The organism is Paenibacillus wuxiensis (assembly GCF_040195695.1).
Classification (GTDB): domain Bacteria; phylum Bacillota; class Bacilli; order Paenibacillales; family Paenibacillaceae; genus Paenibacillus_B; species Paenibacillus_B suaedae.
On record NZ_JBEFZI010000006.1, the window covers coordinates 1 to 57,671 of the forward strand.

56 protein-coding genes (1 of these 56 running past the window's edge) are annotated in these 57,671 nt (G+C 46.1%); 17 read left to right on the forward strand and 39 right to left on the reverse strand.

The window, feature by feature from the left end:
• From ABN764_RS14110 to ABN764_RS14160, 11 genes are all read right to left on the reverse strand, one after another.
• Positions 1-1,317, reverse strand: a 1,317-nt coding sequence (locus tag ABN764_RS14110) for an ABC transporter substrate-binding protein (RefSeq protein ID WP_446672258.1), incomplete at its 3' end; no start/stop codon positions are given.
• Between the two features lie 108 nt (positions 1,318-1,425).
• Entirely contained in the window at positions 1,426-2,781 is a 1,356-nt protein-coding gene (locus ABN764_RS14115) for an ABC transporter substrate-binding protein (RefSeq protein ID WP_446672259.1), read from the reverse strand.
• A 363-nt stretch (positions 2,782-3,144) separates the two neighbouring features.
• Entirely contained in the window at positions 3,145-4,110 is a 966-nt protein-coding gene (locus ABN764_RS14120; RefSeq protein ID WP_446672260.1) for a hypothetical protein, read from the reverse strand.
• Between the two features lie 129 nt (positions 4,111-4,239).
• Positions 4,240-5,643 (reverse strand): ABC transporter substrate-binding protein, encoded by a 1,404-nt coding sequence (locus ABN764_RS14125; protein WP_446672261.1) that lies wholly within the window; start codon positions 5,641-5,643, stop codon positions 4,240-4,242.
• Positions 5,644-5,710: 67 nt separating this feature from the next.
• Entirely contained in the window at positions 5,711-6,985 is a 1,275-nt protein-coding gene (locus tag ABN764_RS14130; RefSeq protein ID WP_446672262.1) for an ABC transporter substrate-binding protein, read from the reverse strand.
• A 142-nt stretch (positions 6,986-7,127) separates the two neighbouring features.
• The gene (locus ABN764_RS14135) at positions 7,128-8,462 is read right to left on the reverse strand and encodes an extracellular solute-binding protein (RefSeq protein WP_446672263.1); all 1,335 of its coding nucleotides are present in this window, start codon (positions 8,460-8,462) and stop codon (positions 7,128-7,130) included.
• 81 nt (positions 8,463-8,543) lie between these two features.
• Positions 8,544-9,908, reverse strand: a complete 1,365-nt coding sequence (locus tag ABN764_RS14140; RefSeq protein ID WP_446672264.1) for an ABC transporter substrate-binding protein — start codon at positions 9,906-9,908, stop codon at positions 8,544-8,546.
• A 33-nt stretch (positions 9,909-9,941) separates the two neighbouring features.
• On the reverse strand, positions 9,942-11,117 hold the full coding sequence (locus tag ABN764_RS14145) for a DUF4179 domain-containing protein (RefSeq protein ID WP_446672265.1): 1,176 nt from the start codon (positions 11,115-11,117) through the stop codon (positions 9,942-9,944).
• Entirely contained in the window at positions 11,092-11,670 is a 579-nt protein-coding gene (locus ABN764_RS14150) for an RNA polymerase sigma factor (RefSeq protein ID WP_446672266.1), read from the reverse strand. Before ABN764_RS14150 ends, ABN764_RS14145 begins: the two co-directional genes overlap by 26 nt.
• A gap of 175 nt (positions 11,671-11,845) precedes the next feature.
• Positions 11,846-12,334 (reverse strand): HXXEE domain-containing protein, encoded by a 489-nt coding sequence (locus ABN764_RS14155; RefSeq protein ID WP_174810179.1) that lies wholly within the window; start codon positions 12,332-12,334, stop codon positions 11,846-11,848.
• Between the two features lie 65 nt (positions 12,335-12,399).
• Positions 12,400-12,990: a TetR/AcrR family transcriptional regulator gene (locus ABN764_RS14160; RefSeq protein ID WP_315746762.1), complete on the reverse strand. Its 591-nt coding sequence runs from the start codon at positions 12,988-12,990 to the stop codon at positions 12,400-12,402.
• A 247-nt stretch (positions 12,991-13,237) separates the two neighbouring features.
• Between ABN764_RS14160 and ABN764_RS14165 the strand changes: the two genes are divergently transcribed.
• Positions 13,238-13,468, forward strand: a complete 231-nt coding sequence (locus tag ABN764_RS14165; RefSeq protein WP_446672267.1) for a hypothetical protein — start codon at positions 13,238-13,240, stop codon at positions 13,466-13,468.
• An 86-nt stretch (positions 13,469-13,554) separates the two neighbouring features.
• On the opposite strand, the gene ABN764_RS14170 is transcribed toward ABN764_RS14165, so the two are convergent.
• From ABN764_RS14170 to ABN764_RS14180, 3 genes are read right to left on the reverse strand one after another with little or no spacing between them, the layout of a single operon-like run.
• Positions 13,555-13,944 (reverse strand): nuclear transport factor 2 family protein, encoded by a 390-nt coding sequence (locus tag ABN764_RS14170; protein ID WP_446672268.1) that lies wholly within the window; start codon positions 13,942-13,944, stop codon positions 13,555-13,557.
• A 42-nt stretch (positions 13,945-13,986) separates the two neighbouring features.
• Positions 13,987-14,580 (reverse strand): nitroreductase family protein, encoded by a 594-nt coding sequence (locus ABN764_RS14175; RefSeq protein WP_021253587.1) that lies wholly within the window; start codon positions 14,578-14,580, stop codon positions 13,987-13,989.
• Positions 14,581-14,628: 48 nt separating this feature from the next.
• A complete protein-coding gene (locus ABN764_RS14180; protein WP_021253588.1) occupies positions 14,629-15,279 on the reverse strand; it encodes a DsbA family oxidoreductase in 651 nt (216 codons plus the stop codon).
• A 323-nt stretch (positions 15,280-15,602) separates the two neighbouring features.
• Here ABN764_RS14180 and ABN764_RS14185 point away from each other — a divergent pair, with 323 nt between their 5' ends.
• From ABN764_RS14185 to ABN764_RS14205, 5 genes are read left to right on the forward strand one after another with little or no spacing between them, the layout of a single operon-like run.
• Positions 15,603-15,965 carry a hypothetical protein gene (locus ABN764_RS14185; RefSeq protein WP_446672269.1) on the forward strand — a complete coding sequence of 121 codons (363 nt, stop codon included), beginning with the start codon at positions 15,603-15,605 and terminating at the stop codon, positions 15,963-15,965.
• 23 nt (positions 15,966-15,988) lie between these two features.
• Positions 15,989-16,180: a hypothetical protein gene (locus ABN764_RS14190; protein ID WP_021253590.1), complete on the forward strand. Its 192-nt coding sequence runs from the start codon at positions 15,989-15,991 to the stop codon at positions 16,178-16,180.
• A 36-nt stretch (positions 16,181-16,216) separates the two neighbouring features.
• Entirely contained in the window at positions 16,217-16,942 is a 726-nt protein-coding gene (locus tag ABN764_RS14195) for a glycosyltransferase family 2 protein (RefSeq protein ID WP_446672270.1), read from the forward strand.
• The gene (locus tag ABN764_RS14200) at positions 16,932-18,092 is read left to right on the forward strand and encodes a glycosyltransferase (protein WP_446672271.1); all 1,161 of its coding nucleotides are present in this window, start codon (positions 16,932-16,934) and stop codon (positions 18,090-18,092) included. The genes ABN764_RS14195 and ABN764_RS14200 overlap by 11 nt, the downstream gene beginning before the upstream one ends.
• On the forward strand, positions 18,089-19,150 hold the full coding sequence (locus ABN764_RS14205) for a polysaccharide pyruvyl transferase family protein (protein WP_446672272.1): 1,062 nt from the start codon (positions 18,089-18,091) through the stop codon (positions 19,148-19,150). Before ABN764_RS14200 ends, ABN764_RS14205 begins: the two co-directional genes overlap by 4 nt.
• Positions 19,151-19,235: 85 nt before the next feature.
• Here ABN764_RS14205 and ABN764_RS14210 read toward each other — a convergent pair whose 3' ends face one another.
• The 8 genes from ABN764_RS14210 to ABN764_RS14245 form a co-directional block, all read right to left on the reverse strand.
• Complete coding sequence (locus ABN764_RS14210) at positions 19,236-19,997, reverse strand: hypothetical protein (RefSeq protein ID WP_174810022.1); 762 nt, start codon at positions 19,995-19,997, stop codon at positions 19,236-19,238.
• Between the two features lie 169 nt (positions 19,998-20,166).
• Complete coding sequence (locus tag ABN764_RS14215; RefSeq protein WP_446672273.1) at positions 20,167-21,159, reverse strand: DUF4367 domain-containing protein; 993 nt, start codon at positions 21,157-21,159, stop codon at positions 20,167-20,169.
• A complete protein-coding gene (locus ABN764_RS14220) occupies positions 21,120-21,701 on the reverse strand; it encodes an RNA polymerase sigma factor (protein ID WP_065291107.1) in 582 nt (193 codons plus the stop codon). Before ABN764_RS14220 ends, ABN764_RS14215 begins: the two co-directional genes overlap by 40 nt.
• Before the next feature lie 135 nt (positions 21,702-21,836).
• Complete coding sequence (locus tag ABN764_RS14225) at positions 21,837-22,412, reverse strand: TetR/AcrR family transcriptional regulator (protein ID WP_231515036.1); 576 nt, start codon at positions 22,410-22,412, stop codon at positions 21,837-21,839.
• Positions 22,413-22,444: 32 nt separating this feature from the next.
• The gene (locus ABN764_RS14230; protein ID WP_446672274.1) at positions 22,445-23,644 is read right to left on the reverse strand and encodes a serine hydrolase domain-containing protein; all 1,200 of its coding nucleotides are present in this window, start codon (positions 23,642-23,644) and stop codon (positions 22,445-22,447) included.
• A 310-nt stretch (positions 23,645-23,954) separates the two neighbouring features.
• The gene (locus tag ABN764_RS14235) at positions 23,955-24,773 is read right to left on the reverse strand and encodes an SPL family radical SAM protein (protein ID WP_446672275.1); all 819 of its coding nucleotides are present in this window, start codon (positions 24,771-24,773) and stop codon (positions 23,955-23,957) included.
• Positions 24,774-24,823: 50 nt separating this feature from the next.
• A complete protein-coding gene (locus ABN764_RS14240; protein WP_446672276.1) occupies positions 24,824-25,351 on the reverse strand; it encodes a methylated-DNA--[protein]-cysteine S-methyltransferase in 528 nt (175 codons plus the stop codon).
• Positions 25,341-25,940 (reverse strand): bifunctional transcriptional activator/DNA repair enzyme AdaA, encoded by a 600-nt coding sequence (locus tag ABN764_RS14245; RefSeq protein ID WP_065291161.1) that lies wholly within the window; start codon positions 25,938-25,940, stop codon positions 25,341-25,343. Before ABN764_RS14245 ends, ABN764_RS14240 begins: the two co-directional genes overlap by 11 nt.
• 212 nt (positions 25,941-26,152) lie before the next feature.
• Between ABN764_RS14245 and ABN764_RS14250 the strand changes: the two genes are divergently transcribed.
• Positions 26,153-27,067 (forward strand): DNA-3-methyladenine glycosylase family protein, encoded by a 915-nt coding sequence (locus tag ABN764_RS14250; protein WP_446672277.1) that lies wholly within the window; start codon positions 26,153-26,155, stop codon positions 27,065-27,067.
• Between the two features lie 91 nt (positions 27,068-27,158).
• Here the strand turns inward: ABN764_RS14250 and ABN764_RS14255 are convergent, their stop codons facing one another.
• A complete protein-coding gene (locus ABN764_RS14255; RefSeq protein WP_446672278.1) occupies positions 27,159-27,422 on the reverse strand; it encodes a CD3324 family protein in 264 nt (87 codons plus the stop codon).
• 513 nt (positions 27,423-27,935) lie between these two features.
• On the opposite strand from ABN764_RS14255, the gene ABN764_RS14260 reads away from it, so the two are divergent.
• The 8 genes from ABN764_RS14260 to ABN764_RS14295 all read left to right on the forward strand — a co-directional run bounded on the left by ABN764_RS14260 (position 27,936) and on the right by ABN764_RS14295 (position 35,294).
• Positions 27,936-28,862 (forward strand): ABC transporter permease, encoded by a 927-nt coding sequence (locus ABN764_RS14260; RefSeq protein ID WP_446672279.1) that lies wholly within the window; start codon positions 27,936-27,938, stop codon positions 28,860-28,862.
• 1 nt (position 28,863) lies between these two features.
• The gene (locus ABN764_RS14265) at positions 28,864-29,811 is read left to right on the forward strand and encodes an ABC transporter permease (RefSeq protein ID WP_446672280.1); all 948 of its coding nucleotides are present in this window, start codon (positions 28,864-28,866) and stop codon (positions 29,809-29,811) included.
• A 12-nt stretch (positions 29,812-29,823) separates the two neighbouring features.
• A complete protein-coding gene (locus tag ABN764_RS14270) occupies positions 29,824-30,858 on the forward strand; it encodes an ABC transporter ATP-binding protein (protein WP_446672281.1) in 1,035 nt (344 codons plus the stop codon).
• On the forward strand, positions 30,839-31,792 hold the full coding sequence (locus tag ABN764_RS14275) for an ABC transporter ATP-binding protein (protein WP_446672282.1): 954 nt from the start codon (positions 30,839-30,841) through the stop codon (positions 31,790-31,792). The genes ABN764_RS14270 and ABN764_RS14275 overlap by 20 nt, the downstream gene beginning before the upstream one ends.
• 41 nt (positions 31,793-31,833) lie before the next feature.
• On the forward strand, positions 31,834-33,480 hold the full coding sequence (locus ABN764_RS14280; protein ID WP_446672283.1) for a peptide ABC transporter substrate-binding protein: 1,647 nt from the start codon (positions 31,834-31,836) through the stop codon (positions 33,478-33,480).
• Between the two features lie 2 nt (positions 33,481-33,482).
• Positions 33,483-33,872 carry a DUF3899 domain-containing protein gene (locus ABN764_RS14285; protein WP_446672284.1) on the forward strand — a complete coding sequence of 130 codons (390 nt, stop codon included), beginning with the start codon at positions 33,483-33,485 and terminating at the stop codon, positions 33,870-33,872.
• 295 nt (positions 33,873-34,167) lie between these two features.
• On the forward strand, positions 34,168-34,680 hold the full coding sequence (locus tag ABN764_RS14290) for a DoxX family protein (RefSeq protein WP_446672285.1): 513 nt from the start codon (positions 34,168-34,170) through the stop codon (positions 34,678-34,680).
• 479 nt (positions 34,681-35,159) lie between these two features.
• Positions 35,160-35,294 carry a hypothetical protein gene (locus ABN764_RS14295; protein ID WP_446672286.1) on the forward strand — a complete coding sequence of 45 codons (135 nt, stop codon included), beginning with the start codon at positions 35,160-35,162 and terminating at the stop codon, positions 35,292-35,294.
• 5 nt (positions 35,295-35,299) lie between these two features.
• On the opposite strand, the gene ABN764_RS14300 is transcribed toward ABN764_RS14295, so the two are convergent.
• From ABN764_RS14300 to ABN764_RS14345, 10 genes are all read right to left on the reverse strand, one after another.
• Positions 35,300-35,434 carry a hypothetical protein gene (locus ABN764_RS14300; RefSeq protein WP_446672287.1) on the reverse strand — a complete coding sequence of 45 codons (135 nt, stop codon included), beginning with the start codon at positions 35,432-35,434 and terminating at the stop codon, positions 35,300-35,302.
• A 127-nt stretch (positions 35,435-35,561) separates the two neighbouring features.
• Positions 35,562-36,767 (reverse strand): VWA domain-containing protein, encoded by a 1,206-nt coding sequence (locus ABN764_RS14305; RefSeq protein WP_446672288.1) that lies wholly within the window; start codon positions 36,765-36,767, stop codon positions 35,562-35,564.
• A 1-nt stretch (position 36,768) separates the two neighbouring features.
• Complete coding sequence (locus ABN764_RS14310) at positions 36,769-39,111, reverse strand: DUF5682 family protein (RefSeq protein WP_446672546.1); 2,343 nt, start codon at positions 39,109-39,111, stop codon at positions 36,769-36,771.
• Positions 39,111-40,214: an AAA family ATPase gene (locus tag ABN764_RS14315; RefSeq protein ID WP_036590943.1), complete on the reverse strand. Its 1,104-nt coding sequence runs from the start codon at positions 40,212-40,214 to the stop codon at positions 39,111-39,113. Before ABN764_RS14315 ends, ABN764_RS14310 begins: the two co-directional genes overlap by 1 nt.
• Positions 40,215-40,316: 102 nt before the next feature.
• A complete protein-coding gene (locus ABN764_RS14320) occupies positions 40,317-42,176 on the reverse strand; it encodes a HEAT repeat domain-containing protein (protein ID WP_446672289.1) in 1,860 nt (619 codons plus the stop codon).
• Between the two features lie 12 nt (positions 42,177-42,188).
• The gene (locus ABN764_RS14325; protein ID WP_138185605.1) at positions 42,189-43,628 is read right to left on the reverse strand and encodes an SWIM zinc finger family protein; all 1,440 of its coding nucleotides are present in this window, start codon (positions 43,626-43,628) and stop codon (positions 42,189-42,191) included.
• 54 nt (positions 43,629-43,682) lie between these two features.
• Positions 43,683-44,501, reverse strand: a complete 819-nt coding sequence (locus ABN764_RS14330; protein ID WP_446672290.1) for a hypothetical protein — start codon at positions 44,499-44,501, stop codon at positions 43,683-43,685.
• 430 nt (positions 44,502-44,931) lie between these two features.
• Complete coding sequence (locus ABN764_RS14335; RefSeq protein WP_446672547.1) at positions 44,932-45,831, reverse strand: serine/threonine-protein kinase; 900 nt, start codon at positions 45,829-45,831, stop codon at positions 44,932-44,934.
• Between the two features lie 177 nt (positions 45,832-46,008).
• Entirely contained in the window at positions 46,009-46,833 is an 825-nt protein-coding gene (locus tag ABN764_RS14340) for an alpha/beta fold hydrolase (RefSeq protein ID WP_446672291.1), read from the reverse strand.
• Between the two features lie 14 nt (positions 46,834-46,847).
• The gene (locus tag ABN764_RS14345; RefSeq protein WP_446672292.1) at positions 46,848-47,327 is read right to left on the reverse strand and encodes a GbsR/MarR family transcriptional regulator; all 480 of its coding nucleotides are present in this window, start codon (positions 47,325-47,327) and stop codon (positions 46,848-46,850) included.
• A 199-nt stretch (positions 47,328-47,526) separates the two neighbouring features.
• Between ABN764_RS14345 and ABN764_RS14350 the strand changes: the two genes are divergently transcribed.
• Positions 47,527-48,765: an MFS transporter gene (locus tag ABN764_RS14350; protein ID WP_446672293.1), complete on the forward strand. Its 1,239-nt coding sequence runs from the start codon at positions 47,527-47,529 to the stop codon at positions 48,763-48,765.
• Positions 48,766-48,829: 64 nt separating this feature from the next.
• Here the strand turns inward: ABN764_RS14350 and ABN764_RS14355 are convergent, their stop codons facing one another.
• On the reverse strand, positions 48,830-49,750 hold the full coding sequence (locus ABN764_RS14355; protein WP_446672294.1) for a VanW family protein: 921 nt from the start codon (positions 49,748-49,750) through the stop codon (positions 48,830-48,832).
• Between the two features lie 256 nt (positions 49,751-50,006).
• Here ABN764_RS14355 and ABN764_RS14360 point away from each other — a divergent pair, with 256 nt between their 5' ends.
• On the forward strand, positions 50,007-50,873 hold the full coding sequence (locus tag ABN764_RS14360) for a YitT family protein (protein ID WP_021253633.1): 867 nt from the start codon (positions 50,007-50,009) through the stop codon (positions 50,871-50,873).
• Between the two features lie 69 nt (positions 50,874-50,942).
• Here the strand turns inward: ABN764_RS14360 and ABN764_RS14365 are convergent, their stop codons facing one another.
• The 5 genes from ABN764_RS14365 to nrdE all read right to left on the reverse strand — a co-directional run.
• Positions 50,943-51,980: a glycoside hydrolase family 18 protein gene (locus ABN764_RS14365; RefSeq protein WP_446672295.1), complete on the reverse strand. Its 1,038-nt coding sequence runs from the start codon at positions 51,978-51,980 to the stop codon at positions 50,943-50,945.
• Positions 51,981-52,026: 46 nt separating this feature from the next.
• Positions 52,027-53,316, reverse strand: coding sequence for an alpha-L-fucosidase (locus ABN764_RS14370; protein ID WP_021253635.1), 1,290 nt, complete (start codon positions 53,314-53,316; stop codon positions 52,027-52,029).
• Between the two features lie 161 nt (positions 53,317-53,477).
• Positions 53,478-54,314, reverse strand: a complete 837-nt coding sequence (locus ABN764_RS14375) for a YitT family protein (protein WP_065291164.1) — start codon at positions 54,312-54,314, stop codon at positions 53,478-53,480.
• A 216-nt stretch (positions 54,315-54,530) separates the two neighbouring features.
• Positions 54,531-55,529 carry a class 1b ribonucleoside-diphosphate reductase subunit beta gene (nrdF, locus tag ABN764_RS14380; protein ID WP_174809012.1) on the reverse strand — a complete coding sequence of 333 codons (999 nt, stop codon included), beginning with the start codon at positions 55,527-55,529 and terminating at the stop codon, positions 54,531-54,533.
• Between the two features lie 122 nt (positions 55,530-55,651).
• A protein-coding gene (gene nrdE, locus ABN764_RS14385) for a class 1b ribonucleoside-diphosphate reductase subunit alpha (protein ID WP_036590950.1) crosses the window boundary here: on the reverse strand, positions 55,652-57,671 show its 3' portion. 77 nt of this gene lie beyond the right edge of the window; 2,020 of the gene's 2,097 nt are visible here — the last part of the coding sequence; its start codon lies beyond the right edge, outside the window; it ends in the stop codon at positions 55,652-55,654.

Sequence of the window (57,671 nt, forward strand, 5' to 3'; positions counted from 1 at the left end):
TGCAGATTCTCGTACTTTCATTAGCAATTCCTGTGCCTTCTCCTCAAGAGCAGCTGCTGCCTCATCAACTGTTTTCTGGTTCGCGACGACGGCATCCAGCTCCACACGCAGCAGCTTATCGAATGATGGGAAGAACCCGGATGGGATACGCTCATCTCTCTCAATGTTGTTCTCCGCCCTGATCTTTGGCGTATAGTACGGATCCGTACTTCTGCCCTTTATGTCCTTCATATAGCCGTTGCGCGAAGGAAGCTGGCCCTTCAGTGTACGAGAGCGGGCCTGCGCCATTTCCGGGCCATTTACGAACTTGACGAATTCCCAGGCTGCACGCTTGTTGGCTGAGTCGGCTGCAACTGCATAGATGAATTCAAAGTCGATACTTGAAGAATCCATTGCAGGATCTATTGGCGCTGTAACTACACCCCAATCTTTCTTGTTATTGATAAGCTCTAGGAATGTGTAAGCATTGCTGATCATCATCGCAGCTTGATCATTATAAAAATAACTTTTTTGCGAATAAATCTGGCCTTCCGGATGGAAAAATACCGTTTTGCTGCGCATCGCATCTGTTGTCTGCTTGATCGCTTTTTTCCAGCCCTCAGTGTTCAGAATCACCTTCTCTCCCTTCGGATCGAACAGCCTCAATCCAGAGGTATCGGCGATTCTAAACAAGAAGTAGCGTAAGCTTCCTATCCATTCGTAGTACCCGTGCACCTTACTGTCTCCGCTTCCGATATTGGCAAATCTCGCAGACAAATCAAACACTTCCTGCCAGGTCATATTGTTCTTTGGCGGTTCGATGTGATGCTCTTTGAACAATGCTGCGTTATAGTATAAAGCCTGTCGATCCACATAAGGAGCAAGCCCATACAGCTTGCCATTGCCTAAGCTTTTAATTCTATCGATTACCCCTGGCAAAAAGCCCTGCATATCATAGTCGTCCTGCCGGATTACATCCTCTAACTCATACAACATGCCATTTTTCGCAAATGATTGAAACATATTTGTCTCCATCCTTAATACGTCAGCACCGGAGTTTTTCAGCAGTTTCTTCATTTCCGCGTCCCAATCTTCTCCGCTAATCATAGGGCCGAGATTTTTGAGCACCTGAACCTGAGGGATGACTTCAACTTCAATCTGCGGATATTTCATATGAAAATACTTCCCGTAATCGCGGTAGAAGGCGTCCTCATCCTGGTAGACCACCTTGATTTTGCTTGGCTGCAATGGCTCAAGCACTTCCTTCTTGCCGAAGCAACCGCTCATTAGGGAAACGATCGTCAGCATCAGTATTGCTATTTTCCATCTATTATGCATATCTTTCTAGCTCTCCTTCTTTGTTTAAGCGCAGTTCACAATGAACCCTGATTTCTTCTATAGTAAAATTCAAAGTTATACAGCTTACGAAGCTTCTTTATTTCTTATTCAAGGCTTCTTCTCCTGTGCTTCACGCGCTTTTAGGAGTACCTCTTGTCCCTTGATCTCCAGCTCGGCTAACGCTTCGTCCACTGATTTCTTATTATCAATAACAGCTTGCATCTCTTTCTGTAGCGGCTTATCGAACAATCGGAAGAAGACATCTGGAACATGCTCATTCATCCATATCGTGTTCCCCTGCTTGACCTTCAGCAGATAGAAGGCTTCCGTGCTCTTGCCGTCGATTTCCTTTGCATAGCCGGTACGTGAGGGGAGCGAGCCGTTTATTGTTCTTGAACGAGATTGGGCCATTTCCTCTCCATTCACGAACTTGACGAATTCCCAGGCTGCACGTTTATTCGGCGAGTCGGCTGCAATTGCAGCGATTTCGAAAAGAGAAATGGATTGCGATGGCTCCGCAGGATCAATCGGCACCGTGACCGCGCCCCAATCTATCGGCTTCTCCCCCTCCACATAAGTAGGCCGCTGCTTCAATTCCGTCATCACGAAGGAATTCGCAATCATCATTGCGGCTTTCCCTTCGAAAAAGTAGCTTTTTTGTGTATACACTTGACTCTCAGGATGGAAATAGACCGATTTATTGCGTACCGCACCCACTGCCAGCTTCATTGCATCTTTCCAGCCCTCTGAATTTAGAAGCACCTTCTCTCCCTTTGGATCGAACAGCCTTAAGCCGGATGTATCAACGATTTGATACATCAGCCTGCCTGGGTCTCCGAAGTATTCATACAAGCCGTATACCTTATTGTCGCCAGCACCAATATTGGAAAATCTCGCAGCCAAATCAAATAGTTCCTGCCAGGTCATGCTGTTCCTCGGTGGTTCGATTTGATGCTCCTTAAATAAGGCCTTGTTATAATATAGAACCTCCCTGTTGAAGGATGGAGCCAGTCCGTACAGCTTCCCGTTGCCCAAACTTTTGATATTGTCCAGCAATCCCGGCATAAAGCCATCCACATCATACTCATCCTGGCGGATCGCGTCCTCCAAATCATACAGCTTGCCATCTTGGGCAAAGAGCTTGAATATATAATCGTCCAGTAAAAATACATCCGCGCCCGAGCTCTCTAGCAGCTTCTTTTTTTCTACAAAATAGTCATCCGCATTAATGATTTTCCCAAGCTTTTTCAGCACCTGCATCTGGGGAATGACTTCAACCTCAATTTGCGGATATTTCATATGAAAATACTTCCCGTAATCGCGGTAGAAGGCGTCCTCATCCCGGTAGACCACCTTGATTTTGCTTGGCTGCAGCGGTTCCAGCACTTCCTTCTTCCCCATGCAGCCGCCTATGAATGACATGATCAATACGAGTAGAACTGCATTTCTCCAACCTTTGTTCATATTTCTTACTCCCCCTCTCCATCTCCGTTTTTCTCCATTTCTGTTCTTTTCCTCGGGGCAGGAAATCGTCTCAGTTTTACTCTCCCAAGAAGCTTTCCTAATATATAACAATCCGGATCATGTGAAATGTGACGCATTGCGAAATTTATTGGGACAGAGAAGTACCCTGATCGGTAATCTGTGCACTTAACGCAAGTCAGTGGCAAGTCATTCAGATGTCAATCGCAATAGGTACGGAATAAAAAAAATCCATCAAAGTGTGAACTTTAACGGATTTTAGACATTCAGATTAGTTATTGTACAAATTTGTGCATTCATATTGTAATTCTATTTTTAGACCAATAACGTCTATTGGCACGGCAATCATGCTGGGCCATCTGATAAAATATACACCGCGTTCTTATCGGCATCCAATGCTGCTCTCATTATCGTTTCATTGCCTTTAACGAAACCGTAATCTTTATTTGTGTTGTCCCATTTCACTTCATATTCCGCAATATCGATATTGAATAATTCCTTGGCAAGCGGAGCGACCACTTCCTTTGCATCTTTTACCGTAATCCTTTGGTCGGTCGTTTCTTTTTTTCTTGTATGATGAAATACGTTCACAATCTTTCCCTTTTTTGCATCCATCTCAAGAGATACATCGTTATCCTTAAGTATCAACCTATGGTAATTTTCTCCGCTATAAACAAGCAACGCCTCTGTTACATTCAAATCATGATCGAAAGCCGTTTTCATCGTTTTTGCTGCTGTTTCCAGCCATTTCGAATCGAGTTCTTTCTTGGCAAGCTTTATTGTAACCTCACTGACAAAATCTGTTCCACTCCTCCATACTGCCTGAAAACCTTTCCCTGTCAAGGCATACGCAAAATGATCTTTTAGTTTCTCTTTTTTTCCATCATAAGGCCGCATTAGAATCGCTTCTTTATCAAGGACGTATGTTTTCTTTTCGTATGCCTTTTTCAGTGCTTTCAGCACCTTCTCCTGAGTCTCTTTGCTGATTTTATCAAGTGGAACCGCTCCGTCTATCGACCATACTCCTCCTTTATCATTAAAGTAGACAGTGTACTTACCATCTACCGATGTAACTTTCGCCTCTGAACCGCCCAATGACTCGGCAACATTCTGCAGCTTAATCTCTTTTCCAGCAAATTGATTTACCGCTTTTTGCAATTTGACGGCCATCGTTTTGTCAATTTGAACCTTCTTATTATTCGTTTGCTCCTGCTCATGCGCTGACTCAGCTCCTGCAGGAATTGGGCCTGCCACTGTACCCAACATACTTGACACGATTATAGCCGCTAGAATTGTTTTGTTTACATTCATTTTATTTCCTCCTAAGTTTCATATTTAAACATCCCTTTTATGCTAACATTGAACATCTAATACTCAACTTAACATTCAATGAATAAAATTTAAGAATAAAATAAGAAATAAATTGCCACAATTCGTCATTTATTTTCCATTTTTGCCGTGCAATCGTTTATCTTCTTGTAGTTCATGCGCGACCCGAAGCGCTTCTTGGCCCTTCGTCTGCAGTTCATTCACCGCCTCATCCACCGATTTCTTATTGTCAATGATGGATTGCAGCGCTTCGGACAACAATAGCCGGAAGGAACTGTTAAAGTCATCAGGGACGTTCTTGTTGCCCCACAAAGCATCCAATGCGGACAGTTCCTTCGGCTTCAATGCATAGAATGCTTCCGTGCTTCTGCCGTCCAATTCCTTGAAATATTCCGGTCTGGAAGGAATGGTAGGGATCATGCCGACAGTCGTTCGAGCTGCCACCTTAGCCATTTCCGTGCCGTTTATAAATTTGACGAGTTCCCATGCGGCCTCCTTATTGCCGGAATCAGCTGCGATCGCATAAATTTCGTGAATGGTTATATTTCCGGTTTCATCGGGTGTCGCAGGATCGATCGGAGCTGTCACAACATCCCAATTGATTTTCTCGGCTTTCTTATTCCTTAAATGCGCCAAATCCCACGGCCTTCCCAGCTTCATTGCAGCCTTACCTGTGAAGAAGAGCCCTTTCTCCGGTTCAATGGGCTGCGGACCTTTATTAGCTGGTGGAATATACAGTGCCTTGCTTCGCACCGCATCCGTCGCCTGCTGGATGGCCTCCTTCCAGCCCTCCGAGTTGATCAACAGCTGCTCTCCCTTCGTGTCGAACAGCCTCAAGCCTGTTGAGGAAGCAATTTCATACATCAGGCTGTCTGCTCCGCCATATTCTTGGGCTAGCGCATACAGATGCTTATCCGTACCGCCTGCATTCGATATGCTTGTCGCCAGTTCAAAAAATTCCCTCCAGCTCATTTGATTTCGAGGAGATTCAATATTATGCTCCTTGAATATATCACGATTATAGTATAATACAGTGGTATCTATAGTGGGGGAGAGTCCATACAATGTCCCCTTGCCCATTGCTTTGAGCCTGTCGGTAAGACCTGGCATGAACCCTTCTAAATCATAACGATCTCGCTTAATGACTCCATCAATCGCATACAGCTTACCGCCTTGGGCAAATTCTTTGAACGATGTCTCATCCAGCAGCAATACATCGGGCTTATACTTGTCCAGCAGTTTCTGCGACTCTTTTTCAAAATCGAATTCAGGATCTCCGAACTTGGAGTACAACTCCGATTTACTCACTACTTCAACATCAATATCAGGTTGCTTCAGTTTGAACAATTGCCCATAATCTCGATAAAATGCCTCTTTATCCTGATAGACGACTCTAATTGTCCCTTTTACCTTATTGAAGGTCTCTACTTCCGATTCTCTACCAAAACAACCGCTTACCAATGACATAATAATGAGAAGCATTATCCCCATTTTCCAGCTAATTCGTCCTCGCAATTCTCTCTCTCCCTTGCTTCGTTATGTATATGTATCTGCATATTCGGGAACCAGAATCGAGATTCCCTTACGATTTCTTCGCTGCCGCTTCACGTACCTTGACTAATGCTTGCTGCCCCTTCAACTCCAACTCCGCGAGCGCTTCATCTATCGTTTTCTGTTTATCAATGATCGCTTGCATTGCTTCTGATAATAACGGGTCGAACAGTTCATTAAACCCGTGAGGAATGTTCTTATCTTCCAACAGCCTTACCCCTTGTTTCGGCTTCAAGAGATAGAATGGCTCCGTGCTTCTGCCTTCCAGATCCTTAAAATAGCCTGTGCGCGTCGGCAGCTTCCCGTTATTCCCCAGCGTGGCGACCTGAGCCATGTCCGTTCCATTTATGAATTGGATAAATTCCCATGCTGCCCGCTTATTTTCAGAATTTGCGGATATCGCATAAATTTCTGACAAATGCACATAGGCAGATTCATTCGGGCTGGCCGGATCGACCGGTGTCGTAACAATACCCCAATCGATCTTCGGCGTTTTTTCATACATCGGAACTTCTTTCAAAAGATCAGTGAACCAGGACTCTTGAAATGTCATCGCGGCTTTTTCTTGGTGAAAAGGCTCGTAATAGCGATCCATACGCTCATTGTTGGCGTCTTGCTCCGGAATGTACACGGACTTATTGCGGATCGCATCAGCAGTCATCGTTACAGCTTCCTTCCAGCCCTCGGATTGAATAAGCAGTTTCTCTCCTTTAGCGTCAACCAGTCGAAGCCCAGAGGCAGCCGCAATATTATACAACAGCTTTTCGGGCTTCTCCGTTTGATACAGGCCATATACCCCCTCGTTCCCGAATCGGCCAGCTAAGTTCAACAATTCTTTCCAACTCATTTTGTCTCGCGGCGGTTCGATATTGTATTCTTTGAACAGCCCGCGATTGTAATACAACACAGGAGTTTCGAAATAGGGCGCCAATCCGAATAGCTTTCCGTTCCCCTTCTCTTTCAACCTATCGATAAGCCCAGGCATGAATCCGTCAATATCATATTTATCCTGGTTGATGACCATATCGAGGTCATACAGCCTCCCATCCTGGGCAAAGGCTTCGAACATGCTCTCATTCAACAGCAATACATCAGGCTTATACTTCTCTATTACTCTCTTCTTTTCTTCATTTAATTCAAAGGAAGAATTCTGCTCGGATTGTTCAAATAACTCATCCTGAGCAATCACTTCAACTTCAATATCCGGATATTTCATTAGAAATAAATTCCCATAATCCCGATTGAATGATTCCTCATCCTGATACACGATCTTAAGCTTCCCTTTGCCGTCTTTCAGCGGCGCCATCTCTGAATTTCCCCCAAAGCATCCACCCAATAGTGACATGATTGTCAGCAATAGAAGTACAAGTTTATATTTTCTATGCATAATTCGCTCGCTTCCCCTTTTATTGTCGTTCGTGACATGATGTATATGTGGAGTACATAGCTCATCGCTTCCTATCAACGATTCCTCTTTTTCCGGTTTCACTGCGTGCTTGCATCAGCACCGCTTGTCCTTTTTCCTCCAACACGGCGGCTGCTTCATCAACCGTTTTTCGATTCTCAATCACTGCCTGCATTTCTGCTCGCATCGGCTCCACGAACATGCGGAAAAAGGGCTCCGGAACATGAGCGTTCCCCCATTTTTTCGCTGTTTCCCTCACTTTTAGCATATAGAAGGCTTCTAGGCTTTTTCCGTCGTATTCCTTCAAAAATCCTGTCCGCGACGGCAATGTCCCGTTATATGTTTTGGAATTGGATTTCGCCATGTCTGCACCGTTTACGAACTTGACCAGCTCCCAAGCTGCCCTCTTATTGGAAGAAGCGGCTGATATGGCGAAGATTTCACGTGAAGATATATTCACGGACTCATCATTTGAATGGACGGGCATGGTTGCGATGCCCCAATTCATTTGGATACCGTTCTGCTTGAGCGACAGCATGAGATCTGGCGAACCAAATATCATGGCCGCTTCTTTGTTCATAAAATGTTTGTTGCTGCCATTCGAATTTAGAATCACCGACCCGCTGCGGACTCCATCCGTGACGAGCTTCATGACGCTTTTCCAGCCGTCCGTATTGATAAGCACATGATCTGCCTTCTCGTCGAATAGCTGTAATCCAGAATCGAAGCCGATATTCAGTACCTCTCGTCCGGGATCGGAATAAGTTTCCTCCAAGCCGTACACGTGTCGGCCGCCACTGCCTTGACCCATAAATCTGTCAGCCAGCTCCAATAGCTCCTGCCAGGACATTTTATTTCTCGGCGGTTCTAGCTGATATTCCTTGAACAAATCCTCGTTGTAATACAGGGCATGTAAGGTGACACTCGGTACAAGGCCGTACAAATCACCCTTGCCTAACGCTTTGAGCTTGTCGATGAGTCCAGGCATAAACCCATTCAGATCGAAGTTATCTTGATGAATGGCTGTCTCCAGGTTATACAGTTTGCCTTCCTCAACGAAGGCTTTGAACATTTGCTCATCTAACAGCAATACATCAGGATTGTATGTATTCAGAAACTTCCTAGTCGCTTCCTCATAATCATTTACATTATTAAATTCGGTAATGAGCTTCGACTTGCTGATCACTTCCACATCAATTTGCGGAAATTGTAATTTGAAGTATTTCCCGTAATCCTCATAGAATGATTCCTCATCGAGATAGACGACCTTGATTGTGCCAGCCTGAAGTGGCTCGAGCTTTTCGTTTTGTTCGGCGCAGCTGCTCAGCAGGGATAAAATCGTCAGCATGAAAATTCCCGTTCTCCATACCTTTTTCATAGATATTCTCCTACTCTCCTTCCAGCATATTTATCGCAAAGAACAGACCAGACGTTTACCAATAAGGGACTCATGTGTTTACTAGGAAGTTAAATTACTTGAGCGTGCTTTGTGACGTAATTGGTGTAATACAGCTTGCCCCTTCTCCTTTAATTCGGCAGCTGCTTGATCTACGGTTTTCTTCTCGTCAATGACCGCTTGCAGTTCTTCCGACAGGATCGGCTCGAAGGCGAGAAAGAAATCACGAGGTACATTCGGGTTGTCCCATATGCCGTCGGCCTTCTGCGGCTTCAATTGATAGAACGGTTCTGTTACTGTTGAATCAAAATCATTCAGATTGCCCATGCGCGTCGGCGCGTAGTCATAAACAAAGCGTTGGAAGTATGTCCCCATTGTTTCCTTGCCATTGATGAATTTGACGAATTCCATCGCAGCCTGCTTGTTATCAGAATCTGCTGCTACTGCATACACATAGGGCAGCTTCATATTCGCCTCTGCCAACTTCGGATTGCCAGGCGGCGACAGGACGCCCCATTTTTTGTGTAATTTTCTCTTATCGTCCGGCTGCATCACATCTTTATGAATAAAGGATGGATCACCGATTAACATGGCAGAATCCCCATCTAAAAAAATCCCATCATGGGTCATGTTGCGCTCTTTCGGATGAACGAGCAGCGCACGGCTTCTCACTGCTTTTGTCATTTTCTTTATGACATGCTTCCATCCGTCTGTATCGATCAGCAGCTTCTCCCCCTTCTCGTCGAACAAGCTCAGTCCGGAAGAAGAACCGATCTGGTACATCATCGCCGGGGCGGCGGAGTACGTATGATAAATGCCGTGAAAATCCCGCTTCCCCGAACCGGGATCGGAGATTTGTCCAGCCAGCTCCAGCACCTCATCCCATGTCATATTGCTTCGTGGAGGAGCAACGTGATGCTTCTCGAACAAGTCCTTATTGTAAAATAAGACCTGTCTATAGAAAAAGGGCGCTATTCCATACAGCTTCCCGTCCCCTCTGCTTTTCAATCGATCGATCAGACCTGGCATAAATTCATTTAGATGAAAACTTTCATCTTGCAGATCAGCCTCCATGTCATAGAGCTTCCCTTCCCGGGCGGTATCCGCGAACAGGTTCTCGTCAACAACAATGACATCCGGCTTGTGTCTGTCTAGGAACTTTTTCTGCCCCTCGTAAAACTCATCGAGAGATTTTCCATTCTTGAACTTGGCAAATTCGTTCGTCTGGACAATAAATTCGATTTGATCCACTGGATAGTTCATCATTTTTATTTTGTCGATATCGACGTAGTACGCATCTTCATCCTGATACAGCACCTTGATTTTGCTTGTCTGTATGGACTCGTCATGCTCTAGCGTCTTGCCGGCACATCCACTTATCAATGCGATTATCATAAGGAGTGTGATTGTGACTCTCGATTTCCCCATACTTGCTGCCTCTCCTTCCTCGCTCCTAAGACGCTATTCATTTTCTAGCTCTATGGTGAACTCTAGCTCTTTCAGATAATGTTTTTCGATTTTCCGGGCTTCTAAAGACTCATAATCATACAAAAAAGGCTTGATCGTAATCGACTTCGGTTTTTGCCGGAATGGCTCGAACATCAAATCCAATCCATAATCATTCGACTCTTCGTACTTATTAGCTAATCCTCCAAGTCCCGCATGTATCAGTCCTTTCGCCTTGTTCCCCTGATCATCGAACACGTCTGCACTGAACAGCAGGTTATCGCGCAGTCCAAAGTCATTTTTCGGACCTATAAATTTATCGGGAACATGCTGCATTTCTCCTATTCCTCTCAGCATCACTCGTGTCGTGATTGGGGTTAACTCCAATTTCTCAAGCGACAGGCTAAGACCGTCATAAGATTTCGTAATATTCTTTGTAAATTTAATATTTTTCGTATTCTTCTTCACCGGAATATTGAACATGAACACCTCCCGAACTCCCGATAATGATACATTCATGCGGATATTGAACTCATCGGGTAGCGGTTTCGGCTCGCTGCTGAGATTTCCATTTCTCGTTACTGAGGGTTCACTCCAACTAACTGAAATACCCGAATCTGGGTCTCCAGGAATTTGGTACATACTTAAACTTAAGTCGTATGTTATCTCCTCAAGTGAAGAGTCCAAGAAACGAATTCGACGAATTACTCCCCTATCGTCTGTTAAAGAGGGACTGAACAGATAAGAAGACAGATTTTCGCCTTCACGCTCCCACGTAAAAGCCAAGCGGATGCCATCATAAACTATGTTTTTAATCCGAAGCGTAACCCCGTCATGAGTGATGGATTGATTGATTTTTGTAACCAGATTGTTATCAACCGCGTAAGAAAGGCCAAAATCGCCGGTTTGCTGGAACACGACGCCGATGAAGGGCAGCTTGCTTAATGCATGCGCCATCGTTGATGAGACGAACCCGCTTCCAACTACACCGCCGCTAATAACGGCTGCTAAGGAGGCAGCGATCAATGCTGGCTTCCAGATCGATTTCTTCTTCGCTGCTTTTTCTTCCCGAATCCGATTCATGATCCGATGACTGTATGTATCGACCGGCATTTCGGTATCGTGAATGATCTGTTCTATCTGATTGATTTCTTGATCAGTCAGCTTAGTTCGGTTGGACCATTTCGCCATTCGCAAAGACCTCCTTATCGTTATTCCGAAGCTTGGTACGCAGCCGCTCATATTTCTTGCGAATCGCAGCTGGATTACTGCCTATAATGTCCGCTATCTCAGTAAAGCTATATTGCTGAACTGCTCGAAGCAGCAGAATATGCCTTTCCTCCACTGTCAATAGTTCGAGCATATTCTCAATGATTGATGCATGATTGATAGGAACAGGATTAGGTGCAATCTCTCTACTGCGCAAGAGCAGCCGATACCAGCGTTTTCTCTTCTTCAGTACATTCATGCTGTGGTTATATGCAATCTTATACAGCCAAGCCGAAAAGTTCGTGTTCTGTATGTATTGATTCAGATTGCGGTAGGCCTGTAGGAAAATCTCCTGCAAAGCATCTTCTGCTTCTTCTCGATTCGTTAATAGATAATAGCAATAGCTGTACATTTGCCTCTCGAAATGATGAATAAGGATTGCAAAAGCTTCATCATCTCCTTCCTGCACCTTCACAACAATTGCCTCAATAAATTGCTGCTTCTGTTGTCGTTCACCCGGGCTGGATAGTTCCACAGGTTCACCTCCCTTGATGCTCTCCAACCTCTATAACAACCGTAATCTCCGATTTGTGACACGTGGCCAAAAATAAAAAAACAGATAGCGCCAACCGAATAGTTGTTCTATCCGATTGGCGCATACTGCTTATCCGTTCCGGTATTCAATTCAAAAGATTTGTTCATTAATAAGGTTAGTATGTAATCAGTTTCTTGCCTGCCTTGAAACTAAATGGAATGCTGGCCATTATGACAACACCAGCAATGATCGTACTGATAATAAGCTCACTTACTGAAATAACATTTGCAGTAAGCCCTGTCTTCATAATGAGGCTATCAATCGGAACGATGACCAATAGGCCCGTAAATAAACCTGGCGAATAGCAGCGTTCGATAATCGTCGATATCAAATGCGGGAAGATGATGTTAAAGATCATTCCACCCACATAGCCGAAATACGCATATTTGAACAATGCAACGTCTGGATAGATGATATATAGGGCTGTAATCAAATAAGCGAATCCAGTCACCCAAAATAAGCCAAACAAAAACTGATCCTGAGTAACGGCTTTATGCATCTTCACCTTCCCAGCTGCGGAAGATTGTCTGGTGAGCCACACTGCTTCTTCTAAGTTATGTATCGTAAATGCGAACAAAAACAAGATAATAATAGAACTATTCATATTGTATTCCTCCTTATTGGAACATTCAAGCAATACCAAGTATTCTTACAAAGAACATCTTATGTTTACTTCAACCCATTCAAGAGAAAATGAACGGTGCATTCAGCAATCTCGTCAACACTCTCTGCATTCTCTTCTTTGACTGTTGTCTCGAACAAGTCATCTAGCGCAGGTACATTTCGAGTGAAAATGAGTGCTCCTATGATAAAGTGCAGCGTCTGCTTCAAGGAAGTGAATTGGAAGCATCCCTTCGCTCTACCCGCCTCCAGTATGTCGCGAAGCTGCTTCCACAATGTATAGACATAGGCTTGCAATTTCTCCATACGCGGACTTTGCATAATGATCTCCTGCTGCAGCAAGTTAATGAGCTCAGGCTCTGTCTGACGCAGGCGAACAAATTCACGTATAAAATTCGCAAAGTCTGCCTCCGGATCTTGCAACGCATAGGTTGCCATTGCATAATTGGGAATCGACGACTCAAATAGCGCATAAAACACCTTTTCCTTGCCGCCAAAATGGTACGAGACAAGCGCAAGCGCTACTCCCGCCTCTTCGCAAATTTGCCTTACCGTTGTTCCTTCGAACCCATTGCGTGCAAACAGCTTCTTCGCCGCGCCAAGAATCTTTGCCTTCACGTCATTTGTGTCTTGAACCATCTTTGTTCTCCTCTCATGTTGTTATTGATGAATAATAGGAACTGCGAATATGCTGGCCCCATTTATTGAACACTTGTTTTGAACGATCGTTTTGAACATATGTTCAAAACCCTATATTCCCATCCTACTCCTCTATAACAGCAGTGTCAACCCTAATATGTAATATGGAGTATCTAAGAATCTGAGCCTCGGAAATCGGACACGATAACGGTATATACCAATTCAACAAATAGAAGGAGGTACTTCCGTGAGTGATGGTATCAGTATATGGGCACTCAAGAAAATGCCCCTGCAGCAAGTGATTCAATATATAACGCAGCATAGTTCGCCTGAATTTCAAGCGCGAATGATAAGTATGCAGGAAGCAGACTTTGAAGCTCTATCTCCTGAGCAAGCTGAGGATAGACTTCGTGATGCCATATCGGGAATGAGCGAGGAAAAGTATACCGATTATTTGCTGGAGTTAATTGACGAGTAATACCGGATGAAGCACAAGTGACGGCGCTTCAAGCACAAAGAAGCATGCCCTCTATAACGAGAGACATGCTTCTTCTATTCATGATGCTAAGACATAGCCTGAACAACAACATGACTGTCAACGTATTGCTTGAATGCTGTAATTTTGCCATCATCAAGCTTCCATACATGTACGAAATCTGCACAAATGGATTTCCCTGTAGCCTTGTATGTTCCGGTATAAACGCCTTCTGTAATTACGATATTTTTCTTCGTAACCTCATGGAAGGTGTGCACAGTGGCGACAAAGCCGTCCCAGTCCGTTCCTAAGCGTTCAAAAACATTGCTCTTAATGCTAGCGGCTCCATGGAATGTGCCACCGTACGGATATCCGGCCGCTTCCGTCCATACCGTGCTGTCAGTTAATGCTCCAAACAGAAATTCAGGCCCTTCATAGGTGCGGCGGATGATGTCTACATTTGCTTGCTGACTTTCCATATCCAGCCCTCCCACGAAAACTAACTATTTTACTACATAATCTTATTTGTGGAACGTTACAACTTCTTCAAACGGCAGGAAGCTGCGCTCACCTGGTTGTTCATTCGGCTCACCGAATGGCATTTGCGCGATCAACGACCACTCTTGCGGAATATCCCATGTACGTTTCACTTCTTCATCTACGATCGGGTTGTAGTGCTGAAGGGAAGCTCCGATACCCTCTGCTTCCAGCGCTGTCCATACTGCATATTGCAGCATTGCACTGCCTTGATGGGACCAGAACGGGAATTGCTCTTTATAGCTAGGAGCATTTTCTTGCATGCTCTGAATCGTTGCTTGGTTCTCGAAGAACAAGACTGTTCCTACACCATCGCGGAAGCCTGCCAGTCTTTGAACGGTTGCATCAAAGTTCTCTGCCGGAACGCGAGCACGCAGCGTTTCTTTCACGATGTCCCAGAACTTCTCATGTTCACCGTCCAACAATACGACCATACGGCCGCTTTGCATGTTGAATGATGTTGGAGCATGCAAGGATGTTTTCAAAATTTCACGGATGCGCTCTTCTGTAATCGCGGGATTTTTAGTTACTTTGCGAATGGAACGGCGGTTGATGATTGCGTCTTTGAATGTTGTCATTGAGGTTTCCTCCATTTATAAATAATGTGGTTGGTATACATGATAAACTTAGCAATTTCCATCGAGATCGCACTGCATGCCTTCAATCGAGTCAAAAGACTGCTTGGAAGCTGCGCGATCAATGGCTTGAGCCAAACGCTCCTTGCTAGCCAGACCTTGAATCACCTGATCACCGATAATGAATGTCGGTACAGCTGAGATGCGAGCCTCTTCATAAGCATGCTTGATCGCAGCTTGATGAGCTTCACGATATGTGCGGGATTCAAGCGCCCCGCGGAACGCTGCTGCATCCAAGCCAAGCTCCTCTGCAACCTTCGTCAATACTTCAATCTCCCCGATATTCTGCTCTTCTTGGAAAAAGGCTGTAAACACGCGCTGAATATATTCGTTGCCCTTCCCTTGTTCCTTCGCATATTGATACCCTTCAAATGCCAGGTTGGTGTATGGATGAGGAGATACATGCGGCAGACGCATATCGATGCCGAGCTTCTCTGCTGTTGGCTTAATAAATGCATCCCACGATGCAAGCTTATCAGGTTCATTCCACGGATCGATCTTTGGGTATGGTTCGGGACGAAGCTCGAATGGCATCCATTCCACTTCTACGTCCTTCTCCTTTACGATTTCATCCAACGGGCCTTTGCCCAGAAAACAAAACGGACATACAAAATCAGAATAGGCTTTAATCTTCACAGTCATATCCAAGTCCTCGCCTTCCATATCTCAATATGATGTAACAACTGTAGTTACACCGATAACAAAAAAATAATTCGTTCGATGTAACTATTATAGTTACAACCATAAAGAAAGTCAACTCTTCCTATTTATCTTCCTTCACTATTTCGAAAACGAAGACAAAACTGTCTCCGAAAATGTTAATTAATTGAAATTTTACATGATAATTGCTTCCATACAAACAAACATTTTCATAGATTTCGTATATCTGCTCAATCAAATCAGCTAGGAAACGTATAAAATGTATCATATTTTATCGAAAAATGAGGAAATCAGGTGAGACGCTTATGTGGTTCAGAGCAAATGAGAAAGAGCTGCAAGCACTGCTCGAAGGAATTAGCAATATTGTCAAACAAGCAGTGCATGATTCACTGCTTAGCAATCCAAATGAGGATAATCCCATCATCAAAAGACTCAAAGCTGAAGTCAAACAGGAAATGGAAAAACTGAACACGCCACATCCTCCCTCCTCTCCACTTCAGGAAATGATTGAGAGATATGTGAATCGGAATGTATCCATAAATACACCGGCTGGAATCGTCGAAGGGATAATCACAGAAGTCGGAAACGATTATGTCGAAATTATGGAATCGGAAGATTTGGTCGTTATTGTTCAGCTGGCCAATGCGATTTCTTTGCAAGCTGGTTAATTTCATGAAAGGAGGTGATGACCATGATGGACAAGCTTAGACCCTTAATCGGTTCTAATTTGCAAGTTGCTACTTCGTTGGAAACTACGACTGGCACTCTCATTTCTGTCGATGATACGAAGCTAACGCTGCGCACATCTAGCATATCTGGGTATGAAAATGGCCAATACGCTGTTTTCCCTTTAAAATCTATCTCTTACATTCGTATTATTTAATTTCATACTGAATTCTGAATTTGGAGTGGTATAAATATGACTTATTCTCGAATTAAAGGACTTGTCAGTGTGGTAATTCCCAATTACAACCGTGCAGCTTATTTGCAGGAATGCCTAAACGGCATTTTGCAGCAGACGTATACAAATTGGGAAATCATCCTGATTGATGATGGTTCGACCGATGATTCCATCCAACAGACACAAGCTTGGCTTCTCGATAATCGTATAAACTTACCCAATCATAATTCGATATTTACAATGGCACTTCCCCGGAATATCGGGTATGCAGGAGCAATGACAATCGGATTCTATATGGCGAAGGGCGAATACATTGCAATCCAAGACTCCGACGATATCTCCCATTTGCAGCGGCTGGAAAAGCAAATCAACTATCTAGAAGCTCATCAAAATATTGAATTGTTAGGCACAAACTATCACGTGTTCGAACACGACCCGAACGAGGTCGTTACAATCCCAAAATGGCTTCGCTATGGAGAGCATATCCGTACAACGTATCAAAAAGGAGGGCACTGTGTATGTCATGGCACAATCATGATGCGCGGCGCTCTGTTCGATCGTATAGGCGGTCACACAAGACGTGTAAAAGGCGCGGAAGATTATGATTTTATCGCCCGTTCTCTGGATCCTAACCATTTGAATATTGACAACATCCCTGACGTTCTCTATTACTACCGCAGTCACCCAAAACAACGCTCTCGAAAATATTTTTCAAAAAAGCAGGATCCAACGAATGAATCCTAATCGTATTCGTGTGATGATGGTGATGGACAGCTTAGCCGTCGGGGGTACAGAGACGCATGTGCTTAGCATTGTTAAAGCCCTTAAAAAGCGTGGAATTCACTCGATATACGCCGGCGCCAGCGGCAATATGTATGAGGCTTATGCACGAGCAGGATGTCAAATTCACGCTGTTGATTTATCGCCAGGAACACTTCTTCATTTGCAGAACCACATGCTGCCCAAAATCATCTCCTCATTAAAGCAAATCATGAAAACCCAGAAAATCAACGTCGTTCACGTTCACCAATCACCGTCTGGCCTATACGCCGCAATGGCGGCAAAAGAGCTAGGAATTCCCGTTGTATTTACCGCTCATGGCACTTATTATCCTGAGGATCAATTGACTACTATGAATCAATATAGTGACGCTGTCATTAGTGTAAGCCATCCAGTGAGGCAATTCTTGGAGAGCATGAATATTCAATCTGAGCTAATCCCAAATGGAGTAAATCCGGACGAGTTCATCGAAGTGGATTCCTCCTCTTTACGGAGCCGTCTCGGTATACCGGATCATGCAGACACCATCGTGTACGCCAGCAGGTTGTCATGGGACAAGGCTTATGTGTGCACAATGCTCATCTGGGCCGCGAGAAGACTGAGCTTGGAAGGACGTTCTCAACTGAATATCGTCATCGTCGGAGATGGGCATCAATATCACGAAATTCGCGAATTGTCCAAAAGCATCGAATCTGAAATTGGACAACCGTTCATTCACATGGTAGGAAGTCAAAAAAAGGTTCGCGATTATCTAAGTCTCGCCGATATAGTCGTCGGCACAGGGAGAGTAGCATTGGAGGCAATGGCCTGCGGCAAGCCGGTAATTGCTATCGGCAACCACGGGTACTTCGGGCTTGTCACGCCATCCACGTATGAACAGGCATGGAAGCAATATTTCGGTGACCATGCTTCCGTATGTAAGCCGTCCGAAGAATTAATCGCGAGTGAACTGCGCGAGGCATTGGCTAACAAAGCATCCTTGCGCAAGACCGGGTTACAGGGCCGTAAGTGGACGTTAGAGCATTTCGATATTCACAAAATCGTGAATCAGTTGGAAGATCTCTATCGACATGTCATCCTGCAAGCCGGCCAAGAGGAGGTGCAACACAAATGAGGAAAATACTATATCTGGGGTGGATTGGCTACAACAATTTCGGGGATGAATGGATGTGGAGCATGTTCCAGAACATGTCACAGGCATATTTGGAACCGGATAAGTACGAAATCATCCCTTCATTGCCAGGTGTTGATGTGAACGATATCTCCCCTTATGACACCGTAGTGCTTGGCGGAGGTTCTCTTCTTATACCAGGGTATGTTGATATTATGTATCACGCTGCCAAGAAGAACAAAACAACAATTATCTGGGGCAGCGGGCATGATCGACTCAGTCGACTGATGATCAATGATGACCGCTCCTTAAGCCCTGAACCTGCAGCTGATAGTGCCGAATATCGCACAATGCTGCATGAGGTTATCAGCAATGCGGCATATTGCGGCATACGTGGTCCATGGACTTATGAATACTTGTCCAACAACGGTGTACAAATGGATCGTGTATCCATTAGCGGGGATCCTGCCATGCTGGCCACGCTCCCTACTTCAGACCATGCAGGTGTGAGACAAACTGGTGAACGCTGGATCGGTCTGAACTGGGGAACGTCTTATAATCGCATCTATGGACGCAATGAATCCGTTGTAGAAAATGAACTTGCCTATGCGGCGCAGCGCTGGATTCGAGAGGGATACAAGATCTACATTTATGTAGTGTGGGGACCAGACCGTGAAGCCGCCAAACGTTTGCAGCAAAAAATCGGATTCCCAGACCATGTCGTATTCGATCAAGAGATTCATTCCCTTGACTCCTATTTAAAACTAGTACAAAGATTCGATTTCACTGTCAACCTGAAACTACACGCCAATGTATTGTCCGCTGCTGCAGGAATCCCATTCATCTGCTTGGGCTACCGCTTCAAATCGTATGACTTTGTACATTCGATGAGTCTCCCAACTATTATCATACCAACTCATGCCGATTATATGGAGATAGCATTAATAGAAACAGCAAGCTACATTCAAGAAAATCGCGCGTACCTCGTTAGTCAAATGCAGGAGCTTCGAGAACGCGTGAAATTACAGCTTGTCACTCCTTTCGCAGACAAACTGCTGTAAAAGCAAGACGCAACATGTGCATGCAAGAAAGCCCTATGACATCGTCTAGGGCTTTCTTATATGTTCCTGAAATCAGTGGAAACCGTTAGTTTGCAGCATTCCAACTTTCTGCGATCTGAATAAGTTCTTCCTTCGTTAATGGGCTTTGCTTATTCGTAGAAATCCGATATTCAAGCTTCTTCTCTTTTACTTGCCACATCAATACATTCGAATATAGTGCATTGCTCCCTGTCGTATAAAACGCATCTAATCCACTTACACTCACCTTCTCCAGTTTTCCGCCAACAGGAGCAGCGGGTGATTTTTCAATAGTCAGAGGCTGAATTCTTGTCACTGTCAAGAAAATGAAGTCCGAATCCTTCGTATACATGACACCTGCCTCCCCGGCTTCCTTCCAGTTCAGCTTCTTCTGATACTCTTTTTTTCCTTTAGCTTCCTTTTTCATTTGGTCTACAAGCACCCGATATGCCTCGCTGGAAAAATCGGGGTATGGAGGAGTGATTTCGCTTTTGATAAACTTATAACCTTCAGGCAAGAAAGCTAGCTCCGTAAACTTTGGAGCTTTATACTGAACAACTTGTTTGAGAAACTCCTCATAAGTTTCCCCGGTTATCGTTCTGAAACTAAAATTAATGGAGTTATCCTTGCTTGTATACGTAGCATAAAGCTCTCCATCCTTGATGGTAAGCTCTCCATTTTGCTTGGCATCTTCCTTTTTTTGTGACTCCATTTTCTTCGTGGATGATCCCTTAGCTGCAGAAGCTTCCTTTGCCGTCACCACTTGACTTATACTCATTGACATCGCAAGAACGGCGCACATGGTAATTAGAAATGATTTTGATTTCATAATTTGTCCATCCCTTTCTTCTCATTATTTTTGAAGCATGTCGTGGAACCAAATGAACTAACTCACCTGAGTCTCATTATGTATAACACTTGGCACACGTAAAAAGGGACGGGAAAGATCTGTTTTTTAAAATAAATAAAACGGCCACCCGGGCCGCTTTCAAGCATGACTATTTTCCTACCATACTCTTCGCAATCTCAAAAAACTCTGTTTTTGATAGCTTACTTCCCGCTTCATCGGATAACATATAATAGGAATTTTCACCCTCCCGCATCCATTCCACTTGATGCTTGAAGCTGGCATTTTTCCCTTTTACATTTTCTTTGTACAGAACTTCCATCCCGTTCAACTTTACTTTCGAAACGGCAATTTCTGAAGTATTCTGTGATACCACCCGTGATTGAGTATGGTAAAACCCGATAAATTTTAGTTGATTTCCATCGTAATTAAAGTTCGCGCGTGAGCTGCCTACTTCTTTCCAAGAAAGTGGTTTAATAAACAACTTTTGATTTTTTCCTTCTTGTATTGCCTGTTTCGCTTCTTTCTCAAATTGTTCTGCTAATCCTTTTATTTCGTTAAATGGATATACACTCGGAAATACCCATCCTGACTCAAACTTTAGCCCAGTTGGAGCATTTGCTATATCGACGGCAGGCACTCCAGCTTTATCCTTGATTTCCTGCTGCAAACGATCATAATTGGTATGAACGATCGGATTATATTCAAAATTCACTCTATTCAATAAAGTCAAATGAGTAAACTGTTTATCTTCAACGTAAAAAGCAGCCCATTCCCCCGGCTTTAATTGTGCTTTCACCATTTCCCCATATTGCTCTAGTGTCTTATGTATGCGAATATCGCCTGGATTGTATTTCATTTCTTTCGTCTCAACAACAACATCCCCTTTGGAATTGATAATTTGAATAATTTTAGATGCCGCATATCCCGAGATAGAGGTTAACGTGACAATGATGGAGGCAAGAACAATGATCGTCTTTCTGCGCAATCTTGCTTTTGAACGATTCATGGATTTCCTAACTCTGTGTAAACTTGCAATGCGCCGCATAACGGGTTCGCGAATATCGATCTTCAGTTCAGTATCAAATTCTCGCTCATATCGTCTTATTTCTTCATCTTCGATAATAGATCTGATTCGCTCCATCGAACCCGCCCCCCTTCTTCAGTCATGAACTGCTGCAATTTGATTCTAGTACGTCCAAACCGTTTCTTCACTGTCTCCGTGCTTTTATTCAGAATCTCACCGATCTCTGCAAAAGACTTTTCCTCAAATACGCGAAGAACTAATAAGTTCCGTTCCTCCACGCTAAGTTGCTTCAATGCGGAATGAAGCGGCTCATCAAATAATGACTTCCCGACGGTGTCTTCAGCACTCTCCGTTGTCGACTCTTGTGTAAACCACCATTTGAATTTTTGTTGGATGTTGCGCTTGCGAATTAGATTGAGGCAATAATGGTAAGCAATCTTATATAGCCAAGAAGAGAACAATACATTTGGCTTATACAAGTGAATTTTCTCGTAGGCTCTCACGAATATGTCCTGAACAGCATCTTCTGCTTCATGCTTGTTTCCTAGCAGACGTGAGCAGTATCGAAATAACGGGTTTTGGTAGGTATTAATGATATGGATATACTCTTCGATTTGGCCTGCCTGCACCTGTTCAACAAACCCTTCAACAGACTCCATTCCAACTTTCCCCTCCTTCCCTCACCTATACAACACTTAAACTCACACAAAAAGGACATTGCCTAATAAAAAAGTTGCACCGCCTTCTGATCAGCAGTACAACTTTGATGGTAAGATTATGAAGCTGTGTTCCTGTTATTTGCGAAGCAGTCCCTCCGTCACACATTCAAGCAGCAGTTCCTTGACCTGATCGAACTTACCTCCAATTTCCTCTCTGTGCAATGACAGCAGCATAACCGAGCGCAGTAAACCGATAATGACTTCTGGGTCTTTATCAATAATGACCTGCTTCTCCTGCCATTGCTTAATCAGCTCGGCACCAGCTCGATTGTCAGCTTGAATATGTTCTTCCAACTTATCTTTAGGCAATTTTCTGATCAGCAATTCGTATTCGTCTCGTTGTTGAACTCGTTTCAGGAACGGATTTGTCTCCAGCATCTCAAATGACAAGTCGAACAGGCCCTTCAGCAGTTCCTTCGGAGATCGTTCACTGTTCAGCATTTCTCGAATCTTCTGATCCTTGAACGATTCTTCTTCTTGCATGATGGTATAATACAGTTCTTCCTTCGACTGGAAAAAGGCATAAAATGATCCCTTCGCGATGCCGCATGCCTTTACAATTTCATCAACACTCGTTTTTTTCAGTCCATATTGAGTGAACAGTTCCTTGCCTGTGGACATTAGGCATGTACGAACCGCTTCTCTTTCCATCTCACTAAACTTCGGAATAATGTCTCTCTCCTTTACTTCAGGCAGCGATATACCGCCTGGCGCACCGCATTCTCACGCGGATTATTGTCCATATACCCGCCTATCTCATTTAACCCGTAGGCATAACCCAGCTCATAGTCTGGGTCTGCATAGCAGAAGGAACCTCCGGCTCCCGGATGTCCGTATGCCCGGTGGCTGCTGCCGAACGTATGCCCTTCAATGGGCTTCCAGAATCCGACGGAATAAGCCAGCTTGGTCCGATTCACATGGTCATAAGCCCCCGATAATGGCAGCTCCGGTGGAGCCTCTAGCGTTCGAAGCACCGATTGGGACAAGTTCAGCTTCTTGCCTCCCGCAGCAAATTCACCATATATGGCAGCCATTGCGCGTACCTCGCCAATTCCATTGCCGGATGGAAATTCGATCGCCAGCATCTCACGACGGTTGAAGTTCTCATTCGCAACTAGCCGCTTCGGATCAACCATGCTCCGCGCTGTTAACGAGCGAGGGTTAAGGAACCCCAGCAGCATGGAGAAGGGAATCTCATGAATATGCTTCAAGATTTGAGCTGGGCTGTTAATGCCTCTCACCTGAGCCAGTCTTGCATCTGGCACCGAAGCAGGCAGACCAATATAGAATTCCGCATCAAGCGAACTCGCAATCTCCTCATGGAAAAAACGGCCCAAGCTTCTTCCTCTTGGGTCTACGCGACGTATAAGTTCACCGATATACCAGCCTACTGTCCAAGCGTTGTAGCCATGCCTCACACCTGGTGCCCATTCTGGCTTCACGTTCGCAAGCTTATTGGCAACTTGAGCTGTATCTAAATCTGCAAACTTCTCCAATTGTAATGTATCTACCGTGCACAGTCCAGCTTGATGCGACAACAGCTGCCTAACTGTGATGCGTTCTTTGCCATGAACAGCGAATTCGGGCCAATAGGCACTGACTTGCTCATCATAATCGAGCAGCCCCCGTGATACCGCAAGTGCCCCTGCCAGGGCTGCAAAGCCTTTCGTGCTAGAAAATACCGGTACCATCGTATGCTCTTTCCATAATGTTCCGCTATAAGGGTCTGATACCCCGCCCCATAAATCTACAACCTTCTTGCCCTGTACATATACAGCACATGCTGCACCCGTTTCTTTGCGCCTCGTAAAGTTCCGTACGAACTCTTCTTCCACTTCTTCAAATCCTGCTGCCACCCAACCTTGTACATGAACCTGTGTCATTTGCTTCACGCTCCTATGTATGCTGCCAATAAACTTTCATTCTTATGACTATTTTAGTTCATTTAGTCATATAAACAATAACGCATCTTATTCCATTTGTATATAGACAAAAAAATAGACAGCTATCGGAGTCGGCGAACTGCCCAACTTCCTACGCTGTCTATCCTTTTGTTCATTTGATATCCATAAGTCCAAACGTAAATGCTGTCTGTACTTGCTGGCATAACCGTCTTTACCGTTTTGCCAGCCTTACTAGCTTTACTATCTATAAAGCTTTCCTGTCCTTGCTGTCCGTCTGTATTATCGATGTCTACGTTGGGGCAAATCCCTTCTGGCTTATATGAAGTTGATCGGGAGGAAACACGCGGCTGAACCGATCATAGACAAGCCGATATGCATCTGGCTCGTACCAATCTTGCAAACCGAGTTCCTCGTACAATCTGAATATTCCCAATTGTCTCGTTCTAGCTCCCCCGCTACCATCACCCATAACGAAATCATCGATACAAATTCGATTCGTCAGCCCTGCCAGCTTCTGTGGAAACGATTCACTGCTTGGAAGAACAGGGGCAATCGTTGCCTGGGTCGGAACACCTGCCAGACGCAATTGTTCCAAAGCTCTCAATCTAGCCGCAATTGGCGGCGCCCCAGGCGTGAAATGCTTGCGAATCTCTTCCCTATCGGTCTCTACGGTCATACTTACACGTACCTTATCCTTCATCTGCTGGAGCAAATCGATATCACGCTGAACGAGTGGGCTGCGTGTTTGTACCAATAGGAAATCAGGCTGCTCATCAGCCATAACCTCCAGCAGCGAGCGCGTTACCTGTTCCTTATATTCGATCGGCTGATAGGGATCAGTACTCGATGACATGAAGATGGTGACATTGCCCTTCGTCTTCGCTCTCCGCAGTTCTTTACGCAGCACCGCTGCCGCCTGCTGTTTAATATCAATCCAGCTGCCCCATGCCGCCTTGCGGAACTTAGCCACTGGCATTTGTCGCACATAACAATAAGAGCAGGCGAATGAGCACCCGGTATATGGGTTCAGTGTATGGGAATAGTCGGCTAGGAATCCGGAACCTTTGTTCAGCAGCGTTTTCGGTGTAGTAAATTGCAAGTCAATCATTCGCCTCACTCCTCCCTTCGCCAGCGATCAATCTTTATCAACCTTCTACGTCATGACTTGATCGCAGGCCGTTGTTCAACGTGCAGAAGACGCCTCTTCATCTCAAGCCCACCTCGATAGCCCGTTATAGAACCATCCTTCCCAATGACACGATGGCAGGGCACCGTAATCAGAATAGGATTCGCCCCGATTGCACTGCCAACGGCTCGCGCGGCCTTCGGTTTCTTAACCTGTTCCGCGATTTCGGAATAAGTTCGAGTTTCACCGTAGGGGATTGCACACAGTGCTTCCCATACTTCACATTGGAACGGAGTTCCCTGTATATCCAGCGGCACAGCGAATTCCGCACGATGCCCTGCCAAATATTCCGCTGCTTCCGTAACATATGGCTGCATACGTTCATCATCACGTACTAGACCAGCAGCGGGATAGTGCCGCTCAGCCCATTGACTAAGCTGTTCAAATGATTCATTCTGCCCGCTAATATAACATAAACCGCGTTCTGAAGCAGCAATATGCAGATGCCATGCATCATTTTGCAACAATGACCAATATATATTGAGGTTCTCAGTTCCCATGATTGTTCTCTCCTCCGCTTATCTCATCCTGATCGATATTCCATTCGCGCATCCGATAGGCTGCCGGTGTATGTCCGGTCATTTTTTTGAACAAGGTGATAAAATACGGGGTATTCGAAAGCCCTACTGTCTGTGCTATGTCCGCAACAGGATACTTGGAATGAATGAGTAGATGCTTGGCATGATGCATGCGCGTACGCTGAACATATTCCATCGGAGATACCCCCATTATCCGCTTAAATGTACGTTGTAAGTGATAAGGACTGCCGTGACAAAATTCGGCGAGTGCTTGAAGCGTCAATGACTCCGCGTAACGGCTGTGAATGCATTGAACGATCTCAAGGACCCATTCCTGATCCGGCATGCGCTCTCCTGATGGTTTGCACCGTTTGCACGGGCGAAATCCAGCCTTCTGTGCATGTTCCGCATTCTGAAATATACATATGTTCGCTCTAATTGGAGGTCTTGACTTGCATGAGGGTCTGCAGAAGATCCCTGTTGTCTTCACTGCATAGATGAAGTGGTGATCATAGGATGAATCATTCCCTAAGATGGCCTGCCACTGTTCATCTGTCGCTATACCTAGCATGATGGTTTGCTGCCCCCCATCTTCAGACAAGCCTATGAACCGAATAGGTTCGTTCCTCTCTGGCATAGAACTTCACCTCCTCTTCCAGTATAACCTGATAGACGGGGCTATGTACGCGAATCAGAATGGAAACGCAATATTTCGAAATCCATGTGATTCGGAAGTATGATACAACTATAATAGGAGATATTTCTCGTGCAGGGAGGGATACCATGACGATGGAACACAAGGAAAATCGGACGCGGTTGGAGGTTCCTAAGGAATTCAATTTCAACGAGAATCTGAACTACTTATCTCGTACGACCAATGAATGTCTATATGAGATACAACAACACAAGGTATGTAAGGCAATTCCTCTTGAACATAGTTCGCCAATCGTAGAAATTAGCGCCAATGAAGATCAATCTCTGAACATTGTCTATCTTGGAAATACGGTTCCTCGTAATCCGGAGGAACATCGTGCTGTCGAACATTACGTTCGAGATTGGTTCGACCTAGACACTGACTTGGCACCCTTTTACGCTCTGGCCCAAAACGATCCCTTGCTTCAACATGCTGTCCAGTCATTCTCTGGATTGCGAATCATTGGCATCCCTGACCTATTTGAAGCGATGAGCTGGGGAATTATTGGCCAGCAAATTAATCTTGCGTTTGCGTATACGTTGAAGCGGAGACTAGTCGAACATTTTGGCAAGCGAATTACATATGATGGGAACACCTACTGGATCTATCCGACTGCCCACGATATCGCTTCTCTAGCCGTCCAAGATCTGCAGCAATTGCGCATGACCGAACGAAAATGCGAGTACCTAATCCATACTGCACAGCTAATTGCCGATAAGCGATTGTCAAAAGAAATGCTGCTCGCAGCCGACGACTTCAAGCAAGCCGAACAGATGTTGACGCAAATACGTGGAATCGGTCCATGGACGGCCAATTACGTACTCATGCGCTGCTTGCGAATGCCATCTGCATTTCCGATTGATGATGTCGGACTTCATAATGCCATTCGCCATCGCCTCGGCTCGGACAGAAAGCCGACGAAGAGCGAATTGCGGGAGATGTCTAAGAAGTGGAGCGGCTGGGAAGCTTATGCGACATTTTACCTCTGGAGATATCTCTACTAATCCTCACACGATCCTATACAGCGGCAAGGATTATGACATTAACACCAAATAGACCCGCCTTGCGTTCGAAGCAGGGCGGGTCTACCATTCCTTATTTCTTGTATACAATTTTCTTGATGCTATCTACAGATAGGCAATATTGTTCAGATAACTGATCAATCGATGCCCCTTCACGGAAACAGTGCCGAATCTTCTCATTTCTAACTTGGAGCTCTCTTCGAATCCCGGAGTTTTCGCCCCATTTTTTACGAGATCCTTGCGGTGCTGGAATGTATATGAATTCACCACAGACATATTTCTGTATTTCTAATAGCAGATGTTCTGGCAAGCATTCATTCGCCTTCATATATTTCATGATCCCTTCGCTCCTTAAAAAATTGGTCTCTTTTAAGGGAGCAAAGCCTACATTATAAACGTATTTTCACCATGAAAGTCAAAATGAAAGTGAACGGTTAAGCGATGTAACTCCACACAAGCAACCGTTCATGTCCATAATATAGACTTTGCATGGAGTAGTTCTAAGTCGATACGCATGTATAACAAACGATCCCCTCATTTCGTTATCTAGTAAAGTTTGAATATAGCCAATTGTACCAGTATATCCCTTTACAATCAACGGAATGGCATCGTTTCCCCCTTTCTTACCTCTAAAGTGTATGAGATGATGAAATGAAATTTAAATTTTGAAATTTACATAGTATTACATTGACATTTCCAATCTTCTATCCTATTATTCATACTAATCCTATCAGAATTAATTTTTAACAACCGGTTGATTTCGATTTCGCTAGGGGATTTTATTTGGCCATAATTCCGACTTATTCAATGTGAATTATATAATATTAAATGAACAGGAGACAACAGAATAATGGCTGTGCTGAAACGCTTATTCGCTATGCTGGTCACGCTATGGATCATTGTTACGTTGACCTTCGTGATCATGCACATGATCCCAGGTGATCCATTCGCTTCAGATTCGAAGACGCTGCCAGAGTCCGTATTGGAGAACATGAGGGCAAGGTATAACCTGGATAAGCCTTTGCCTACACAGTACTTATTGTATTTGAAGAGCCTGCTCACCCTGGACTTAGGGCCATCGATCCAATCCAAGACTACGGATGTTAACACCTTGATAGCCCGCGGTTTTCTACCATCAGCGATACTCGGCATTCAATCGATGCTGCTTGCAATCGTGGTCGGAATCGGTCTAGGCACGGTTGCCGCCCTTCATCATAACCGCGCGCTGGATTATGCAGCGATGATGATTGCGATGCTCGGTATCTCGATTCCGAGCTTCATCTTGGCACCATTGCTTATTAAGTACATGTCGGTGAAATGGGGGCTTCTACCCGTCGCTGCATGGGGAACTTGGAAGCATACGGTTCTTCCCTCACTCGCGCTTGCAGTTGCGCCGATCGCGATCATTGCCCGCTTCGTGCGAACGAGCATGTTGGAAGTACTGCAACAGGAATACATACATACAGCAGAAGCCAAGGGTCTGCCTACTTGGAAAATTGTGATTCGTCATGGATTGCGAAATTCCTTAATTCCTGTACTTTCCTTCATGGGCCCACTGTTCGCATCCGTCCTCACAGGCACGTTTGTGGTGGAGAAGATCTTTGCGATCCCTGGTATCGGTAAATACTTCGTCGATAGTATTTTCAATCGGGACTATCCCGTCATTATGGGCACAACGATTTTTTACAGCGTCGTATTGGTCGTTACGTTATTTTTAATCGACATGTCTTACCGGATCGTTGATCCGCGAATTAAACTTGCTAGCAAAGGAGATTAGCATGAAAGCTTCATCAGCCGAATTGGATCATCTATTCCATCCCATCGAACGCAGCCACCAAGCAGAGCATCAGCTCGCAACTCGCAGCGTTCCATTGTGGCAGGACAGATTGCGCAAGCTATCGCGCAACAAGCTCGCCGTACTCGGACTCGTGCTGCTGCTGGTCATTATTTTCCTCGCCGCTATTGGTCCATCGCTCGTTCCCTATTCTTCGAGCGCTCAATCGTTAACAGCTACGAACCTCCCTCCCTCCGGAGAACATTGGTTCGGAACAGATGATTTGGGACGCGATGTGTGGGCGCGAACTTGGGCAGGAGCACGTATCTCGCTTACGATCGGATTCGCAGCAGCGGCAATTGATCTTGTCGTCGGCATTGTAGTAGGTGGCATTTCAGGATATATGGCAGGTCGCGGCAGGCTCGGTGATCGCGTCGATAATGTGTTGATGCGGATTGTTGAAATTTTATATAGCATCCCTTACTTGCTCGTGATCATTTTGCTTCTTGTCGTTATGAAGCCAGGAATTTTCACCATGATTATCGCCCTATCTATAACAGGCTGGGTTGGAATGGCGCGTGTTGTACGTGGACAGATTCTACAGCTTAAGCAGCAAGAGTATGTACTTGCAGCGCATAAGCTTGGCACATCTCATGCAGGCATAATCTTTAAGCATCTGCTCCCGAATGCTGCGGGCATCATTATCGTCAACTTAACGTTTACGATTCCGGCGGCAATTTTCTCTGAATCATTTCTAAGTTTTCTTGGTCTAGGTGTACAAGCACCTGATGCCAGCTGGGGCACAATGGCCAACGATTCACTTGGCGTCATATTAAGCGGCCAATGGTGGCGACTGTTCTTTCCAGGATTAATGATTTCGCTCACCATGTTCGCATTCAACGCATTTGGAGATGGATTGCAGGATGCCCTAGATCCACGATCACAACAATAAGGAGGTGCACTCATGAAGCATTTGCTCGAAGTTCAACAATTGCATGTTGTATTCCAATCAAGAAATAGAGAGCTTCAAGCCGTGCGAGACGTGTCCTTCCATATTGATGAACGGGAAACACTCGCAATCGTCGGCGAGAGCGGCAGCGGCAAAAGCATAACCGCTCGAACCATTATGGGAATGCTCCCTGCTCCACATGCGAAGCTGAAGGGTGGAGACATTCATTTTCAAGGCCAAGACATCACTTCACTCTCTCGCTCTCAGATGAGGAAACTAAGGGGTTCCGAGATTGGTATGGTCTTTCAAGATCCGATGTCATCCTTGAATCCAACGATGAAGATCGGTACGCAGATCAGTGAAGGTTTGCGACAGCATCAGAAGCTTACCAGAACCGATGCACGAACGAGAACGATACAATTGCTGCAGCTCGTAGGCATTCCAGATGCGGAACGAAGATACAGTCAATACCCGCATGAATTTAGTGGAGGAATGCGGCAGCGTGTATCCATCGCTATTGCACTCGCCTGCAATCCCAAGCTGCTGATAGCGGATGAGCCTACGACCGCATTGGATGTCACGATTCAAGCCCAAATTCTTGACATGCTGACAACGCTGCAAGAACAGATGGGAAGCTCAATTCTGCTCATTACCCATGATCTCGGTGTCGTGGCTGAGGTTGCGCATCGCGTTGCAGTCATGTATGCCGGAATGATTGTGGAAACAGGCACAGTCGAAGATATCTTCGAGCGTCCGAAGCATCCATATACATGGGGCTTGCTTCAGTCCACGCCGAAGCTGGATACCTCCGAGGATGAACGGCTGATACCGATTGAAGGTTCTCCTCCAGAGTTATCCGAACCGATCACTGGCTGTCCCTTCGCGAAGAGATGTCCTTATACCATGCAGGTCTGCCTGCAGAATCTGCCTGACACCCTTTCGTTCACAGATCAGCATAGCGCTCGCTGCTGGCTGAATGATCCCCGATCTCCAATCGGTCACGGGACAGGCCCTGCAAGGAGGAATGAATATGTCGAAGCCTATTCTTGAGCTCCATCAACTGCATAAGCATTTTCGGACAGGTTCGAATCACACCGTGAAATCAGTTGACGGAATCAGCTTATCCATCCTTCCCGGCGAGACGGTTGGCCTTGTTGGTGAGAGCGGCAGCGGCAAGTCAACATTAGGCAGAGTCGCTGTAGGCCTGCTGGAGCCTACAGCTGGAAAGGTGGTGTTCAATGGCAAGGAATTGGCTAGGGCACGCGGCCTGGAACGTCGTGAGCTGAATCGGAGCATGCAAATGATCTTTCAAGACCCGCATGCATCACTTAACCCTCGCCTGCGTGTTGGCGACATTATTGCCGAAGGAATCGACGCACATCGCTTGGCAAGAGGCAAGGCCCGCAAAGAGCGCATTGCTGAGCTGCTTGAGAAGGTCGGGCTGCACCCAGATCATGCGCTTCGCTACCCGCATGAATTTAGCGGCGGGCAAAGACAGCGTATCGGCATCGCCCGCGCATTGGCCGTGAATCCGCAATTTATCGTCGCTGATGAACCGATCTCTGCACTCGATGTATCGATACAGGCGCAAATTGTAAATCTGATGAAGGATTTGCAAATCGAACAAGGCTTAAGTTATTTATTCATTGCCCATGACCTGGCGATGGTCAAACATATTAGTGATCGAATCGGCGTGATGTATTTAGGGAAAATGATGGAGCTGGCAGATCGAAGCTCATTGTTCACCAACCCGCTTCATCCTTATACGCAGGCCTTATTATCAGCAATTCCAACAACGGATCCTTCAAATAAGAGACTTCGTGAACGAATTGTACTGCATGGCGATCCGCCAAGCCCGCTATCTCCGCCTACCGGATGTCCGTTCCATAGCAGATGTCCGGCAGCAACGGAGCTATGCGCCAATCAAATGCCGGAAGGCAAGCAAGTGTACAGCAATCACTGGGTTGCCTGCCACTTGTATTAAGAAGATCTATTACATATGAAGATTTTATTGGAGGAACGAGCATGAAAAAATGGAACCTAATGTTAGCAATTCTAATCTTAGCCGCAACTGCCTTAACCGGATGCTCTGGAAGCAATAACGGGACAGCGAAGGATTCATCTGCTGCCGGTACAGAATCCAACGACAAGATTCCGCAAGTGATCACAACGAATCTATCGGGCGGCGAACCGTACACCCTAGATCCAGCTCTCGCTTCAGACACAACATCTTATTTTATTATCGATAACCTATATGAAGGCCTCTACACGTATGACAAAGCCGGCAAAATCGTAGAAGGTGCTGCAAGCAAAGTCGATGTATCTGCTGACGCCAAGACGTATACTTTCACGATTCGCGATAATGCGAAGTGGTCGAACGGTGATCCTGTTACAGCACAAGATTTTGAATACTCTTGGAAACGGGTACTGAATCCGAAGACAGCAGCGTACGACCCTTCCTCACTGTACTACATTAAAGGTGCAGAAGAGTACAACACAGGCAAAGGAAGCGCGGATGACGTTGGCGTTAAAGCCAAAGATGATCATACGTTGATCGTTGAATTGAAGGCACCGCTCGGTATCTTCCCGATTATCTCGATGGGACATGCGTATTTGCCGGTTCGTTCTACGGTCGTAGACAAAGACGAGAAATGGGCAGCTGAAGCGAGTACCATCGTCGGCAATGGTCCTTACACTTCGAAGGAATGGAAGCATAACGAAGAGATTACACTTGCAAAGAGCGATCATTACTGGAACAAAGACGCCATTTCGATGGATACCATCCATTTCAAAATGGTGCAAGATGCAACAACCTATTATCAAATGTACAAAACCGGCGACCTTGATTTGATTACGGCACTGCCAATCGACACACTGGATCAGGAGAAAGAAAATAAAGAATACTTGGCTCACCCTACGTTCAGTGTCTATACGTATTCGTTCAATGTAAATGAAAAACCATTTACAAATCCAAAAATTCGTCAAGCATTCTCCTATGCGATCGATCGCGAGACGCTGACGAAGAATGTAACGAAGGCAGGCGAACAGGCTGCTTACGGCTATGTGCCCTACGGCATCAAGAATCCGTCCGGCAATGACTTCCGTGATGATGCAGCTAAGTATTACGAGTTCAATCCTCAAAAAGCAAAAGAATTGCTCGCTGCGGGCTTGAAGGAAGAAGGATTGTCCGCTCTGCCGCCTGTTACATTCAAATTGAATTCTGCTGATAAGCACAAAAAAGTGGCTGAAGCATTGCAGGCAATGTTCAAAGAAAATCTCGGCGTTGAAGTGAAGCTCGAAGCACAAGAATGGAAAACGTATATTGATACATTCAAACAGAAGAACTTCCAAGTTGCACGTATGGGATGGGAAGGAATCTTCCTTGATCCGCTTGGCGTACTTGTTCACTATCAATCTACGAACTCGAACAACTTCACAAATTGGAACAATAAACAGTATGATGACCTGATTGCAAAATCTACGTACGAGTTGGATTCTAACAAACGGGTTGAAATCCTCCAGCAAGCTGAAAAAGTATTGATGGAAGACTTGCCAATCATGCCGATCTTATTCTCCGTGGATACAGCACTTGTAAGTCCAAAAGTAACAGGCATCGTGTTCGATGTTCGTTCTAATCCAGATCTGCGCTTCGCAAAGCGTGTTGAGCAATAATCATGTTGGCACGATACGCGGTATCGTCGATTATCGTCGTGGCCATCGTGTACATCATTAGTGCTCCCCCATTCGGGCTTATGAGTGATCGAATTGATGTAGGCAGTGTGAACAGATGCTTTCTGTATGGACTGATTCTATTGATTATTGGTGCATTCGCTTATGTTATGCGTACTGGATTTTTGAATCCAATTGTACGTGGAGCTTCTTCACTAGGCTCCATGTTCACAGCGACATCGAATGCACTGCGCGAGGAAGATAGACGTCTTCAAGCCGATACTTCACTTCAGCAATGGAAGTTGACAGTTAGCCGCAAGCTGAGCGCATATGCGCTTGGCTGTGGCAGCGGCATGTTAATCGATGCGACTATCCTACAAATTCAACATTTCTAACCATGCGGCGCTATCAGGCTATCCCCTATTCTCAATAGGAGATAGCCTGTGCTTTACTATATCATAAGTATTGGATGATTCCCGTCTGTACGGCTGATGCGATACAATACTCTTAATCCTACTATTTTTCTAGTGATTACGCATAATAATGTGATATCCGTTATATTCATGCAGAAAATGCAAGCTTTTAGTCAAAAAATAGCTCTAATGGGGCTTGCAAATTAGCGTCCTGCACTATAAAGTGTTTATGCATCCTATATATGGGAATCACACGAATATTAAGGAGGATTGGTTAATGATCGATTTTTTACGGAAAAATGTGTGGGCAGCAGCACTATTGTTGGCCCTCCGGCTTTATGTAGGCTACACCTGGGTTTCAGCCGGATTGCACAAAATGACTGGTGGAGGCTTTGATGCAAGCGGATTTTTGAAAGGTGCTCTAGCAAAGGCTTCTGGCGAGAATCCTATTGTTCAGGGTTGGTGGGCGTCATTCCTTGAACATGTCGCAATCCCGAATGCCCAACTATTCAGCCTCATGGTTCAATGGGGAGAACTTCTTGTCGGTATTGGCCTGATCGTAGGCGGGTTAACGAGAACTGCAGCATTTTTCGGCATTGTAATGAATATATCATTTCTACTAAGTGGTTCTATCAGCGCCAATCCTATCATGATTATCCTTACGTTGTTCATTCTCGTCGCCTATACCAATGCAGGCCGCTTCGGAGTGGATCAACTGTTGTTCCGCAGACTGAAATTGACTCGCAGCCATTCACCTCAAAGCAGCACTTCAACCTCAGTAACCTCGTGAGTAACACAACTGCTCATCAACACGCTCACAATGGTAAACAACATAGCTCGATCACTATTGTTCTTTTTTAGTCCTGCAAGTTATAGCGTATTTATTTTATTGACTATACAATTACAATTGTCAGCGTGACTCCCCAACCGCCTTTATTTAATCGCTTTAAATACACTCGATGTTGTCATCGTATCCAGCATTTCTTATTTACCTATACCTCATCAAAACATAAGCTTCCAATCAGTCTCCATCAATAAGGTATATAAGATTCACTCTGTTCTCGCATATCTCCCATTATATTTTGGCTCATCCTGTCCTAGGCTGCATGCACCGTTAACGATCCTTCTAACGGATCCTGTCATTGAGCTGCGAGAGAATACTTCGTGTAAGTGAATTCTTAGCGGCTCTATGGCAGCAAACTCATGATCGCAGTACAATATAAATATAGATGTCTAGATGGAAAATCAATGCCACTGGGAGAGGATACTTTGATTGCAAATTCTATTGCCAGACTCGAAGCTGCCTTGAATACGGTGCCTGAACAGTTTCAAGCGCTGCAAGAGGAAGTCAGAACCATTGGGTTGATGCGCAGCAGTACAACAACGCCCCTATTGAAGACGTAATCAGATTATGGTGCAGCTTGAATCAAGCCGTCCTTCGAGTGATCACACACCGCTCTCAACCAAGCCTTGATGTGCGCTGCAAACTCCCTGACGGACAAATCGTGACCTTGGAATGGTTGATTCAAGACTACGTGGCGCATATGGAACATCACCTGCACCAAATTTTCAGCAAGAGATCTTGCCTTCCAGTTCATAAATTAAAATGAAAAAAGGACGGTTAACATACCGTCCTGTCCTTTTTAGATCTATAACTTTGTGAGCACCACATCACTTGGTACCTACCCGCTTAGCCAGTTCAGTCAGATCATGCCCTTTCAAAGCTCCTTCAACCAATTCCGGCAGCAAGCTTGGTGTACAAGCGAAGCATGGGGTTCCATCCCGCGCTAGAATCTTAGCAAGATTCTCATCATAGAAGGGCTGGCCTTGATCAGATAGCGCGAGCAGGCACATCGTCCTTACCCCTGCTTCCCTTAGCTCCTTCATCCGGCGGATGAGCGCTCCACGATTGCCGCCTTCATACAAGTCGGACACAATGATGAACAATGTCTTCTTCGGCTCCGATATGTACTGCTCACAATACGCCACAGATTTGTTAATATCCGTTCCACCGCCCAATTGAATCCCGAACAGCATGTCAACCGGATCATTAGCACACTGTTCTGTCAGATCAACCACTTCGGTATCGAATACGACAACCCGTGTATCCAACGATGGTATTGATGCAAATATTGACCCGATTACAGACGCCCAAATTACGGAGTCCGCCATCGATCCGCTCTGGTCGATATCTACGATGACCGTCCATTCTTTATTGCGCTGCGCGCGGTCGAAGAAATAGAACCGCTCCGGAATGATTTGCTTCCGCTCCATGTCATAATGCTTCAGATTACGCGAAATAGTTCTCTTCCAATCGATACCGCTTACAGACGGAAGCGGAGAATGCTGTCTTCGATTCAGCGCCCCCGTAACCGCTCGGCGTATGTCACTTTCAAGCAGCTTCACGAGTTCATCCACAACCGCCTGTACAAGCATGCGAGCCGTATCCTTCGTCTTCTCAGGGATTTTGCCCTTCAATGACAGCAATGTGCCCACTAATTGAATATCTGGCTTTACTTGCGCCAGAACCTCCGGCTCGAACAGCAGCTGCTTCCATCCTTTTCGCTCCATCGCATCATGCTGAATAATCGATACGACATCTTCAGGGAAGAAGGAACGTACATCTCCAAGCCATTTTGATAAGCGCGGTGCCGATTGGCCAAGTCCTGCTCCCTTCCTGCCAGCGGAAGAACTGGATTCGGCCTGCGAATCACTCGTCTCGTCATAGATAGCCGCCAATGCTTGATCCATGATCTGTTCTTCTTCCGACAGATCGGTACAGCCATTCACGGAATAGCTGGATAGCTGCGCTTCAGCTGGCTGGCCGAGGATGAGCCGCCAACGTGTAAGTGCTTGTGATTCAGCGAATGTGCTCATGTTATATGTCCCCAAAATCAAAATCATTCAATTCGTCAATCATGCTCGCTTCTTCCTCCTTCAACTCACCCATAAGCAGCTCTTCGGCCTGTTCGGGTTGGACGCCCCACAATTCCCCAAGCAGCTCGGCAATCATCGCCTTCTCTCTCGGATCGAATGTGCTGAATGCTCGCCGCAGGAAGACGAGTGCTCTTACAAACTCATTATCATCCAGAGATAGAATATATTCATTCAACTGCTCCCAGAGCGTCATGCGTGACAACAACGCATATCGATTGCGCATTGATAATCCTTCGAACCACCCCGCACCCAGCTCTGCTGGGATACCTGGGGACAAGCGGCGTGACACCTCCTCTGCACATTGCTGTGCAGAGATGACGTTGCGTTCCATCAATATGGCACAGGCAAATCCGCACAACCGTGGATTCCGATCATCCCGCTCTGCCAAGTGTTGCAATTCTTGCAGCCATAGCGCTTCATCAACCCGTTCGCTATGATCGAGTGATATGCTGTTCAACTCGTTCATAGCGATGATCATGGCATTGGCAGCCTCATCATTGCAGCTGCTAGCATCGAGCAGGAACAGACAAGCGCGGAAGAACAGCTGCTCCAGCAGTGGCAGCAATGGCGTCATATCCATACGTCTTATATCGCCGTAACGGATAATCATAGACAGGTCTCTTGCCGCCGCTGCAATCTGAACGACATCCCGACTATCCACTGCCAGCCGCTGCAGCGCTTGACGAGCGGCTTCCATCTGCGTCAGCATGCCGCACTCGCAAGCGACGCGGATTAGCTTGGATGCCTCGTTAATCGTTACGCAGCTATCCAGCCTCTGCTGAAGCTTGTAGGCAGCAGCCACCTCAACTGTCTCTCCCAGCAACGTGGATTCGACAACTTCAATCTCCACTTCCGGCGTCCATTGAAGTACCCAATGCTCGGCCCAGGTTGCTTGCTCTTGTGGGCTCGGCTTCTGCTTCGCAAGCGATATACCAAGCAGAGTCAGCCGATGGAATAGAAATGAGCGATTCAAGTCAAGAAATGCAGACTCTTCCGAACTGACACGACGATTCTCGCGCAGATCAAGCGCGAGATCGGTCGCCACGGCCGTCTTGTACTTCTCCAGCTTCAGCTTGCGCAGCCAACGGTTCAGGTCATCCTGAATCGGTGTCTGGCTAACGCCATCAGCAAGCGATCCAATTGCAGTTCCGATATCAACTCGCACTAATGCTTCTGCGATGACGGACAGTTCACCGCGACCGAGCAATGTAAGTGCCGCGTCACGTAAATCCAGCAAGGTCGGCGCACTCCCTCCGTGTAAGGAGGCAAGCGATTGCGCCAGACGTACGGCCTCAATTACCTCTGCTGTAGAGCGATGCGTCCCTGATTTGCGCAGTGAACGAGCAACAGCGGATAAATAATGCATCGGCAGATCAGCAAGCGTGCCGTCCAGCATATGCTCCCACATCATCTGGAAGTAGCCAGGCGCATGATTACCCGCTCCATAACCTGAGCGTGAGGACAATCGATAATAGGAATAAGGCATCAGGGTAAGTTTCGAGCTCCGCTTCGGCAGCTGCGCCACTTCTTCATCCGTCATCGCTGCCGTTAGATCCACCAGTGCAGAAGCATGATACGCACCGCATATAACGACGATTTTTTCAGGAGCATGGCCTGCGTTTATCGTGTCTTGGATGTTCCGCCGCATATATGCTTCTCTGATCGCGTTGTAGGCATATTCCGTGCGATCGGTCAGTCGTTCTGTCTCTTCTGTTAACAGCCGCATCTCAGCGGAAAAAGCCAATATGGAATCACGATAGGCACCCGGGTTCAAGTTGTGCTCGTAGTTTCGTTCCCAATACGTATCATAGTCAGGCTCCCCTGCAAGCTCGGCAATTCGGCCGTAAATCGAGCGGTGTTCCCCTTCCTGTATCCGTTGTTCAGATGATTCAGTCTCCATGCTGTCACTTTCCTCATCAGCAGAATCTGCGCGATGCCGTGTTTCCTGCAAAGCAAGCGTTACAGAGGATGGAAGATCGATAAATGCAGCTTGTGCGCCATGTTGCTCTGCCCATCTCATGGCTTGCAGCTCTGGCGAATAAGCGGAAAATGGCCACATGACCGTCCGCACGGGCAAGTCATCCGTAAAGGCCAAAATGGCGATAGGCGGCTTCGTTACTTCGTTCGTCAAATGACAGATGACCGGCGTCGCATCCGAGGGGCCTTCGATAAGCACAGCTGTAGGCTGTATCCGCTCCAGTTCATCCAACATATGCTTCGCGCCGCCCGGCGATAAGTGCCGAACCCCGAATATGTTCACGGCAGAAGCCGCAACCACGCTCATCACTCGTTCAGCTCCTTACAAGCCGTGTATAGTCCGCGCCATTCCGCGCCGCGCTTTTTCATCACGTTGTCGAGATATTCCTTCCAGACGAGTTTATCCTTGACATCATCCTTCACGATGGCTCCCTGTAGACCAGCCGCCAAGTCCTCATCGCTCAGTTCTCCGCTTCCGAAGCTTGCTGCAAGCGCCATGCTGTTCGTGAGCAGGGATATCGCTTCTGCCGTCGATATGACACCCGCCGGAGACTTCACCTTCTCCTTTCTGTCAACCGTCATGCCGCTGCGCAGCTCACGGAATATGGTTACAACCTTGTGAAGCGCCTCATCAGAAGGAGCAGCTGTCTGCAAATCATAAGCGGAAGCGATCTCCTGAACGCGCTTCTTCACGATCTCAACCTCGGTATTCATATCCGATGGCGTTGGCAGCACAATAATATTGAATCGGCGCTTCAGGGCAGCCGACATCTCATTGACTCCGCGATCTCTTGTATTTGCTGTCGCAATGATGGAGAAACCCTTGCGCGCATTTACTTCCTTGCCGAGCTCAGGCACAGATATTGTCTTCTCCGAAAGTATCGAGATAAGTGCATCCTGCACCTCAGAGGCGCAGCGAGATATTTCCTCAAATCTAGCGATCCCACCAGCCTCCATCGCCCGCATAATTGGGCTCTGAACAAGCGCTTCCGGCGTAGGTCCGTTCGCAAGGAGCATCGCGTAATTCCACGAGTACCGTACATGTTCTTCGCTCGTTCCAGCAGTTCCTTGTACGACAAGACCGGAATTACCGTAAATAGCGGCAGTCAAATTCTCGGAAAGCCATGACTTGGCTGTACCCGGTTCCCCGATCAGAAGGAGTGCTCGGTCTGTCACAAGTGTTGCAATCGCCATTTCCACTAATCGTCTGTTGCCGATATATTTGGGTGTAATTGTCGTCTTTCCTGCCTTGCCTCCCGTGATGAACGTGAGCACCGCTTGCGGAGACATTTGCCATCCTGTTGGAATCTTTCCTTTGTCCGCCTTGCGTAGTGCCGCAATCTCATCCTCATACAAGCGCTCGGCTGAGAGTCGCATGATATCCTGCATTTGCTGTTGGCTCGTTGCCATCTCATCATCTCCCCTGACGTTTAAGCTCGTTGCACGCACCTGTCTTATAACTCTGACAATGCGCCCACGATTCTTCAATTTCCGTGTTAGAAGGAATCAGCGCTATACCGATTCTGACGCAACCACTGCTTGCTTCTTCTCCATCTGTTCCACGACATAGCGCAGTTGTTCGCCAGCCGTATACTTGTATATAGGAAGAACCTCTGACAAGCGAGCGTGATACGAAGCTGGCAGCTCATATATGCGTTCATACACATTTCCATCAAATGTGTAACAATTCGAATTTTTTTTGTTCTCGATAGCCCCCACTAAAGCTTCCCACATTACTTCTTCAGGCACGTCAGATCGTTTCAATCCAGACAAAATCAAGCCAGCGTACGTATTGCGGAATTCAGGATGCTGCTCCAACTTCCTCAACATAAACTTGGCGCTTATTTCGTGTCCCGGCCGTGCAAAAGCACATACGAGCTCAAGCTCATTCTGCTCAATGAACCAATCCAGCCAGCGCTCATCCCATGCAGCAAGAATAAGCGGAAGTGGTTGAATGACAATCGTGTATAGTGACATCATTCCGTTGGAATAGCTCCACTCTGCAGGCACCTCAACATATTCTCTGGACAGTACCAGTGCTTCGATTGTGGAGCACAGTTCCTTCTTCCTTCTCTGCATCTCTTTGTTCGTCTGCATCTTCCATTTGTTCCGCATCGATTCTACATAGTGATCGTACATTGCCTCTGGTGATAACAGATTGAACGAGGCGCGAACAGCATAAGACATGAAGCGTACGTCAAGATCTTCAATTTTTCGCAAATGAGCAAGTGCCTCTTCCGAATTCTCTGTCTCCATATACCAAGCGACAGTGTGGAGCAGCTCCAGCCATTGGAAAGGTCTATATTCTTCATAGCGGCCCACGAAATTCGCATATACGTCGTAGAGTTCTGCGCACCGCTTTTCATGCAATGCACGAACTACATATCGGATCCTCGTCCAAGCCGCCTCCAGCTTCTTCTTATCGTCTGCTAGTTCCAACGCTGCGCTCAAATCGCGATCCAAATCCTGCACCAACTGGGCAGTCAGCTGCGGATGATCACATTCAGCTGCCGCTTCTGAGGCAAGTTCAATATCCTTGCTGGCAAACGCTTCATGCAAGCGTGCCACCGCTCTGTCTGTTCCATAGTTCGCAAGCGTATGATACGCGGATTCTCGAATCGCTTTCTTCTTCTCCTTCGTCCAATCAAGAACCGATTCTTCATATTGGATATAGGCTGACAACAATCGGATTGCTGTCGCTCTCACTTCATCCGAGCCGGACTGTGCCGCTTCATAGATAAACGATGCCACGTCTTCTCCGCCGACGGTACCGATGACACGAAGCTTTCTCGCTTCCAGCTTGCCGCCATCGATTTGGAATGTCTTCATCAGATGTGGTACGACTTGCGATCCGTAGGAAGGAAGAATCTTATCCGTAGTTAGATCAGCAATTTCCGTATACGGGTCTCCAAGGGCTGCAATCGCATACTGGAGCAAGCGCAGATCGGCGAACATTCCGTCCTCGAATGCCTGCAAGATCACTTCATAGCGTCCTCCGCCTGTTGTCGTTAATGCTTCTTGCACCGCCGCCAGCTTGCGGTAAGACAGCTTCGTAGACAGATTGCTCGGATAGCTCTCCATGTCAGTCAACTGCCCTGCCGGAGCCGAGCTTCCCTGCGTATATAAGACGGAATGAAGGAGCATTCCAATGTCCTGCAGCGTCTCCGCTGAAGACTGCTCCTTGCCCGCAGGAGGCTCAATTAATGATGCAATTCCTTCTGCCAGCCGCTTGAAAATGGGGGCCCGCTCACCTAGCTGCTGGAACTGCGGAAGTAGTCGTTTTAGACGGAAGTCGCCGACTGCCAAATCACTGCCTGCAATATACAGTCGCCGTACTTCTTGATGAAGCTCTTGCAACAATGCTGTACTCATGGCCAATCCTCCTTAATACATGAGACGGATCATTTCCGCATCCTTCATTATTGTTAATGGCTGTGCAAGCAATCGTCCGCTTGCAAGTCGGTGCTCGAACATGACCAGCATAGAAGCATCCTTCGTCCAATCAGCAGGGAGCAGCGGGAGCAGAGACACTGTGGAATGATGAGAAGCGCACACATCATCCAGCACGATCTGCTGGCCCGCTTCATCCAACAATACATATTCATTCTGATCTGTCTGCTTTATGTCTGACACATGAAGGAGCATCACTGGATTTTTATCGCCGAGCGGATTTTTCAGCTGATTTTTCACTTTCTTGAGTACATCAGCATACGAACGCTGTGCATGTGCGGACAAGCATTCCACATCTTCCGCTCCTACTACTCTAGTAATCAATTCATCCCAGCGTACTCTGCGATTCATCTCTCCCGGATATCGATAGAGCGTCTTCACTTGTGCAACATCGAAGAAGCTATCATCTGCACGCATTTGCTTAGCCGCCTTATACGGACGATACTGCATCGTGCGATGAATATCACCAGTTTCTCTCTCCATCCAATAGCCCTGATCGACATATTCTTGTCGAGCTTGATCATCGTAGCTGAGGAAGGAGAGTTGAATAAGCTCCACATTCTCGCTCATCAATCCGCATTCTTTCAATTCGTTAAGCTGCCATGCATGACCCAGCCACTCTTCTACGGTGCTCTCGTGATCCAGTGCCAGTTCCGGATCATCCAGCTTCGCAGTCAGATGGCTCCGCCCCTTCTTAATGAAGGCATGTAGGAGAGTCAACTGCTCCATTACATTGGTATAGATGGTTTCTCGATCTTCATCACTCGATAAATATAAGGCCAGTCTGCGTAGTTCATTCTGCGCTCCAGGCAAATAGTGATTCCCTAGCTGCTTGGCATGATCCTGAATCATCTTAATCGTCTTCGTATCAATCGTACCGATGCCCCCGCGCACGAGCGACAGCACCAGCTTCTCTAACGTCTCCAGTCCGTCCAGCTGTGCCTGAACTTTCTTCTTCAGCGCGGACTTGTTTACTTTCTTCGGCTTCGGCTCAGCACCATCCGCTGCTTGTTGCTGCTTCTTCTCTTCGCGTTTCTCGGCCTTCTCCCGCTTGGAGAGGATATCCTCAGGCACAGGCGCTGTTGCGAATTCCCCTCCGCCTACATAAGCATATAGCAGCCCAAGCGCATGCTTGCATGGCAGCTGCCTGCTTGGACAGGAACAGCGCAGAATTGGCTTCTCAGGCTGGATGAAGTCTGCCGAGCATTGATAATTCGATTTGCCGCTGCCCGAGCATTCCCCAAATAAGAGTGAACCGTCCTCTGAGCGGTTCAACTGTACGAAGCTCCGCTTTTTCACGAGCCCCTGTCCATTCTTGATGGCTGAGGCGTTCGGGGCAAGTGAATCTACGTATGACTCTGTAATTTCGATCATGTTGATTTCCTCCTATCTGTCCAATGTCAACTATCCTTTTTATGTACTCGATTCCTATTCATACAACCACTTGCCAAAGTAATGTTCAACCGCATGATCGGAATACCCATCCACTCCACGCCAGTTTACAACAGCGAAGAAGTCGTTTTTCCCACCCCTGCCTGGCCTGTTCTCCGAACCAGCTCGCAGCACACCCGCATAAGACAAAATTTCCATCATCACATCGCGTTCCTGTTTATTGGATGGCAGCACATTGCTTAAGTTCTTCTCCAATTGACGCGCAGCATCGCTAGGCTGGCAGCTTTTTATCGCGGTCAGCATATGTTTGAGAATGGTCACGTCCTCTTCCGTAACGTCAACTGTCCCTTCTGCTAGGAGCTGTTCCAGATCTAATAGACAATATAGGATATGGTTAAGACGAACGCCTCCCCATTTCATCCGCTCGAAATTCAGAACATTGATATCTTCATCCGTATAGGATTCAAGAACGGCAATCCCGCTCTTGTCACATTCATAGCAATCCCCATACATCGCATATGTGCTGCTCTTGCATCTACCGATATTGCTCTCAAATGGATGGGGTAGCAAACTATGTGTTAGTGCCCAACTGGAGAGCGCACTTCGCAAATGCACCTTACGCGTAGACAGGCTATGCAGGAAGGCTTGTGCCACCATCTCCTTCGTAATCAATTTATGCAATTCTACGATGTGCAGCACACATTCATCGTGACTCATTGTCACGGGATCGAACATCAGACCTTTGTCCTTAGCGTACTCGAAATCCTCCCCAGCGAACGTTATCGTACGAGTATCTTTCCATCCCGCACTGCTCCAGAACGTTTTCATTAGTATCTGCTTCGCCTTCTTGTCCACTCCGTCCTCCTTCAAATTTACCGCATTCGTGTCATTTTGATGAAAGTCTGCGAACATACGTTTCCTTTGATTGTGAAAAAAAACGCCGAAAGCAGTGCTTCGACGAATCTCTTCTTCATAATAACGAATTTATAAGCTCACAGAACAGGTCTCTTAGTCCCATTCCTTTCGTTTCTTCATTGCAAATTTATAGGAATATAGTACCACCTGCATATTCAGAACTACTTATAGATTGTTCTCGCGAGTGCGATCACAGCCATTATGCCCCTCTCCAATAGCTTACCTCCCCTAGTGGATATAAACAGTTATAGTACGTGTTGACCTGCGATTTCTTCCAATAACATGAATAATCCCCTCCAACATTATTGGAGAGGGATCATAAAAGTAAAATTCCTTCGTTTCTACTTTATCGGTTCATGCAACCATGAGATCATGATATCGTCTGTCCTCGAGCTTTATCCCAAGCAGATTTGAAAGCTGCAATGCTTGAAAATCGTTGTTCTCTATCCAGCTGAACGGCTTGCAGAGCGACCTCATACAGCGCTTGTCCTGCTTCCCAGCGTTCCAAAGCGTGATTTCGTTCCCCACCTAACAGTCCAAAAGCAATAGCTCCTAAATTGTACACATTCGTTCGGGAATCGATCAACGCGCCTAATTCGAATTCCTCTGGCGATTTGGATCGTACCGCTCCCCAGTATTGTTCCCCGATATCATTGATCGCAGGAGATCTCCGATAAAAGTCGATGTCACAAATCTTCGTTCGATCGGTAGTGAAATCATATAAGATACTACCATCATAAAAGTCTACTGCCACATATCCCTGTGCTTCCACATGCTCATGAAATGAAAAAATGACATCCAATGAGTTCAGTCGCTGCTGCATGGGAAGATGCCGATGTCGATAAAATGGAGATCTTGGATCATGATACTTAGCCGGCGGTGGGAATGACCAGTGAGAATGCAGACATTCCCCTTCGAACCACTCAAATACGGCTGCATATCCACCACCCTGAACCTCAAAGTGTTCCACGAGTTCAATCAAGTTCGGATGCTTCAGTTCCGTATATAATGGAACCGCCGCTTTTAACCGCTCGATGGCGGCTTCCGGCTCGCCCGTATATTCCATCGTTCTAGCACCTGCATATTTAATAAATCGCTTGCGTCCTTTTTGCTCAACGCCAAACGCAATATTCCCAGAATCCTGCTCGTCGAATACGCAGAATGCATGTCCATACTTGTAAATCCAATCGAAAGAATGAGCTTCCTTGAGCTCAAATGATACATTTCCTAGCTGAAGCGTTACAGAAGTGAATGATTGTGTTGTCACGATGCTTCCCCTCTCATCCTATCGGGGCTGCCGCAGTTTCGTGGGCTACTTATGCGTTGACCCCATCTCGTTGATACACCCAATTCATATTCGTCATTTTTGCCATAGCACAACGCCTCCTTCACTTTTCACGTTCCACCACCGTATCACATTCATAAACCGCGTACAATAGAAATCCGATTAGGCTTGCTTCCTTTCTATCACAACATCGTTGTACACTCTCAACGGCCTGTCCTCGAAGAAATCGATAATCATCTCATTGAAAATATCTCTGCGCATTGTGCTCAGCGGATCGTAAGCATCTCTGAACAAGGCAAGTGTTGCATGATTGATATGATCATAAATGGTACGAGACCCTTTCCCCTCGTCAATACCAGTCATTACCTTTCCTTCTCCTCCCATGACTAAAACTGGTGACTGAATGCGGTACAGTTCATTCGTATGCGCCGGGAAAGGAGCCGTCTTCATAGCAAGGAGCATCTTCTTATCGATTGAGAAAGAATTGCGTAAAATTCGCTGTGTATATGGATCATCCTTATAAAACTTCATCATGAGATTCACGATCGTACGGTAAGGAAGCAGGCTGAAAATAAAATTGGAAATGGACAGCACCCAGCCTGCTGCAACCGTCGGCATTTCACTATAGCTGTTCGATATGACTAGCTTATCTATATATTGTGGATACCGGATTGCAAGCAGGGTCGCCAATTGTCCGCCCTGCGAGACACCGATGACATGTACTTTGTTCAGCCCAAGCTCATCCAAGAAACACTTCAAATCTTCAACAATAACGTAATGATCATATTTGCCCTCTGGAAATTCCTTAGTAGAATCGCCATGCCCCCTATAATCCGGCATTATCATGCTGTACCGTTCGGAGAAGGCTTCGAATTGCGGCTCCCACATTCGCCATGATGATCCACTGCCATGTAGGAATAAGACAGGCGAACCCTTCCCCTTACTCTGATAATGCATGAGCATCCCATTCACAGCTACCTTCGGCATGATGTTGTCTCCCCCTAGTTATGACTGTCCTTATGTTGACGTTGTTCCTGCCACTGAACTAGAATTTGCTTCATTTGATGGACGACAAAATCAAAAAACTCGATGCTTTCATCCATTTTCATTTTTGCTTGTTCATCCGATGCGATGGACTTCGCCCGCCTCACATAATCCCCCATCATTCCCCCTTGCGCAATGCTCGTATGCAAAATCGACGTCCAAGCATCCGGATGCAGTTCATAGTAATCCCGTTTGCTTCCAGGGATACCTACTTTGCGAAACAAGGACACTTGAACCCCTTGACGAACAGATAAGGATGCTGTGCCTTTACTAATCTGCAAGTCCAGCACCATCTGATCAAGCGAACGCGGTTCTCCTGCTAACAACAGATAGCCCCATATTTTCCCGAGTGAGCGTGCACCTCCTGACGATTCGATATAGGTTCCGAAATCCTCGATCAAGGACTGCTGAGCATCGTTCAGCTTGAAATTTCTCATGACAACACCTTCCAATGTTTAATTCATTTAATATATATTAAACAAAGAAAATAAAAAAATTCAATCCTCTTTTTCTTTTTTCGACGTAACAATCATGAGTGAAGAAAATATCTGGTATAATTCATAAAAATAAAGGTGAAACAGTCCATTGCGCGATAAGAACTCAAATTAGATAAATAGACTGATTGGGGTGAATGTTATGAAATCCGAACTGCGAGCGATTGATTATTCGCTTCCCAACAAACGCAGTACAAGGTATACCATTTTATTGATTCTATCATTGTTTCTCGTATCTACAAATTTGCGAGCCGCGATTACGTCCATTTCTCCGCTGCTGGAAGACATTCAGAGAGATTTGGGAATGAACGGGATATCGGTCAGCCTGCTAACGTCCATACCACTGTTCTGCATGGGAATATTCGCTCCTATGGCGGCCAGCTTGAGCGATCGATTGGGAATGGAAAGAGCGATCACCGTGTGCATCGGACTAATCGGCATCGCGACGGCCGCTCGCTTCTTCGCCGTCACCTCCTTCCTGCTCTTGCTTACCGCATTGCTTGCCGGTATCGGGATTGCGGTTGCCGGTCCGCTGATCTCTGGTTTCATCAAGCATCATTTCCCTGCTCACGCCTCATCGATAGTCGGCGTCTATTTAACCGGCATGGGCATCGGCGCTTCGATCAGCTCCGCCTTCGCGATACCGATTGAGCGTGCCGCACACGGATCATGGAGCACGGCGCTTGGCATCTGGTCCATTTTCGCGGTTATCGGGATACTTGCGTGGTGGCCGATTATTCGCAAGCATGCGTTAACTGACCATCACGATGCATCGTCTCGCAAGCAATCGAGCAAGCTTCCGTGGAATAATAAGCAAGCATGGCTGTTCCTCATTATTTTTGGACTGCAATCCGGCATCTACTACACCGCTGCTACCTGGCTTGCCCCCCGTGCTCAGGAGATTGGGATGGATGCGGCAACTGCTGGGACGCTAGTAACAGTATATTCGATCATGCAGATGATCGCAGGCTTGGTGACGCCGCTTATGTTGAATCGTACCACTTCTCGCAAGTCATGGCTGTTAGCCTTTTCCATATGCAGTCTGGCAGGGTGCAGCGCGCTTTCTTATTTTCCTGCCGAGGTGAATCCATTTCTGTCGGCAGCAGTAATGGGGATTGGAGCGGGCGGCCTGTTCTCGATTGCGTTAATCCTGCCTCTCGATGTAACAAGCACTTCGCGCGACGCAAGTCTATGGACGGCAATGATTCAGTTCGGCGGATATTTGATAGGCGGATTACTCCCCTTGGTTTCCGGAGTATTTTACGACATCGGCGGAAGCTATCAAGCCTCCTTTCTCATTCTAATCTTCACCAGTCTGATTCTTATCGCGGTATCCGTATTCTACCGCGGCAAGCGGTACACGCATTATCCGCAACAATAAGACGGTTGCTCTTCCATCGAGAGGAGCAACCGTCTTATTGTTGATTATCGCATCCTTGCCTGCCTTATTCGTCTTTGTCCACATCGATATCCTTCACTTCTTCTGGAAGTTCCTTCGAAGCGCCAGGTACATCACGTTGCTTGTAACGAATCTCTTCCGATGAGTAAACACCAATATGCACGCTTCCCCCGTTGGCAAAGGCTCGGATCAATATCGGTTGATTGTAATGATTATGGAAGGTAAAGTCAGGTCCATTCCAGCTTACCGTTGCATCACGACCAGGCGGCACATAGGTTACATTCCTTGAGTGGGAGTAGCGCTTCACAATCTGAAGCCCTGCGCGGTCGACAGCGTTGAACAGGGTGGATGATATCTGACATATACCGCCCCCTATTCCTTCTGACAATTCCCCCTTCACGATGATAGGCGCACGCACATACCCTCTCTCTTGCGTGCGCTGCCCAACAACTTCATTAAAGGAGAACGTCTCTCCTGGAAATAGGACGTGATTGTTAATCGCCTCTGCAGCAAGCTTTATATTCATCGAACGGTTTTTATTGTTCGTATTATAGTAGGTTGTGTACTGGCCAATTATCTTCTCACGAATATGCGATAGGAGTTCACTGTCTACTTTTGGATAGACAATCTGCATCGGCACCTCTATCCTCATTGAACCGCTGTTGACGATGTATTTATAAAACTGCTCGATAAATGCTTCTCGATCCAGCCTCATCCCATTTTTCTCGGGAATAATCCCACCATAACCATTCAATGCTGCATTAATCGGAGCAATGGCTACTTGGCGATCTATCGCTGTCATCAGCTTGTCTAATTGTTGCTCGTTCACAATAGCAGCACCAGGAAGTAAATAATCCGCACGGTGAGCAGATGCAATTTGTTGGCCATGATGTCCAATAAGGATTGGTTCCGATACGGTTGGCCGTGGGAGCAGCAATAGCACTAACCAGAGAAGTTGCAGATACATGTTATTCTCCTTTATGACAATTCCTCATCCTTGAGGCACATCTGAACCCATTCCGATTGCATGAAATAATTGCCGCTACCTTATCCTTTTCTTATTCCAAACGATATATACATGCTCTACCAGTTCGCGCTGAGTTTTGCATTTTATGACTGTTATTTTCATGACCTTGGTCACTTTATTGTTCATGTTTCCTGAAAATGATATGATATACATACGTAAAGTTAGTACTAACCTATAGACAGAGAGGATTTGTTGCATGGCTAGAGTTCATAAGAAAATGTCCGTTCTAGACATCTTGAAGAGATTCATCTTCATCACGTCTGGTGCAATTCTAATGGGGGTCGCGTTGGAATTGTTCCTCGTCCCTAACAGTGTGATCGATGGCGGAATAACAGGTATCTCCATCGTAATATCCAAGCTAACCGGAATTCCGCTAGGCGTGTTCATCTTCCTTATTAACCTTCCGTTTCTCATCATCGGATACAAGCAAATCGGGAAAACATTTGCATTTTCCACCTTGTACGGAATCATTGTCATGTCTGGAACGACATTTTGGCTGCATCCTTACAGCGCATTCACGAATGAGAAAATCTTGGCGGTACTGTTCGGTGGCTTTATTCTCGGTCTCGGTGTTGGTCTCGTTCTTCGCTTTGGCGGATCACTAGATGGTACTGAAATCGTAGCCATTCTCGTGTCCAAGAAGACTCGGGTGCCAGTTGGTCAAATTATTCTCATTATCAACGTATTCATCTTTATCATAGCTGGATTCGCATTCGGGTGGGATTCAGCCATGTACTCCATCTTTACTTTCTATATTGCTTCGAAGGTGATGGATATCGTCGTTGAGGGCTTGAATGAGTCGAAGTCGGTAACCATCATATCGCAGGAATATGAGGAAGTATCAGAAGCAATTCAGAGCCGCTTGGGTCGAAGCACGACCTTCATCTACGGCAGAGGCGGTTACAGCAAGGAAGATACCCAAATTATCTATTGTGTCGTTACCCGTCTGGAGCTAGCGAAGCTGAAGTCTGTTGTCCAAGAGATTGACAGCAAGGCGTTCATCGCGATCGAAAGTGTATCGGATGTACTCGGCGGCAACTTCCAGAAGAACGATATCCACTAATCACAAATCCCCTGCATGTCTCAGCGCTTCGCTGACGTATGCAGGGGATTCTCTATTTTACATCCCTAATTAGCTTGTGTAGGCACGGTACATGGCATCCAGCAACGTATGAGTATGGTCGCAGCTATATTCCCAGAACATAACGCCAGCAATTCCCTGCTCCATCACATACTTGCACTTGTGCGTTAAGGATTCTGGATCGTCATACGTAATAAAGCTATGTCCGTCGTACAAATATGGAGATTTCGCTTCCTCATCCCAATGACGAACGAATCCATTCTTGTTGATATACTCCGCAACCAGCTTCGTATAATCAGGTCCATACCCACCCGATCCAGGCGCCATTTGCAAGTAGCCATTATTCGTATTCGGCACATCCTTCCACATTCTTGAATAGAAGGCAGCACCGATGACAATCTTCTCTCTAGGCACTCCTGCAGCAGCGAATAACCGTACAGATGCATCTACGCTAATGCGGAACAAGTCGCCAGTCGATGTGTACAAGTTCGTGTGATGCCCCGTCAAGGTTTGGAAGCCGCCGCGCATATCGTATGTCATGAGCTGAATGAAGTCCAAATACGAATGGATCACATCCATTTCCGTACCATCGATATAGTATTGGTCTGCCCCTGCTGCAATCGTCAGCAGATAGTGTCTTCCGTCTGCGTGCCCCTGGGCGTCAAGCACCTCGCGCAGTTCCTTGAGAAGCAAGGTGAAGTTCTGCTTGTCATTCGGGCTGGACGCTATTCCTGCTTCCGAATAGCACGGGTACTCCCAGTCAAGGTCGATGCCATCGAACGGTGCTGTCTCTAAGACCCGCACTGCAGACTCTGCGAACAGTCGTCTTCCTTCTGCTGTCGACGCAGCCTCAGAGAACCCGCCTGCACTCCATCCGCCCACAGACAGTAGAATGAGCAGCTCAGGGTTGTAAGACTTCAATACTTGCAATTGAGACAAATTCTGCAAATGATCAATCGTAATGCGGTCGTTCTTCACATGACCAAATGCCACGTTCAAATGAGTTAGTTTCTTCGCATCTTCTGCTGTAACATTCGGCAGTACAGGATCACCTGCATAACCCGCTAAAATCAGCTTGTTGCTGCTCATGCTGTCGTCTTCCTCTCTACGTTGTGTTCTCTATGATTGCAACTCCCTAGTTGTGTGTAACCACGGCACCGGAACCGCCGTACATATCCAGTTCGCCTTCCAGTTCAATCTTCAATACCGTTACATTCTCATGCGCATCTTCCTGCGTCATATGTATCCATGTTGTACCCGGAATATTGAACCACGGCACACCGCCTTGAATCTCATAAGTTAATTCCTTGCCAGAATGAAGCACCGTAATCTTTTTGATTTTATTCGAGAGACCTTTTAAGCAAACGCTTTCTTTCGGATCATCATATACGAACAAATATAACGTCTGACGATCCTTGGACACGGTACTGCCGCCCAAGTAATAACGAGTATGAATGCCTTCATCCGTCTCATAAATAGCCTCTTCATGCGTCCGAATCCAGTTGCCCAGACCAATGAGCGTCTCTTCCTGGCGCTGCGGAATTGTTCCGTCCTCCATTGGCCCTACATCCAACAGCATATTCCCGCCCATCGTAATGCAGTCACAGAACATTCGAATAATTTGATTCAATGTTTTATAATAATCATCATCGTGCTGGTAGCCCCAAGAGCTGTTAATGGTCGTGCAGAACTCCCATGGCCCTACTGGTCTTGTAATTGGCAAGCCCTGTTCCGGAGTCTTGTAGTCCCCATGCCCTTGAAGCCTGGAGTTAATGATAAGCTCAGGGTTGAACGACAGCAGGTAATCCTTGAACGCTGGCAAATTCCACTGTTCTGCGCTGCGTTCCCAATCCCCGTCGAACCACAGCAGATCCACCTTGCCATAGTCAGTAAGCAATTCACGCAATTGATTGTTATTGAATTCAAGGAAGCGCTGCCATGCCTCTTCATCCTGTACACCATCCGTCGGACTGCAGAAGCGGTTCACTTTGCTCAAATCCTCAGGCACCTTCCCGCCTTCATACACACTTGCATAATCTGGATGTGACCAGTCTATCAAGGAATAGTACATACCAAGCTTAATACCGCGATCTGTAAGCGCCTTGGCATACTCTTTGATCAGATCACGCTTGGCAGGTGTCTTCTTCACAACGTTCAAGTCACTGTACTTCGTATCCCACAATGCAACGCCATCATGATGCTTCGTTGTCAGAACTGCATATTTCGCGCCAGACTTCTCGAAGAGGTCTGCCCACTTGTCTGCATCGAACTTGCTTGCCGTAAATCCATCGAGCTGCTTCATGTAGTCTTCATACGACACTCTTCCATTATAGAAAGACCAGGATTCTGAAATCCCATCGACCGCATAAATGCCATAATGAATGAAAATCCCAAGCTTCGCTTTCTCAAACCACGGTTGTACCATTGTTGTGCCCTCCCATATTCTAGTTGTACAATTCGTATTATCGCACATTTTGGTAGAAAAGTGTTAGCGAAAACATTCCGCGCCACACCTAACTTTTTCACAGTTAGATGTGGCGCGGAATCCAAGTGGCAGACACGCCATATTGGGTTGTTGAAGCCTGGTTATTTCGTAATATCAATAAAGCCTTCTCCGAACACATCCCTAACATCATGAATCGTAATAAATGCATCCTTATCTGTTGCTCGGACGATTTTCTTCAGGGTTGATACTTCCTGCTTACTAATAACAATGTACAGTACTTGCTTCCGATCCTTCGTATAATAACCATGACCTTCCAGCACCGTCACTCCACGATCCATGACGACATTCACTTGCTCCGCGATCCGATCATGCTCCACGGAAATAATCGTAACTGCCTTCTTCGGATTCAATCCTTCGATAATGAAATCCATCACTTTCGTCCCTACATACAGCATCGCAATAGTTAGCATCAAGCCTTGCGGTCCAATGATGAAGAACGACGCGAATGCCACAATGAGGTCGAAGAACAATAATGCGTAACTTACATTCCAATCCAAATACTTGTTCATAATGCGAGCCAAAATCGTCGAGCCTGCTGTTGTGCCCCCAACTCGGATGATAAGACCGATCCCGACACCTGCGAAAATACCGCCAAAAATCGCATTGATCATGAGCTCATTGGATGCAATCCTCCAGCTCTCCGTCAAATGCAGGAATAATGAGTTGAACACAACTGCAATGATGGTATAGATCGTCGTTTTCTTATCCAAGAATTTGTAGCCAACGACTAGCAATACCGCATTTAAGATCAAGTTCATCAACCCTGGTGACCATTCAAACAGATAGTAGAGAATAATGGTAACCCCTGTTACCCCGCCCTCACCGAAATCATTGGGGATGACAAACAAGTTAACTGCTAATGCAAAAATGAAAGCGCCTGCGATAATGATAGCAATATCCGTAATTCTTTTTTTCATGAAAGCCCGTCCTTTATGTATGAAAATCATCTGTCCGAATTATCTCATCAAACTAAAGCAGTGAAAATTGATTCATGAATATACGGGTGTTCCCCTAGTATGGATATACATGCAGCCGGTACATTAAGTATTCCGCTCTTATGACACGACAATACAAAAACAACTGAGCGTTCCCACTCAGTTGTTCTTGCATCATTCCTTGCAATCCTTATCATCTTATGCAAAGATATCGGATTGTTTGACACGATCGTTCAGCATTGTAAAGTCTTTGTCTTGCAAAGGCTCTACCTTACCTTTTTGATATCCGCTTCCCTTCGTGGAGAAGAAGTCATGTGTACTTGTTTCGGTACGGATACCGTTCAAGACAACGGGGTTAACATCTTCTTCTGGGAAGTATGGCTCAAAGCCCAAGTTCATGAGCGCTTTGTTACCGTTGTAACGAATGTACTTCTTCACTTCATGTGTAAGTCCAATTGCATCATACAGCTGCTCGGTGTATTCAAGCTCGTTCTCGTACAATTCAAGCATCAGCTTGTTCACGAATTGGGACAACTCACGCTGTACGTCCGCACTTTGCTTATTGTAAATTTCCTGTGCAAGCAAGCCTACAAACACGCCATGGACGCTCTCGTCGCGGATGATCAGCTTAATGATCTCACCGCTTGCTACCATCTTGCCTTGTCCAGCCAAGTACAGTGGATAGAAGAAGCCGGAATAGAACAGAAAGCTCTCCAAGAATACCGATGCTACCATCGCTTTGTACAAGCTGATTGGATCGTTGTCTTGAATACCCTTATATAGGCCGTCAATGATTGCTGTCTTCTTCTGCAGGTGCTTATTGTCTTTTACCCAATCGAATGTCTCATCAATCATTGCTGTGCTAGCAACCGTCGTAAAGATGGTGCTGTAGCTTTTCGCATGAATTTCTTCCATTGCCGCTTGGAAGATCAGAATTGCCTTCTTCTGCTTCCCTTCTACATGCTGCGCAATAACCGGCATTCCCACGTTCCCTTGTTCTGTATCCAGCAAAGTCAAGCCGCCAAGCACATGCATATAGGCAAGTTTCTCATCATCGGACATTTTCGTCCAAGACTTCAAGTCTTTCGAGATTGGAATCTCCGTATCAAGCCAGAATTGGGACGTATTTTGCGTCCACAGCATTTCCATATAATCCGATTCAGGTCTGTTCCAGTTAACAGCTTCAAAGTTTCTCATCTACGAATCTCCTTCTAGAGGTAATTCAAAAAGACCGCTTTTTTATCACGAAGTAATATACACAGTGATCGGTGCTGAAAACCATCCTTTTTGAACTCTCATTTAATGCAGGTTGCGCTCAATTAGACAACGCAGCTTACACACTCATCGATTGTTTTCTTCTTCGTACGTGTATAGTAGAGCGTCTTAAGCCCCTTCTTCTGTGCGTAAATATAATATTTTGCAAGATCACGAGTCGTCAGATCATCCTTAACAAACAGTACCGTTGAGATCGCTTGGTCAATATGAACTTGAACATCCGCAACCAAGTCAATCAGGTTGAACATATCCATGTCATATGCTTCTTTGTAATAGAAGTAGTTCTCATCGTTAATGTAAGGCATTGGATAGATCGTCTTGGAATCTCCGTACTCACGCTCCTCGATGCGCTGAGTAATCGGTGCGATCGAAGCTGTTGACGACTGCAAGTACGAGATAGAGCCTGTAGGTGCGATTGCCAGACGGTATGCATGGTACAAGCCATGCTCCATCACTTGCTCCTTCAAGCGAGCCCAGTCTTCCAATGTAGGCATCGTGTGACCTTCGAACAATTCCTTCACGCGATCTGTCTTCGGAGTGAAGTCCGTGTTCAAGTATCTATCGAAATATGCGCCGCTCGCATATTCACTCTTGTCAAAGTCCGTGAACGTCACGCCGCGCTCTTTCGCAATCAGCATGGAACGTTCCAAGGAATAGAAGTTCAGCATCATGAAGAACGCACGCACGAAGTCTCTTGCTTCCATGGACTCATATGCAATCTTGTTCTTCGCCAAGTAACCGTGCAAGTTCATTGCACCAAGGCCTACCGAATGAAGCTCACGGTTCGCCTTCGCTACGGATGGAACGATGCTGATATTGCTGCGGTCAGATACTTCTGTCAGTGCGTCCATAGAACGATGAACCGTATCACGCATCCGCTTATTCTTCATGACGTTAACAATGTTAAGTGAACCCAAGTTACAGGAAATATCGCGGTTAATCTCATCCTCAATGCCGTAATCGTTAATCGTGGACACTTCACTAAGCTGTGCGATCTCACTGCACAGGTTGGAGAATTTAACCTTACCGATTTCTTTAAGGGCATGATATTCATTCGTGTTATCTACGAACATGATATATGGGTAACCAGATTCCATCTGAATCTGTGCAATTTTCAAAACTAGGTCGCGAGCGACAATTTTCTTTTTGCGGACTTTCGGATTGTCTACGAGCTCATCATACATTTCGGAGAGATCCATATCATCCAAATGCTTGCCATATGCTTGGAATACCGTGTGCGGATAGAACAAGTACATGTCTTTATCCTGCTCAACAAGCTCGAAGAACTTGTTCGGAGCAACGACGCCGAGCGACAAAGTCTTAATGCGGATTTTCTCATCACTGTTGATTTTCTTCGTATCCAGGAATTCATGGATGTCAGCATGGAATACGTTCAAGTATACAACGCCGCTTCCGTCACGCTGTCCCAATTGGTTTGCGTAGGAGAAAGCATCCTCAAACAATTTCATAACTGGGAGTACGCCGCTTGCTTTACCGTCCAGCCCTTTGATCTGCTCGCCTGCACCGCGAATCTTGCTCAAGTTCAAGCTCACACCGCCGCCAATTTTACTTAACTGAAGTGCGGAGTTGATCGCAAATCCGATCGAGTTCATGGAATCGTTGACTTCGAGCAGGAAGCAGCTGACAAGCTCTCCTCTGCGCTTCTTCCCTGCATTCAGGAAGGTTGGCGTTGCTGGCTGATACTCTTGTGCAATCAACAGATCTGCATATTCGAATGCTTTGTTCATATCTCCGCTCGCTAAGAACAAGGATACAACCGCCAGTCTGTCTTCATAACGTTCCAAGAACTTCGTATCATCATTCGTCTTCATCGCGTAGTTATTGTAGAACTTGAACGCGCTCATGAAGGATGGGAAGCGGAATTTCTTCGAGTACAGGAACTCGTACAATTTCTTAATATCTTTAAATTCATATTGGTCGAAAATCTCTTTCTCATAGTAATCATTTTCGATCAAATAATGAATCTTCTCTTCAAGGTTATGGAAAAACACTGTATTTTGATTGACATAATCGACGAAATAGCTCTTTGCTGCCTCGTGATCC

What these genes read in the sequence shown, in the direction of transcription:
- ABN764_RS14115 (WP_446672259.1), bottom strand. Translation starts at nt 2,781, where the DNA reads ATGAACAAAGGTTGGAGAAATGCAGTTCTACTCGTATTGATCATGTCA.
- ABN764_RS14120 (WP_446672260.1), bottom strand. Translation starts at nt 4,110, where the DNA reads ATGAATGTAAACAAAACAATTCTAGCGGCTATAATCGTGTCAAGTATG.
- ABN764_RS14130 (WP_446672262.1), bottom strand. Translation starts at nt 6,985, where the DNA reads ATGGCGCCGCTGAAAGACGGCAAAGGGAAGCTTAAGATCGTGTATCAG.
- ABN764_RS14135 (WP_446672263.1), bottom strand. Translation starts at nt 8,462, where the DNA reads ATGAAAAAGGTATGGAGAACGGGAATTTTCATGCTGACGATTTTATCC.
- ABN764_RS14140 (WP_446672264.1), bottom strand. Translation starts at nt 9,908, where the DNA reads ATGGGGAAATCGAGAGTCACAATCACACTCCTTATGATAATCGCATTG.
- ABN764_RS14145 (WP_446672265.1), bottom strand. Translation starts at nt 11,117, where the DNA reads ATGGCGAAATGGTCCAACCGAACTAAGCTGACTGATCAAGAAATCAAT.
- ABN764_RS14155 (WP_174810179.1), bottom strand. Translation starts at nt 12,334, where the DNA reads ATGAATAGTTCTATTATTATCTTGTTTTTGTTCGCATTTACGATACAT.
- ABN764_RS14160 (WP_315746762.1), bottom strand. Translation starts at nt 12,990, where the DNA reads ATGGTTCAAGACACAAATGACGTGAAGGCAAAGATTCTTGGCGCGGCG.
- ABN764_RS14170 (WP_446672268.1), bottom strand. Translation starts at nt 13,944, where the DNA reads ATGGAAAGTCAGCAAGCAAATGTAGACATCATCCGCCGCACCTATGAA.
- ABN764_RS14175 (WP_021253587.1), bottom strand. Translation starts at nt 14,580, where the DNA reads ATGACAACATTCAAAGACGCAATCATCAACCGCCGTTCCATTCGCAAA.
- ABN764_RS14180 (WP_021253588.1), bottom strand. Translation starts at nt 15,279, where the DNA reads ATGACTGTGAAGATTAAAGCCTATTCTGATTTTGTATGTCCGTTTTGT.
- ABN764_RS14185 (WP_446672269.1), top strand. Translation starts at nt 15,603, where the DNA reads ATGTGGTTCAGAGCAAATGAGAAAGAGCTGCAAGCACTGCTCGAAGGA.
- ABN764_RS14190 (WP_021253590.1), top strand. Translation starts at nt 15,989, where the DNA reads ATGATGGACAAGCTTAGACCCTTAATCGGTTCTAATTTGCAAGTTGCT.
- ABN764_RS14195 (WP_446672270.1), top strand. Translation starts at nt 16,217, where the DNA reads ATGACTTATTCTCGAATTAAAGGACTTGTCAGTGTGGTAATTCCCAAT.
- ABN764_RS14200 (WP_446672271.1), top strand. Translation starts at nt 16,932, where the DNA reads ATGAATCCTAATCGTATTCGTGTGATGATGGTGATGGACAGCTTAGCC.
- ABN764_RS14205 (WP_446672272.1), top strand. Translation starts at nt 18,089, where the DNA reads ATGAGGAAAATACTATATCTGGGGTGGATTGGCTACAACAATTTCGGG.
- ABN764_RS14210 (WP_174810022.1), bottom strand. Translation starts at nt 19,997, where the DNA reads ATGAAATCAAAATCATTTCTAATTACCATGTGCGCCGTTCTTGCGATG.
- ABN764_RS14215 (WP_446672273.1), bottom strand. Translation starts at nt 21,159, where the DNA reads ATGGAGCGAATCAGATCTATTATCGAAGATGAAGAAATAAGACGATAT.
- ABN764_RS14220 (WP_065291107.1), bottom strand. Translation starts at nt 21,701, where the DNA reads ATGGAGTCTGTTGAAGGGTTTGTTGAACAGGTGCAGGCAGGCCAAATC.
- ABN764_RS14225 (WP_231515036.1), bottom strand. Translation starts at nt 22,412, where the DNA reads ATGGAAAGAGAAGCGGTTCGTACATGCCTAATGTCCACAGGCAAGGAA.
- ABN764_RS14230 (WP_446672274.1), bottom strand. Translation starts at nt 23,644, where the DNA reads ATGACACAGGTTCATGTACAAGGTTGGGTGGCAGCAGGATTTGAAGAA.
- ABN764_RS14235 (WP_446672275.1), bottom strand. Translation starts at nt 24,773, where the DNA reads ATGATTGACTTGCAATTTACTACACCGAAAACGCTGCTGAACAAAGGT.
- ABN764_RS14240 (WP_446672276.1), bottom strand. Translation starts at nt 25,351, where the DNA reads ATGGGAACTGAGAACCTCAATATATATTGGTCATTGTTGCAAAATGAT.
- ABN764_RS14245 (WP_065291161.1), bottom strand. Translation starts at nt 25,940, where the DNA reads ATGCTAGGTATAGCGACAGATGAACAGTGGCAGGCCATCTTAGGGAAT.
- ABN764_RS14250 (WP_446672277.1), top strand. Translation starts at nt 26,153, where the DNA reads ATGACGATGGAACACAAGGAAAATCGGACGCGGTTGGAGGTTCCTAAG.
- ABN764_RS14255 (WP_446672278.1), bottom strand. Translation starts at nt 27,422, where the DNA reads ATGAAATATATGAAGGCGAATGAATGCTTGCCAGAACATCTGCTATTA.
- ABN764_RS14260 (WP_446672279.1), top strand. Translation starts at nt 27,936, where the DNA reads ATGGCTGTGCTGAAACGCTTATTCGCTATGCTGGTCACGCTATGGATC.
- ABN764_RS14265 (WP_446672280.1), top strand. Translation starts at nt 28,864, where the DNA reads ATGAAAGCTTCATCAGCCGAATTGGATCATCTATTCCATCCCATCGAA.
- ABN764_RS14270 (WP_446672281.1), top strand. Translation starts at nt 29,824, where the DNA reads ATGAAGCATTTGCTCGAAGTTCAACAATTGCATGTTGTATTCCAATCA.
- ABN764_RS14275 (WP_446672282.1), top strand. Translation starts at nt 30,839, where the DNA reads ATGTCGAAGCCTATTCTTGAGCTCCATCAACTGCATAAGCATTTTCGG.
- ABN764_RS14280 (WP_446672283.1), top strand. Translation starts at nt 31,834, where the DNA reads ATGAAAAAATGGAACCTAATGTTAGCAATTCTAATCTTAGCCGCAACT.
- ABN764_RS14285 (WP_446672284.1), top strand. Translation starts at nt 33,483, where the DNA reads ATGTTGGCACGATACGCGGTATCGTCGATTATCGTCGTGGCCATCGTG.
- ABN764_RS14290 (WP_446672285.1), top strand. Translation starts at nt 34,168, where the DNA reads ATGATCGATTTTTTACGGAAAAATGTGTGGGCAGCAGCACTATTGTTG.
- ABN764_RS14300 (WP_446672287.1), bottom strand. Translation starts at nt 35,434, where the DNA reads ATGCGCCACGTAGTCTTGAATCAACCATTCCAAGGTCACGATTTGTCC.
- ABN764_RS14305 (WP_446672288.1), bottom strand. Translation starts at nt 36,767, where the DNA reads ATGAGCACATTCGCTGAATCACAAGCACTTACACGTTGGCGGCTCATC.
- ABN764_RS14310 (WP_446672546.1), bottom strand. Translation starts at nt 39,111, where the DNA reads ATGAGCGTGGTTGCGGCTTCTGCCGTGAACATATTCGGGGTTCGGCAC.
- ABN764_RS14315 (WP_036590943.1), bottom strand. Translation starts at nt 40,214, where the DNA reads ATGGCAACGAGCCAACAGCAAATGCAGGATATCATGCGACTCTCAGCC.
- ABN764_RS14320 (WP_446672289.1), bottom strand. Translation starts at nt 42,176, where the DNA reads ATGAGTACAGCATTGTTGCAAGAGCTTCATCAAGAAGTACGGCGACTG.
- ABN764_RS14325 (WP_138185605.1), bottom strand. Translation starts at nt 43,628, where the DNA reads ATGATCGAAATTACAGAGTCATACGTAGATTCACTTGCCCCGAACGCC.
- ABN764_RS14340 (WP_446672291.1), bottom strand. Translation starts at nt 46,833, where the DNA reads ATGCCGAAGGTAGCTGTGAATGGGATGCTCATGCATTATCAGAGTAAG.
- ABN764_RS14345 (WP_446672292.1), bottom strand. Translation starts at nt 47,327, where the DNA reads ATGAGAAATTTCAAGCTGAACGATGCTCAGCAGTCCTTGATCGAGGAT.
- ABN764_RS14350 (WP_446672293.1), top strand. Translation starts at nt 47,527, where the DNA reads ATGAAATCCGAACTGCGAGCGATTGATTATTCGCTTCCCAACAAACGC.
- ABN764_RS14355 (WP_446672294.1), bottom strand. Translation starts at nt 49,750, where the DNA reads ATGTATCTGCAACTTCTCTGGTTAGTGCTATTGCTGCTCCCACGGCCA.
- ABN764_RS14360 (WP_021253633.1), top strand. Translation starts at nt 50,007, where the DNA reads ATGGCTAGAGTTCATAAGAAAATGTCCGTTCTAGACATCTTGAAGAGA.
- ABN764_RS14365 (WP_446672295.1), bottom strand. Translation starts at nt 51,980, where the DNA reads ATGAGCAGCAACAAGCTGATTTTAGCGGGTTATGCAGGTGATCCTGTA.
- ABN764_RS14370 (WP_021253635.1), bottom strand. Translation starts at nt 53,316, where the DNA reads ATGGTACAACCGTGGTTTGAGAAAGCGAAGCTTGGGATTTTCATTCAT.
- ABN764_RS14375 (WP_065291164.1), bottom strand. Translation starts at nt 54,314, where the DNA reads ATGAAAAAAAGAATTACGGATATTGCTATCATTATCGCAGGCGCTTTC.
- nrdF (WP_174809012.1), bottom strand. Translation starts at nt 55,529, where the DNA reads ATGAGAAACTTTGAAGCTGTTAACTGGAACAGACCTGAATCGGATTAT.